This window comes from Phytohabitans houttuyneae, from assembly GCF_011764425.1.
Taxonomy (GTDB): Bacteria; Actinomycetota; Actinomycetes; order Mycobacteriales; family Micromonosporaceae; genus Phytohabitans; species Phytohabitans houttuyneae.
Genome location: NZ_BLPF01000001.1, coordinates 512183 through 568717 on the forward strand (window position 1 = coordinate 512183; position 56535 = coordinate 568717).

The following is a 56535-nucleotide window of genomic DNA, read 5'->3' on the forward strand; positions in this document are numbered from 1 at the left end:
GCCAGCCCCACCCCGCCGATGTGCAGCTCGCCGGCGACGCCGACCGGCGCGTCACAGCCGGAGCGGTCGAGGATGTGCAGCGTCTGGTTCGCCATCGGGCGGCCGTACGGAATGGACGTCCACTTCGGATCGACGTGGGCGATGTCGTACCAGACCGACCAGATGGAGCCTTCGGTGGCGCCGCCGAGGCTGACCACCCGTACGCCCGGCGCGAGCGCGCGCAGGCGGTCCGGCAGCGTCGGCGGGATCCAGTCGCCGGAGAGCATCACCAGCCGCAGCGAGCGCAGGTCGGCCCCGCTGTGCTCGGCCTGCTCGGTGAGGAGCTCGGCGAGCGCCGGCACCGAGTTCCAGACGGTGACGCGCTGCTCCTGGACGAGCCGGGCCCATGCCGCCGGGTCCTTGTCCTCCTCCGGCGCGGGCATGACGAGCGTGGCGCCGGCCGCGAGCCCGCCGTACACGTCCTGTACGGACAGGTCGAAGCTGAGCGCGGAGAGCGTGATGATCCGGTCGTCCGCCGACCAGCCGAGGTGCTGGTTGACGTCGCGGACGGTGTTGAGCGCGGCCCGGTGCTCGATCATCACGCCCTTCGGCGCTCCGGTGGAGCCCGACGTGAATATGACGTAGGCGAGGTCGTCCGGCTGGGCGGGGTCGGGGCGGCCGGCTCCCCCTCGCCGCGCGTGACGACGATCGTGGTGCGGCCCTCCACGGTGCGCCCGGGCTGGGTGAGCGCGACCCGGCAGCCGCCCAGGTCGAGCAGCTCACGACGGCGGGCCTCGGGCAGGTCGGCGTCGATCGGCAGGTACGCCGCGCCGGCCCGGCTGACGGCCAGCACCGCGACGACCTGCTCCCAGCCGCGCGCCATGACGACGCCGACGAGCTCGCCCCGCCGCACACCGGCCTCGGTGAGCCGGGCGGCGGTGTGCTCGGCGGCCGCGACGAGGTCCGCGTAGGTCAGCGCGCCGCCCGGGTGCCGCACGGCCACCCGGTCGGGGTCGGCCGCCGCGCGCGTCCACACCGGACGGTGCAGGCAACCGGGCGGGCCGAGGTCGGTGGCGGTGCTGTTCCACGCGTCGCGCGCCGCGCGCTCGGCCGGCGTGAGCAGCTCGTGCGCGGCGACCGGGGCGTGCGGGTCGGCGGTGACGGCGTCCAGCAGCGTGACCAGGTGACCGCCGAGCCGCTCGATCCGCACGGCGTCGAAGAGGCCGCGGTTGTATACGACCGAGCACAGTAGACCGTCGCCGGCCTCGCTGGCGTACAGCTCGAGCTCGAACCGCGTGCTCGGCAGATCGAAGTCGAACGGCGCGAACGCGGTGCTGCCGCGCCCGTAGTTCTGGAACGCGAACACCACCTGGAACAGCGGCGACCGGCGCACGTCGCGGTCCACGCGCAGCTCGCTGACCAGCCGCTCGAAGGGGACCTCCGCACGGTCGTACGCGTCCAGCGCGCTCCGCCGGGTGCGGTCGAGCAGCTCGGCGAAGCTCGGCCCGCCGGAGAGGTCGGCGCGCATCACGAGCGTGTTGACGAAGAGGCCGACGATCGGCTCCAGCTCGGGCAGGTGCCGGCCGGCGACCGGCGAGCCGACGGCGAAGTCGTCCTGCCCGCTGTACCGGCCCAGCACCGCCTGAAACCCCGCGAGCAGTGCCATGTAGAGGGTCGCGCCCCGCTCGCGGGCGAGCGCGGCCAGCCGGTCGCGCAGCGCCCCGCCGATGCGGAACGCGTGCGTCGCGCCCCCGTACGTGGGCGGGTCCGGCCTCGGCCGGTCGGTGGGCAGGTCCAGCGGCGGCAGGCCGGCGAGCCGTTCCCGCCAGTACGCCAGGTCGCCGCTGCCGGCGCGCTGCCGCTGCCAGGCCGCGTAGTCGGCGTAGCGCAGCGCGGGGGCCGCCGCCGGCCGGCCACCGGCGAGCAGCTCGGCCAGCTCGCTGAGCAGCAGGTCAGCGGACCAGCCGTCGGCGACGAGGTGGTGCACGGCGAGCACCAGCACGTGGTCGCCGCCGGACAGGTGGACGAGCATGGCCCGCAGCAGGGGTGCCCGGGTGAGGTCGAACGGCTGGGCGAGTGCCGCCGAGATCACCTCGCGTGCGCCCTCCTCGGTGGCCTCCACTTCGGACACCGGCACGCTCGCGTGCGCGACCAGCCGCAGCCGGGGCGTGCCGTCCGGCCCGGCGTGGAAGGTGGAGCGGAGCACCTCGTGCCGGGCGGCGAGGTGGTCCAGCGCCGCCCGCAGCGCGGCCGGGTCGAGCCCGCCGGGCACCCGGACGACGACCGGGATCGTGTACGCGGCCGTGCCGGGCACGAACTGCTCCATGAACCAGAGCCGCTCCTGCGCCCACGACAGCGGTGGCGGCTCCCCCGCAGGCAGGGGCGGGATCACCGGCGCCGCGGTGCCTCCCAGCCGCTGGGCCAGCAGGGCCTGCTTGGCCGCCGACAGGCGGGACCGCCGTTCGGCGTGCTCCTCTTCGCGCATGGTCTCGCGTTGCACCGTTCCCCCGTGGTGTCTGTGCGATCAGTCAGTGCGGCCGGTCACTCCAGGCGCAGGTCGGCGATCCGCTGGTGCGGGTCGCGGACGAGCTCGCCCAGCACGTGCCGGTATCCGGTGACCAGCCGGACCATCTCGTCGCGGTCGTAGATGAACGGGTTGTACCGGACGAACACCGCCCGGCGGTCGTCGCTGATCGTCAGGTTGGGCTCGCCCTTCTTGGCCCACAGCGCCGCCTTGTCGCCCACCGACTCGGGCAGTGCGCGCGGCCGGCCCGGCATGCGGGTCTCGGTGAACCCGGTGTCGTGGTCCGCCGGCCCGTCCGGCCGGCCCTGCGCGTTGCCGGGTGGCGCCGAGATGAACCAGGCGTGGTAGAGCGGCAAGTACGGCCACGGGCGCATCCGCTCGAAGTCGGGGTTTACCGCCGGCGCGATCTGCTTGAACGACGCGTTGTGGCGCAGCGCGCCGAAGACCGCGCCGCGCACCTCGCCGAGCGCCTCGCGCAGCGTGCGGTGCGGCGGGATGACCGTCGGCACGTACAGGTTGTGGGTGAACTGGCCGATCAGCTCGCGGCTGCCCGGCGACTCGCGGCCGAAGGTGGCGCTGCCGATGACGACGCGGTCCCAGCCGGTGAGCGCGCCGAGGAGCACGCGGTAGGCGCCGAGCAGCAGCACGAACGGCGTCATCCGCTCCTGCCGGGCCAGCGTGCCCAGCGCCCGGGCGAGCGCACCGGGAAGGGTGATGCCGAGGTTGGCCTCGGCCTGCACGTCGAGGCCGGGGGTCAGCGGCGCCATCGTGAACGGCGAGCGGTCCGGCAGCGGCGCGAGGTGGCGCCTCCAGTACCCGGTCCGGCGGGCCAGCTCCTCGTCGCTCCACTGTGGAGCGGCGAGCGCCTGCTCGTAGGTGACCTCCAGTGGGGCGAGGGGCGGCCCGGCGCCGAGGCGTGCCCGGTACGCCGCCATGAGGTCGCGCAGGAAGACACCCGTCGACCAGCCGTCCGCGATGACGTGGGTCATCGCCACCGCCACCAGGTGGCTGGTCTCCGATCGGCGCACCAGCGTGACCGTCCACAGCGGACCGTCGCGCAGGTCGAAGTCGCGGTGGCTCTCGTACGCCAGCAGACCGGCCAGGTGCGCGGCCCGCCGGGCGGGTGGGTGCGCGGAGAGGTCGACCACCCGCACCGACGGCTCCAGGTCGTCGGCCACGCGGGTCAGCGGGTCGGCCTCGATGGTGGCGAACACGGTGCGCAACGCCTCGTGCCGCCGCGCGACATCCGCCACGGCCTGCCGGAACGCGTCCGCGTCGACCGGCCCGGGCAGCTCCATCGTGTTGAACACGTTGCAGCCGATCCGGCCCGGGCTGTCGGGCGCGAAGCAGTACACGTACTCCCAGACGTTCTCCTGGCTGCGGAGCAGTGGAGTCCCCGTCAACGTCATGGCGTGAGACTCATCGATCTCCAGAGCAGTGTCAACAACCTTCCGGCTGATTTTCGATATCTCGACGCGGAGCGCTAGAGTCGTGGCCTCGGCAGTCGCCGCACGGGGTGGTGATCCGGCTTGTTTTCGCTGGGAAATGCGTGCCTGGTCGACGCGGCCAGTGATGAGAAAGTTTCCGGAAATCGGCTCGCCGTAGAGGTCGACGCGGTGGCCAGAGCGCTCGACGCCGCCCCACCGGGGGTCGTGATCTGCCCGGTCGTCAACGAGGTGGCCGCGATCGTGCGGTACCTCGGCGCCGCGCGCGCCGGCCGGCCGGTGCTCCTGTGCGGGCCGGACTCGGTGGCGGTGCCGGTGCGCGAGCTGGTCGGCACGTTCGCGCCGGCGGCGGTGCTGGGTGCCGGGGCGCGGCCGCCTGCGGGGTACGCGGCGGAGAGCGGCGCGTGGGTGCGCCGGACGCCTCCCGAGGTCCTCCCGCATCCGGACCTCGGCCTGCTGCTGGCCACGTCCGGCTCCACCGGTCGGCCACGCCTCGTGCGGATGTCCCGGGCGAGCGTGGCGGCGATCACCACCTCGATCCGCGGCGCGCTCGGCATCGACGGCGGCGGCGTGGCGGTGACGACCATGCCGCCCTACTACACGTTCGGGCTCAGCGTGCTGCACACCCACCTGCAGGCGGGCGGCACCGTGGTCGTCACCCGCCAGGGCGTCCTGCAGGCGGACTTCTGGCGGGCGGTCAACCGGCACGGCGTCACCTCGATCGCCGGAGTGCCGCACACGTACGAGCTGCTGCGCCGCCTGCCGTGGCACCCCGAGCGCAGCCCGACCGTCCGGTCGCTGACCGTCTCGGGCGGCCGGCTCCCCGACGACCTGGCCACCCGGCTGCACGAGCTCACGGCCGGCGGGCTGTACGTCATGTACGGGCAGACCGAGGCCGGCTCCCGGATCTGCGTGCTCCCGCCCGGACGGCTGCCGGAGAAGCTCGGCTCGGTGGGGCCGCCCATCCCGGGCGTGCGGCTCAGCGTCGAGGCGGGCGAGGTGGTCTGCCACTCACCCGGCGTGATGATGGGGTACGCGGAGACGGCCGCCGACCTCGCCCGCGGCGACGACCTCGGCGGCGTCCTGCACACCGGCGACAGCGGCCACCTCGACGCCGACGGCCACCTGTGGCTGCACGGGCGGTTGAGCCGGATCGGCAAGGCCTTCGGCGTGCGGGCCAACCTGGACGCCGTCGAGCACCTCGCGGCGCCGTTCGCCGTCGCCGCCGCCGTACCCGCCGGTGACCGCATCCGCGTCGTCTGCGAGACCGCCGACCGGGCGGTGCTTGCCCAGGTCGTGGCGGTGGTGACGGGCGCGCTGGGCCTGCACCGCCTCGGCGTGCGGGCGGAGGGCATCGACCGCCTTCCCCGCCGCCCCAACGGCAAGATCGACTATCACGCGCTGGACGGCTGAAACTCCGTTGCGGTGACCCCGGGCGGCGGCAAGACTGCCCGACTGTGAGCGAACATGTCGCGATTGTCACGGGCGCCAACCACGGGATCGGCGCGGCGACGGCCACCGCGCTGGCGGCCGCCGGCACCGCTGTGCTGTGCGCGTACTGGCGGGTCCGCGACGCCGAGGACCCCGGCGTCCCGCAGGCCTACCGCGACAACCGCCTGCGCGATGCCGACCACGTGGTCGCCGGCATCGAGGCCGCGGGCGGCCGTGCGATCGCCGTCGAGGCCGACCTCACCGACCCCGCGGCGCCGGCCCGCCTCTTCGACACGGCCGAGGAGCTGCTCGGCCCGGTCGACATCCTGATCAACAACGCCACCGGCTGGGTGCAGGACACGTTCACCCCGGCCGACACCGACGGCCACGGCCGCGCGATGCAGCCGGTGAGCCACGCGACGTGGTCGCAGCAGTTTGCGGTCGACGCCATGGCCCCGGCCCTGCTGATCGGCGAGCTGGCCCGCCGCCACGCCGCCCGTGGCGCCACCTGGGGCCGGATTATCGGCATGACCTCCGGCGGCGACCTCGGCTTCCCGACCGAGGTGTCGTACGGCGCGGCGAAGGCCGCACAGACCAACTACACGATGTCCGCCGCGTCCGAGCTCGCCGCGCTGGGCATCACCGCCAACGTGGTGCACCCCCCGGTGACCGACACCGGCTGGGTGACCGACTCGATCCGCGAGGCGGTGGCCAGCGCCGGCGGCCTCTACCACGTCGCCACCCCGGACGAGGTCGCCGCCGTTATCGCCTACCTTGTCTCGGACGCCGCCGGCCTCATCACGGGCAACGTCATCACCCTCCGCTGAGCGCCGGGCGTCAGTCGACGGTCGAGCAGACGACCGTGTTGACGGTGAAGCTGGCCGGGACGCCGCTCTGCGTGCCGCGCGCCGCGAAGCCGAAGCCGACCCGCTGGCCGGGCTCAAGGGTGGAGTTGTGCTCCTGGTCGCGGGCGCTGACGATGCCGCTCGGCGAGATCAGCACAGCGTTCCAGAACTCGGTGACCTCGACCCCGTCGTCCATCGGGAAGAGGAACGTCCAACCGGTGATGGTCACCGTGCCGGCGTTCTCCACGACGTTTTTCGTGGCCGGTGGCGCCGCGGCGGTGTCATGCTGCACTGATGGACAGCGAGGAGCGTGCGCGTGGCGGTCAGTGAGGCGGTGGAGGCGGCACCCACCCGGCGGTGGGGGCGGGTCCTCCGGTTCGGCGCGGTCCTGACCGCGATCCTGCTCCTGCTCTTCGGCGTCCCGTGGTGGACGCTCGTCGCGTCGGGCGCCGGCTGGCCGGGCGGGTTGACCGCCGCCGGCACGGCGCTGTTCGCGGTGGCGCTGCTCACGTTCCCGGCGCTGATGGTCCTCGGCCACGGCCCGCGCCGCATCGACGCGGCGGCTGTGGCGGGCGACACCATGCTCGGCGTGATCTGGGTGCTCTTCGTCTGGGCCATCGCCGGCAACCTGCTGCGCCTCGTGCTCGCCGCCGCGGGCGTCGCCGACCCCACCCGCTCGCGGGTGGTCGCCGCCGCGGTCCTGGCCGTCTCCGCCGTGCTGGTGGTCTGGGGCTGGGTCGAGGCGATGCGCGTGCCGAGGGTCAAGCGCGTCGACGTGGTCCTCCCCCGCCTCGGCGCCGGGCTCGACGGGCTGCGGGTCGTCCTGCTCACCGACACCCACTACGGCCCGCTGGACCGGGCACGCTGGTCGCGGCAGGTCACCGAGGTCGTCAACGGCCTGGACGCGGACATCGCCTGCCACACCGGCGACATCGCCGACGGCACGGTCGCCCAGCGCCGCGAGCAGGCCGCCCCGCTCGGCGACGTGCGCGCCAGGCTGGCCAGGGCCTACGTGACCGGCAACCACGAGTACTTCGGCGAGGCCGAGGGCTGGCTCGGCCACATGCGCGACCTGGGCTGGGAGGCGCTGCACAACCGCCACCTCGTGGTCGAGCGCGGCGGCGACCGCCTGGTCGTGGCCGGCGTCGACGACCGCACCGCCGCCGGCTCGGGCCTGCCCGGCCACCGCGCCGACCACGCGGCCGCGCTGGAGGGCGCCGACCCGGACCTGCCCGTGCTGCTGCTCGCCCACCAGCCGAAGCAGGTCAGCGCCGCGGTCACGCACGGCATCGACCTCCAGATCTCCGGACACACCCACGGCGGCCAGATCTGGCCCTTCCACTACCTGGTGCGCCTGGACCAACCCACGGTCAGCGGCCTGTCGCGGCACGGCGACCGCACCCAGCTCTACACCAGCAACGGCACCGGCTTCTGGGGCCCGCCGCTGCGCATCTTCGCCCGCAGCGAGATCACGCTGCTCACCCTCCGCGCCGCTTAGCCCTTTCACATCCGGGCTACCGCGATGTCCGCGGTTGGTCCGGACCGTTGCTCCCGCGGCCTCACCCTCCGCGCCTGGTCACGGTCGCCCCCGCCGCGGCAACGCGCCGCGGGCCACGTCGGCGCGTGTTCCGCGCCGACACCGGCGAGGTGGTGCGGACGCGGGTGGGCACCGGCCGCGGCAAGCAGTGCACGGTGCCGCGCGGGCCGCGGGGCCTCGACCAGCATGCGGTCCTGCCACAGGGCGTGCACGGTGGTGGCGTTGGTGCGGGCGGCGGGCGGTCGGCGCCACAACGCGCGGGGCGAGGGCGTTGGAGGGGATGTTGGTCTTCGAGCGGGGTGGCCGCTCGTGATCGTGGACATTGGCTGCCCTTGAGGGACTCAACAGCCCCTGGAGGGGCGGTAAGCGTCCACGATCTGTTCGACAAGGCCGTAGTCGACGCCGGTCAAGGGGTGGTGAGGCCGCGCGCGGTGGGTGAGGTTCGCGGGCCGGGGTGAGGGTGACCGGGGGCGGAGGGCGAGGCCGCGGGAGCGACGGTCCGGACCACGGCGGACGTCGCGGTAGCCCGATGCGTTCTTCGGTTTGTGCTCTTGGAGAGCGGCCGCACTTCGGACAGCGCGCTCGCCCGAAAAGGCGGTCGCCCCGCCCCGCTCGTGGCGGGACGGGGCGACCTACCCCAGAAGCCCTGTCTAGAGCTCGCGCACGCGCACGTTGCGGAACTCCATCAGGTCATTGGTGCCGTGGTTCTGCAGCCCGATGAAGCCGCTGACGAACTGGCGCAGGTCCGTCGACGGGTCGCCCGCGCGGGACGACTGCTTGCCGGGGGTGTTGTCGAACTCGTTGATCACCACGCCGTTGCGGATGATCGTGTAGTGCTGGCCCTCGACCTTGATCTCGTAGTCGTTCCACACGTTCTTGGCGGTGGCGCCGGACTGGGCGAGGGTGTTCGGGTCGAAGTTGTACACCGAACCGGTCTTCTGCGGTTCGCCGGTATCGCCGTCGTAGAGCTGGATCTCGTGTCCACAGTAGATCGCGACCCACGCCTGCGAAGTGGCCGCCGAGCCGATCGTGCCGCAGCTGCCCGGAGGCCGTTGCGCCAGTGGGGTGCGCGGGTCGGGGAAGCGGACGAGGACGCCGCTGTTGGCCCGCGTGCCCTCCGGTGACACGTCCCGGAACTGCAGCTTGATGGAGTAGTCGGCGAACTGCTGGTCGGCGTACCAGAGCATGCCCAGGCCGCCGATGGTGCGTATCGTGCCGTCCGGGCGTACCTGGAACGAGCCACCCGGTGCCTGGCGCCAGCCGGACAGCGAGTACGCCGTGCCGTCGAAGATGCTCTTGTAGCCGGGGACCGAGCCGATCGCGGACTGCGCGCCGGCCCGCCGGAGCACGCCCGCCTCGCGGTTGTCGATCACGTGCGCCGCGGTGAGCTCGGCGAGCACCTCGTCGAGGTGGTTGACGAACTCGTTGTGGTTCGGCCAGTTGGCCTCGTCGTCGATAAGGTCGTTGATCGTGCAGCCGCCGCCGGCGACCCGGTTGGCGACGCCCGTCTCGACCTCGAGGAGCTGGACGGTCGGTCGCGAGTCCGGTGCCACGCAGCCGGCGTTGACCGCGATCTTCGAGGAGACGGACTGGCCGTCGGCGTACGTGACCTTCAGGGTCGCCTCGAACGTGCCGTACCGCTTGTAGGTGTGGGTCGGGTGGGGCGCCGTCGACTTGGCGGTGCCGTCGCCGAAGTCCCACTCCCACGCCACGCCACCGGCCTTGGCGGCCGAGAACGAGACCGTCCGCGGCTGGGCCTGCGCGATGGAGCGGGCCGTCGCCAGGCTCGGGTGCGGGGTGGCCGGTCCGCCCGTGTACACGACGCGGCTCAGCTTCTGGCGAGCGTGCAGGCTGAAGAAGCCGTCCGCGTAGTCGAGCAGGTACAGCGCGCCGTCCGGGCCGAACTTCGCGTCCATCCAGGAGTCGAGCTGGTTGTCGCCGTTGCCCACCTGGATCATCGGCTTGAGGTCCTCGGCGAACGCGGGCGCGCCCGCCTGCGGCACCGTCTCCGGGTTGACCGTGATGGCGACGCGGTTCTGGCCGTTGGACTGGTCACCGATGAACCACTTGTTCTCCCAGTACTCCGGCCACGCCACGCCGCTGTTCGTGTTCACCTGCGAGCGGTGGTAGGTCGGGCCGTCCATGACCGCCTGGCCGCCGCCGGTCAGGTACGGCTGCGTGTAGGTGCTCTCGGACTGCACGTACGTCGGGATGCCGCTGCCGTCGCTGCGCTCCGGGAAGACCGGGCCACCGCCCTGCGGCGAGTACCAGATCATGTTGTCCCGGACCGGCGGAAGGTTGACGAGACCGGTGTTGCGCGGCGACTCGTTCTTCGGGTTGTCGCAGTCGTACCAGCCGGTCAGCACCGTCGCGTCGGTGTTGGACCGGTCGCGGTACGGCTGCCGGTTGCCCATGCAGTACGGCCAGCCGTGGTTGCCCGCGGACGTGATGATCGTCGCGGTCTCGTACTTCGCCGGGCCCAGCTCGGGGCTCGGCGCGCCCGCGTCCGGCCCGACCCACGCGGCGGTCAGCCAGTCGTTCTCGGCGTCCCAGGCGATCCGGGCGATGTTGCGCACGCCCATCACGTAGATCTCCGGCCGGGTCTTGCCGCCGCCCTCCTCGAGGCCGGTGAAGAGGTTGCCGTCGGGGATGGTGTACGTCCCGTCGGCCTCCGGGTGGATCCGGATGATCTTGCCGTTGAGGTCGTTCGTGTTGCCGGCCGTGCGGCGGGCGTCCTGGAAGGAGATGCCGGCGAACTCCTGGGTCCAGTTGTTGCCGGAGTAGCCGTCCGAGCCGCCCGAGGAGTTGCTGTCACCGCTGCCGATGTAGAGGTTGCCGGACTCGTCGAACGTCATGCCGCCGCCGGCGTGGCAGCAGCTGTGGATCTGCACGTCCCAGGAGAGCAGGTCCTTGCGGCTGCTCAGGTCGATCGTCGACGCGGCCGCGTTGTACGTGAACCGCGAGACCGTCCGCTTGCCGATCCGCTTCTCCCGGTCGATCGAGGCGTGCGGCATCCAGTACACGTACATCCAGCCGTTGTCCGCGAACGCCGGGTCGAGCGTGATGCCGAGCAGGCCCTCCTCGTTCTTGACCAGCTCGCTGCCGCTGCCCCGGTTGCCCATGACCTCGAGCGTGGTCAGCAGCTTGACCTGCTTGGTCTGCGGGTCCCACTGGTGGATGGTGCCGCAGCCCTTGCCGACGTTCGGGTTGCTCCAGTCGACGATCGGCCCGCTCGCGCAGGCGGCCTTGCCGACGTAGAAGACCCGGCCGTTGTTCGGTGCGATGGTCAGGCCGTGCGGCTCACCGATCTGGTCGAGCTGCCCGGTCTGGTTGGTGGTGGTCAGGCGCTCGCCGCGGTAGTTGGCCGCGATCGTCGCCTGGCAGTCGCCGCGCACGAGCCCGGCGGTCCACTGCAGCGCGCCGAGCAGGTGGCTCTGGAACCGCGTGTCCGAGGTGTAGCTCGCCTCGGTGCGCCCCATGCCGGTGTAGAAGGAGCGGCCGCCGTCGTAGTCACGGCACCACGAGATGGGGTGGAACGCGCCGTTGCGGCTCAGCCCCGGGTTGTACGTGTGCTCCTGCACCTGCGCGACGGTGTGTACGCGGCCGACCGGGCTGGGGTTCCAGTTGATCCACTGGTCGGAGCGCTTGGCCGTCAGCGGGAAGCCCTTGTTGGCCGGGTGCTGGCGGTCGGTGTAGCTGACCACCGCCTCCTGCACGGTCGCCTCCGGCGGCGGCCCCGCGTCCGGGCCGATCAGCCACAGCTCGGCGAGCTGGATGATCGGCTCGCCGCTGTTCGCGGTGATGTTCAGCCGGAAGTACTGGTACGCGGTGGTGTTGGTGAAGGTGAACTGCCGCGTCTCGAACCGGCCCGCGAACGTCTCCCCGGTGCGGGTGTCCAATGTGGTCCAGTTCTGCCCGTCGGTGGAGCCTTCGAGGGTCCAGTCGCGCGGGTCGCGCCCGGGGAAGTCGTTGGCGGACGTCAGGGCGTAGCGGGACACGACAACCGGCGCGCCGAGCTTGGCGATGACCCAGCCGGTGCGCGCGAACGTCAGCCACTTGGTGCCGGTCGAGCCGTCGATGAGCTGCGCCACGCCCTCGTTCGGCGTGTTCTGGGCGCTGGCCGTGGCCTCCACGATCTTCTCGGCGTTGGGCAGGCCCGCGGCCGGCCGGGTGCCGATCAGGCCGGTGAACCACTCCGAGCTCGGCTGCACGCGGGCCGCGTCGTGCACGCCCAGGAAGCCGCCGCCGCCCTTGATGTACGCCTGGAACGCCGCTTCCTGCTTGTCGTTGAGCGTGACACCGTTGGCGGACAGGAAGACCACGCTGCGGTACCGGGCGAGGTTCGTGGGGTTGAACACCGCCGGGTCCGAGGAGTCGTGCACGTAGAAGCCGTTGTCCCGGCCCAGCCTGCGGATCGTCGCGACGGCCCGGGTCACGGGGTCGTCCTGTTCCGCCACGGGACCGTGGAACACCAGTACGTTGACCGCGCTCCTGCCCCAGGTGGGGGCAGGTCGACCGGTGCGGGAGCGGCGGACGCGGGTACCGACAGCACGCCGAGCGCCAATGTGGCGACCGACGCGAGCGTCACCGCGCGCCTCCAGATGGGTCTCATCTCGTTTCCTCCGGGATCAACCGTGGTTTCCGTGGGCGGGCGCGTCCTGGCCGCCGCCTGCCGGGGCGGCCTGGACCGGGTTGGCCGGTGCGTGGCCGGCGTGCGCCGTCATCGCGCCGTTCTCGTCGAGCACGTGGAATGTCGTGGACATGCCGAGGTCGGAGTGGAACTGCATGTGGCAGTGGAGCATCCAGTGGCCGGGACCGACCGACTCGCCGGCGATCACCCGGGCGCCGAACGTGTCGCCGGGCCCGACCGTCTTGTTGTCGATGATCGGTATCGAGTTGGCGAGCGCGCCGGTGCCCTCGATCACGCCGGTGCGGGTGTCCGCCCAGGAGTGGCCGTGCACGTGGAAGGTGTGCATGTCGTCGCCGATGCCGATGACGAGGAACTCGACCTTCTCGCCGAGCTTCGCGACCACGCAGGTCGGGCCGGGCACCGGGTTCTGCTCGTCGCAGGTGTCGGCCTCGCTGCTGCGCCGCAGGTTGATGGTCTGCCGGTCACCGAAGGCGAGCACGTACGTGCGGTCCGGGCGGGGGTCGCCCTGCCGCCGCACGACGAGCCCGCCGAACAGGCCCGAGCGGATGCCCGGCGTACCGTGCGGCCCGCCGACCACGTGGTCGTGGTACCACCAGTAGCCGGCCGTGCCCTGCGCGCCGGTGTTCGTGTTGCGCGGCTGCGCGTACCAGATGTAGGTGCGCGACCCGCCCGGCGGCACGAACGAGTTGCTGTGCACGGTGCCGTCGGACATCTGGGTGTACTTGACCCCGTGCGTGTGCAGGGACACGCCGATCGGGTGGTTGGGGTCGAGGCGCAGCTGCTCCAGCGTGGCCTGCGGCACCTGGTTGTGCAGCGTGATCGCGAGGCACTGCCCTCGATCATCTCGATCAGCGGCCCCGGGTACGAGGCGGTCTGCGGCGTGAGCCCGTAGCCGAGCCGGATCTGGTTGGTCACCGGGTCCTTGGGCAGCTCGACCGCGTACAGGTCCATGCGGCGGTCGATGACGGAGCAGCCGCCGGGGCGCTCCCCGGCCGGGGCGACGGCCGCCGCGTTGACGGCCGTCACCCCCTTGTCAGCGGCGGCGGTCGTCGATCCGCCGACCCCGCGGTCGCCGGCGCTGGCCAGCCCACCCGCGACGGCGAGCGTCACGAGCAGCACCGCCAGGACCAGTCCCCTTCGTGTGTTCACGGTCCTGTCCAATCTCTGTAATGCCGGCCCGCGCTCGCGCGGGCGGTTCGAGCGCCTGGAAGCTCTCACGGTGTCAGCGGGGCGATCCGGATGTTCCGGAAGCTCACGATGTCGGTGGCACCGTGGTTCTGGAGTCCGATGTAGCCGGTCGGGTGCTCACGCCCGGCCCCGCCCGGGTCGTCCGCGCGGGGCGGGTCGAAGACCGCGGCGGGGTCGTTTACGTACTGGTTGATGAGCACGCCGTTGCGGAACAGCGAGTAGTGCTGGCCCACCACGCGGATCTCGTAGTCGTTCCAGGTGCCCTTCGGCGTCACGCCCGCGCCGGCGAGGTCGACCCGGTCGAAGCCGTACACCGAGCCGCTCTTGTACATGTCGCCGTCGGCCCGGTCGAAGATCTGCAGCTCGTGGCCGTACTTGATGGCGACCCACTCGGGGCGCGGCTCCTGCGGGTGCTGGTGCACCTGCGGGAAGCGGACGAACACGCCGCTGTTGACCCGCCCGTCACCCGGCGCGTCGTCCCGCCACTGGAGCTTGAGCGAGAAGTCGCCGTACTCGCGGACCGGGAACCACAGCATGCCGAGCCCGTCGACCGCCTGGCTGGTGATCGAGCCGTCGGCGTTGCGCCGGAAGCCGCCGGCGCCGACGTGCTCCCAGAGGTTGTACGAGGCCGGCGTGCGGTCCAGCAGCGGCAGGTACCCCTGCTTGTCGTCCGGCTTGCCGACGCCCGACTCGCGGGCGGTGCGGACCAGCGTGTTGCGCTGCTGGTTGGTGATCAGGCCACGGCGGTGCAGGTTGTCGCTGACCTCCTGCACGTGGGCGATGAAGTCGGCGGGCGTGGCCCACGGCTTCTCGTCCTCGATCAGGTTGTTGATCCAGCAGCCGCCGGAGACCGCGCGGTTGGGCACGCCGCTGTTCTTCGTGCCGATCCACACGGTCGACCGCGTGTCCGCCACCCGGCAGGTCATCGGCTGGGCGCCGCTCTCGACCACGTTGAACGCGGTCGAGCCGGTGGTGGAGACGTTGCCTGCCCGGTCGGTGGCCCGGTAGCTGATCGTGTGCTGCCCAGGGGTGTTCACCGTGACCGGTCCGGTGTAGACGATGTAGCCGTGGCCGTCGAGGGCGTACTCCACGCGGAGCAGCCCCGAGCCGCCGGTGTCGGCGCCGGTGAGCGTCACGGTGGCACTGCCCACATAGGACCAGCTGCCGTCGAGCTGGCCGGCGATGGTGGCGTTCACCGTCGGCGGTGTCGTGTCGCCCGGCGCCGCGACCACGGTGAACGAGGCCGACTGCGCGGTCGACGTGTTGCCGGCCTTGTCGGTCGCGCGGTAGCTGACCGTGTGCTGGCCGGGCTGGTTGACGGTCACCGGTGCCGTGTAGGCGGCGTACGGCTGGCCGTCGACCGAGTACTCGATCCGGTCGACGCCGGAGCCCGCGTCGGTGGCGGTGACCGTGACGGTGGCCGCTCCGACGTACGCGCCGTTGCCGTCCCGCTGCCCGGCGACCGTCGCGTTCACGGTCGGCGGGGTGGTGTCCTGCGGCGGTGCCACGACGGTGAACGACACCGACTGGGCCGCCGAGGTGTTGCCGGCCTCGTCGGTGGCCCGGTAGCTGACCGTGTGCTGTCCCGCGGTGTTGACGGTGACCGGCGCGGTGTACGCCGCGAAGGCCCCGCCGTCGAGCGAGTACTCCACACTGTCCACACCGGACTCGGTGTCGCTCGCGGTGAGCGTGACGGTGGCGGCGCCGACGTACGCGCCGCTGCCGTCCTGCTCGCCGGTGAGCGCGGCGGTCACGGTCGGCGGGGTGGTGTCCGGCTCCGTGTCGTCGACGACCGTGAGCGAGATGGTCTGCGGCGTCGAGGTGTTGCCGGCGTTGTCTGTCGCGCGGTACACGAGCGAGTGCTGGCCGGGCTGGTTGACCACGACCGGCGCGGTGTACGCGGTGTAGGGCTGGCCGTCGAGCGAGTACTCGATGGTGTCCACACCGGAGTCGGCGTCGGTGGCGGAGATCGTCACCGTCGCCTGGCCGATGTAGTTGCCCTCACCGTCCGGCTCGCCGGCGATCTGGGCGCTCGCGGTCGGCGGGGTGGTGTCCGGGTCCGGCTCGTCGACGACCGTGAACGCCACTGCCTGCGGCGTCGAGGTGTTGCCGGCGTTGTCGGTGGCTCGGTAGTTGACCGTGTGCTGCCCGGGCGCGGTGACGCTGAGCGGCGCGGTGTACGCGGCGTAGGCGGCGCCGTCCAATGAGTACTCCACCGTGTCCACGCCGGACTCGGTGTCGGTGGCCGAGATCGTCACCGTCGCCGTGCCCACGTACGCGCCGTTTTCGTCGCGGTCACCGGTCACGGCGGCCGTCACCGCCGGCGCGGTGGTGTCGGGGTCCTGCTCGTCGACGACCGTGAACGACACCGACTGCGGCGTCGAGGTGTTGCCGGCGACGTCGGTCGCGCGGTAGCTGACCGTGTGGTTGCCCGGCGCGTTGACGGTCACCGGGCCGGAGTACGTGCCGTAGGCGCCGCCGTCGAGCGCGTACTCCACCTTGTCCACACCGGACCCGGTGTCGGTGGCGTTGAGCGTGACCGTGGCGGCGCCGATGTAGTCGCCGTCGCCGTTCCGCTCGCCGGTCACCTGCGCGGTCACGCTCGGCGGCGTCGTGTCCTCGGGGCCGCCGGTCACCACGAGCAGGCCGACCATCGTGCCGTGCCCGGGGATGGCGCAGAAGTAGCGGTACGTGCCCGGGGTGAGCACGACGTCCACTGTGTGCCGGCCGCGGTTGGCGTCGAACGGGTCGGCGAGGATGTTGAGGTTGACGTCGCTGTTGTACGCCGGGTTGCCCGTCTCGAACGTGAGCGTGTGCTGCATGCCGGTGGTGTTACCGGTGGCCTGGCTGTTTTCGAAGACGATGGTGGTCGGTCCCGCGACGGCGGTCGTGGGGGCGGAGGCGTAGGCCTGGGTGCTGTCGCCTGCCGTCCAGGTGAGCGTCTGGGCCAGGAGCTGCTGCGGTGCCTCGGCGGCCCCGGCGTCGACCGGGCGCGCGCTGACCGGCGCCGCGGCGAGGACGGAGCTCACCAGCAGGACGGCGACCGCCGCGACCACGGTGAGCGGCCGGCTCGGCCCCCGAGGTGGTCTCTGGCGACCGCGCCGCACAGGGATGAGTGGCATGTCCGACACAACCTTTCGCGAGTCTTCTACCGGCGGACGCGCACGATCGACGGTTCGCGTTTCGCGGGCAGCGTCAGCCGGCCCACGGTGCCGAGCCAGGCGGTGTCGGCCGCCGGCCCGAGCGCGGGCAGGGGTGTCTTGGGTGGTGAGTGGAGCGTTGTCGGCGGATGAGCGGGAGTGCGGGCCCGACGGAAACGCGGAGCGGCGCGAAGCGCAGCGCAGCGTTTTCGTTGGGTGCAGTTGCGCGGCTACGGAGTCCGACCACAACGGCGAACGAGCGCCGAGCGGCGGAGCGTGGTTGGCAATGGAGCCAGCCCGGTGACCGCCGGAGAGCCGACGCCGGAAGCTGACGTGGTGCGGCCAGGGCGCGCGCCGACGCGCCTATCGACAGCAGGCTATGCCACCGTCAAGGAGGTGCCACTCCCCCGGCAAGGACACAACCCTCGGACGTCGAGGCCACCGCGCCGCCGGTCACCTCGATGAGACTAACGTTGTCAGACCCTAACGGACTTGCCATCGAGATGTCTACATCTTCCGTTAGGACTGAACGCACTTTTGTTTCTTACGGCGAAAGCCTTGGCCGGGCCTCCGCGGTTGATCAGGGACCTCGTGAGTGGACACGCCGCCGGACACGCCCACCAACTCCCTGATCAACCGCGAACGCGGACCGCGAACGCGGACCGCGACCAGGGGCCGCGACCCGGCGTGGTCAGAGGGGGAAGTCGGCTAGTTCCTCGGCGGCGGTCTCCAAAGCCGTGTCGACGCCGTGCTCGAGCATCATTACGTAGGCGGGGTCGCCGGCGGCGGCGATGCGGCGGATGCCCTGGGCGGAGTCGGTGACCCGCTGGCGGACGGTCTCGATGAACGGGCCGAGCGGGCCGGTCCACCCGTACGCGTCGAGCATCAGCCGCAGCCGGGTGGGGCGCTGCTCGAAGGCGGTGAAGCCCTCCTCGCCCACCACGCGGCGGGCGTGCAGCGGCACCCAGGCGAAGGCGGTGAACGCCAGGTCGTACGCCCTGGTCACCGGCGAGGCGAAGTCCCAGTCGAAGAAGCCGGCCAGCCGCCCGTCGTGCCAGGCCGCGTTGTACGGCGCCGCGTCGTTGTGCCCGACGATCAGGCCCGGCCGCCAGGTGCCGCCCTCGCGCCACACCGCGTCGGCGGGCGGGACGAAGCCGGCGACCGCGTCGTGGTACTCGCGCAGCCAGCCGGCCACCTCGCGGAGCGCGTGCTCCCCGTACACCCACGCGGGCCACGGCCGCGTGTCGCCGACCACCTCGCCGGGCAGGTACGAGAGCACCTCCCGGCCCTGCTCGTCGAAGCCGAGGGCGCGCGGCGCCCGGTCGAAGCCGACGGCCTCCAGGTGGTGCAGGAGGGCGTGCACGGCGGGGGTCCAGCGTCCGGGTGACCGGCGCACGGTGTCGCCGACTCGCACGGCGCCACCGGTGCTGCCACCCGGGAGCCGCTCCTCGACGCTCATCTCGCCAGGCCAATGTGGTTGAGGTAGAGCACGATCCGCAGCTCCCTGCCCATAGTCGCGCGGCCGGCCCGACTAGCTTCAGGTGCCCCGGCTCCCCACCGCCGGCGCTCGGTGCCTGCCACTCGGTCCGCACCACAGATACTGCCCGTCGCGCGCCTCCGCCGCGAGTCCGGTCAGCCATGCGTGGCCATGACGGGGCCGAACGGCTCAAGCGATCCTCAACCGATTCTCAAGGGGGTGCCCCGGCCTCCAGCGGCCCCCGCCGGAGAATCGGCCCACATGTCCACACCACGGGGGTACGGTCTTGACACGTCTCAATGCACGCTATGTTTCGTCCACAGTGGCCGGTGTGCTCCTTGCCCTGGTCACGGCCTGTTCCGGCGACCCCGAGCCGCCGGCCGAGCAGGCCCAGCCCAACCTGGCCGGTGCCAGCTGCACGGGTGAGGCGGCCGGCGGTACCAAGGTGGCGTTCATCGGGGGTGACGGCGCCCCGCTGGTCGGCATCGAGCTGGGCCAGGGCCGCACCGGCGTCGTCCTCGCCCACCAGAACACGTCCGACCTGTGCGAATGGCTGCCGTACGGCAAGCGGCTCGCCGGCAAGGGGTACCGGGTGCTCGCATTCGACTTCGCCGGCGAGGGCGGGTCCGGCGACCCGGAGAGCCCGCTGTCGCTGGACGGCGAGGTGGTGGCCGCCGTCGAGCACGTCCGCTCCCGGGGCGCCGTCGACGTGGTGCTCATGGGCGCGTCCAAGGGCGCCACGGCGATCCTCACCGCGGCCACCTCGATCAGCCCGCCGCCGAAGGCGCTCGTGTCGCTCTCGGCGCCCGGCCGCTTCGACGCGATGGACGCGCTGGCCGCCGCGCCCAAGCTCCAGTCGCCCGCACTCTACGTGGCCGGAAAGGCGGACAGCCAGTTCGCCACCAGCGCCCAGCAGCTCTACGACGCGACCCCGGCCACCTCCCGCACGATCCTCCTCGTCGACGAGGGCGCGCACGGCACCGCCCTCCTGAGCGACGCCAGCGGCGCCACGGTCACCGAGGCGATCGAGACCCTGCTGGCCAGGAGCGCGCCGCCGGCGGCCTGACCGCGCTCGCTCCGCCCGCGGAGGGTAACGGAAACGGCCGGGTCAGAGGGGCCTGAGGGCGCAGCGCGGGCGCTCCCGCGGCACCACGGCGGCGTCGACCTCGACGCCGCCGCCGACGAGCAGGAAGGCGACGAGGGCCAGCCGGCTCCCGTCCCCGAACCGTCCGATGTGGATGACGATGGCGTCCTCGGCGAAGCTGACCGAGATCGCCGCCTGGTCCACATCGGACGGGCCGGTGCCATTCGCACACCGCTTGCCCTCCGGTGCGAACGTCACGTGCGCCGCCACCCCCGCCTCGCTGAGCCGCCGCTCCAGGCCGGCGGCCTCGCGCAGGTCACGGATCCGTACCGTCGCCGAACCGTCCACGTGCGACTGCACGGTCCACGCGGACCAGCCCTCGCCCGAGGTCAGCAGTGGCAGCCCGATCAGCGCGGTGAGGACGAGAAGCACGGCCGTGGACCCGGCGATCCACGGACCCGGGCGCGGATCGCCGCGTGTACGCCCGAGCAGAGCACCATCCCCCGTTGCCATGCCCCGTCCCATCGTCGTCGTCGCGAGCTACGTACCAAAGACTCTTTGACCCCCGAGCCGTTGCACCTCTTGCACGAATCAGAAACCCCCGCCGGTGGCGCGCTACCGTGGACGCCATGATCAGGAGTGGCAGATGAGGATCGGCGAGCTGTCGCGTAAGACCGGGGTCAGCGTGCGTGCGCTGCGTCACTACGAGGCGGAAGGGCTGATCGGCGCGGCCCGCGGCGGCAACGGGTACCGCGACTTCGGCGACGGCGCGGTCGAGGCGGTGCGGCAGATCCGCGGGATGATCGAGAGCGGCCTGCCGATCCGGATCGTCCGCGAGATCCTCCCCTACCTCGACGGCCCGGCCGCGCTGATGCCCGACGTGCCGTGCGCGTACATGATCGGCGAGGTGGCGCGGCAGCGGGACGTGCTGGACCGGCGCATCCGGGCGCTCACCGGCAACCGCGACGCGCTCGACGCGTACCTGCGCGCGGCCCGCTCGGCGGCGGCTTGACCCTCACGCTTACGTCAGGGTTCTAGCGTCCCGGCATGAACCTCCCCACGACCATGCGGGCCCTGCTCCAGGCCAGCTGGGACGGCCCGGCGGACATGCGCCTCGAGACCGGTGTGCCCGTCCCCGAACCCGGCCCGGACGAAGTCCTGATCAAGGTGTGCGCGGCCGGCGTCAACTTCGCCGACGTCATGCGCGCGCACGGCACGTACGAGGGCGGGCCGCGGCCGCCGTACATCGCCGGCTTCGAGGCGGCCGGCGAGGTCGTCGCCGCGGGCGGGGCGGTGACCGGCCACCCGCCCGGCTCGCGGGTCGTCGGCACCGGGTACGGCGCGTTCGCCGAGTACATGGCGCTGCCCGCCGCCGGCCTCGCACCCGTGCCGCCCGGCTGGACCGGCGAGCAGGCGCTCGGCCTGGTCCTCAACTGGGCCACCGCCCTGGCCGCGCTGCGACCGCTCGGCCGTCTCGCCGCCGGCGAGACGGTGCTGGTGCAGGCGGCCGCGGGCGGCGTCGGCCAGGCCGCGGTACGGCTGGCCAGGCACTACGGTGCCACGGTGATCGGCACCGCGTCGGCCGCCAAGCATCCGGCGGTGCGGGCGCTCGGCGCCGACCACACACTCGACCACCGCACGGTGGACGTCGCCGCCGAGGTGCTCCGGCTGACCGGCGGCGCGGGCGCCGACCTGGTACTGGAGTCGGTCGGCGGTGCGGCGTTCCGGTCCAGCCTGGCGGCCGCGCGCCGGGTGACCGGCCGCGTCGTGGTGTACGGGGTGGCCGCCGGCGACGCCGCCGTCACCAACCGGGAGCTCAACTTCACCCACCCGATCCAGCTGGTCGGCCTGCACATCGGCGTCCTGGCCGCGCACGCGCCGGCGATGTTCACCGAGCTGATGGCGGAGCTGGCCACGCTGCGCGCCGCCGGCGTGCACACCCCCGGCCGCCCCGCCGTGTACCCCCTCGCCAGCGGTGGCGAGGCCCTCGCCGAGCTGGCCGCCGGCACCACCGTGGGGAAACTCGCCCTCCGGCCCTGAGGTTTTCCGCAGGAGACCGGGTGGCCGGCCGCATGGTTGGCGGGCCGGCGCGTCCATAGCGTCGAAGTCATGATCCTGGCGGCACGCACCGATGTCCTGGCCCAGTCCCAACCGCCCGAGGGTGGCCTCACCGGGCTGGTCACCGACCTCGTCGAGCGGCTCGGCGGCCCGGGCGCCGGCCTGGCCGTGGCGCTGGAAAACCTCTTCCCGCCGATACCGAGCGAGGTGATCCTGCCGCTGGCCGGGTTCACGGCGAGCCAGGGCGAGATGAGCCTCTTCGGCGCGATCGCGTGGACCACGCTGGGCTCGGTGGTCGGCGCGCTGGCCCTGTACTACATCGGGGTGGCGCTGGGCCGCGAGCGGATCCGGGCCATCGCGGCGAAGCTGCCGCTGGTCAAGGTCGCCGACGTCGACCGTACGGAGGCGTGGTTCGCGCGGCACGGCGGCAAGGCGGTGTTCTTCGGGCGGATGATCCCGATCTTCCGCAGCCTGATCTCGATACCCGCCGGCGTCGAGCGGATGCCGGTGGGGCGGTTCCTGCTCTACACCACGTCCGGCAGCCTGATCTGGAACACCACGTTCGTGATGGCCGGCTACCTGCTCGGCGAGAACTGGCACTCGGTCGAGGCGTACGCCGGCGTGTTCCAGAAGGTCGTGATCGTGGCGTGCGTCCTGGCCACCGGCTGGTTCGTGTTCACCCGGCTGGCCCGCCGGCGGCGCGCGAAGGGCGCCCCGCAGCGGGCGTCCGAAAGGCGCGGAACGCTGTACGGCACACCGCGGCGCACCCCCGGCGACGGCGCCTGACCCGCGGACCGTCAGAGCAGCAGGCCGCCGGTCGCGCGGATGTTCTGGCCGGTGACCCACCGCCCGTCGGGGCCGACGAGGAACGCGACCACCGCGGCGATGTCGTCCGGGGTGCCCAACCGGCCCAGCGCGGTCATCAGCGGTGCCTGCGCCGTCCCCGGAGCGGAAGCCCGCGTAGCCGAGCACGTACGGGCGGAGCCGCGGGTGCGCGCGCCCGCTGAACGTCTCGCACGGCAGCGGGTGCGGCCGCGCCGGCACCGAGTGCAGCTGAGGCACGGCCCCATCATGCCCCCGGAGCGTTAGTGTCGTCGGGTGCCCGATGCCGTCGTCGTTCCCGGCCGCATGTTCGGCCCCGCCGCTCCCCTGCTCATGTACGCCGGCGACGTGGCTGAGCGCCGCGGCGCCACCGTGCACCGGCACAGCTGGTCGCAGGAGTCGCCAAGCCCGTTCGACCCGCCGATCGAGCAGTGGGTGTGCGACCAGGTCACCCCGCTCCTCGACCGGCTGGGCGGCCGTCCCCTGCTGATCGCCAAGTCCCTCGGCACGAACGCCGCGGCCGTCGCCGCCGAGCGCTCGCTGCCCGCCGTGTGGCTGACCCCGGTGCTCACCATGCCGTGGGTGGCCGACGCGCTGGGCCGGGCGACCGCGCCGTTCCTGCTGGTGGGCGGCACGGCGGACGAGCTCTGGGACGGCGACCTGGCCCGCCGGCTCACGCCGCACGTGTTCGAGGTGCCGGACGCCGACCACGGCATGTACGTGCCCGGCCCGCTCACCGACTCCGTCGCGATCCTGGGCCGCGTCGTGGTCGCCGTCGAGGAGTTCCTCGCCGCGATCGGCTGGCCGGCACCAGCCTGAAAGGCCTCAGAGCTGGGGAAACTGGTGGGTAGGGCGCTCGTCGGACTCGAATATCTCCACCGCGTTGCCGACAAGCCGCGGGTCCGGCGCGCCGACCAGCTCGACGTCCTTGTTCTCGTACGGGAACAGGTTCAGCAGGTGCCGCATCGCGTTGACCCGGGCACGCTTCTTGTCGTTGCTCTTGATGACCGTCCACGGCGCGTCGGCGGTGTCCGTGTAGAAGAACATCGCCTCTTTCGCCTCGGTGTACTCGTCCCAGCGGTCCAGCGACGCCAGGTCGGTCGGTGAGAGCTTCCACCGGCGGACCGGGTCGACCTGCCGGATGACGAAGCGGGTCTGCTGCTCGCGCCGGGACACCGAAAACCAGAACTTGACCAGGTGGATGCCCGACCGCACCAGCATCTGCTCCAGCTCGGGCGCCTGGCGCATGAACTCCAGGTACTCGGTGCGCGTGCAGTACCCCATCACGCGCTCCACGCCGGCCCGGTTGTACCAGGAGCGGTCGAACAGCACGATCTCACCGGCGGCCGGCAGGTGTGCGACGTACCGCTGGAAGTACCACTGGGTGGCCTCCCGCTCGCTCGGCTTCTCCAGCGCCACCACGCGCGCGCCGCGGGGGTTGAGGTGCTCCATGATGCGCTTGATCGTGCCGCCCTTGCCGGCCGCGTCCCGCCCCTCGAAGAGCACGACGAGCCGCGCGCCGGTGGCTTTGACCCAGTTCTGGAGCTTGAGCAGCTCGATCTGGAGCAGCCGCTTCTCGCGGTCGTAGTCGGCGCGGCTCATCCGCTCCTCGTACGGGTAACCCTCCCGCCACGTGTCGACCGGCTCACCGTCGTGGTTGACAAGCGTGGGGTCGTCATCGTCGTCGTCGACCACCCGGTAGCTGCCGAAGCGCTCCAGCAACGACTCGTTCGTGTCGGACATGCGATCACGCTACGACCTGTACCGGCCCCGCGCAGAGGGTCGGCGAAGCATGTTCACCCGGCGGCCACCTGCCCTCGGCTGGTCTTGACCTTGCCCTTTGGGAAAGGCACAGGGTCGTTCGTGCCGGCCGCGGTGGCCGGTACGAGGAGGATGGCGACGTGGAGCTGCTCACGATCGGGGCGTTCGCCCGCGCGTCGGGGCTGACGGCGAAGGCACTGCGCCTGTACGACGACACGGGACTGCTGCGGCCGGCCGCGGTGGACCCCGAGTCGGGCTACCGGCTGTACGAGCCGGCGCAGCTCGACCGGGCCCGCCTGATCGCGCGCCTGCGCCGCATCGGGATGCCGCTGGCCGAGATCAGGGACGTGTCGCGCCTTGCGCCCGCCGAGGCGGCGGCGGCGATCGGCGTGTACTGGCGCCGCGTCACCGCCGACACCGCCGCGCGCGGGCGCCTGGCCAGCCTCCTCGTCGACGACCTCTCCGGAAGGGGCTCGACCATGTCCGACCTGACCATCCGCCACGCCGTACGCTGCGAGGCAGGCGCCGCGCGGGACACAAACGAGGACGCGGCCTACGCCGGCGACCGCCTCCTCGCCGTCGCCGACGGCATGCGCGGGCCGGGCGGGGCGGCGGCCAGCACCGCGGCCATCGACGCGCTCCGCCCGCTCGAACTCGCCGACGCGCCCGCCGCCGACCTGCTCACGATGCTGGCGGAGGCGGCGGGCGAGGCGGACAGCGCGGTACGTGGCGGCGCCACCGCCGACCACCAGCCGGTGACCACGCTGACCGCCATCCTGCGCGCCGGCTCGCGGCTCGCGCTGGTGCACATCGGCGACACGCGGGCGTACCTGCTGCGCGACGGCGAGCTGACCCAGCTGACCCAGGACCACACGTACGTGCAGTCGCTGGTCGACCGGGGCACGCTCGACCGCGCCGAGGCCGCCACACACCCGCAGCGGGCGCTGCTGGCCCGCGCACTCGGCGCCGGCGACCACGTCGAGGCCGACCTGGCGCTGCGCACCGCCCTGGCCGGCGACCGCTACCTGCTCTGCTCCGACGGCATCTCCGCGTACGTCGACCGCGCGGCCATCGAGGCCACGCTCGCCGAGCCGGACGCCGACCCGGAGCGCGCGGCCGGGAGGCTTGTCGAGCTGGCGTACGCGGCCGGCGCCCCCGACAACATCGCCTGTGTCGTGGCCGACCTGGTCTCGTAACGCCGCGGCGGCATGCCGCATGGCCACTAGGGTGAGAGTCATGCGGGTGGTGATCGCCGGAGGGCATGGAAAGATCGCGTTGCGGCTGGCGGCGCTGCTGGCGGCGCGGGGCGACGAGGTGGCCGGGCTGATCCGCAACCCGGACCACGCCGGCGACGTCCGCGCCGCCGGCGCCGCCCCTGTGCTGCGCGACCTGGAGGCGGCCACACCCGAGCAGGTGGCGGCCGATCTGGCCGGGGCCGGCGCGGTGGTCTTCGCGGCCGGCGCGGGTCCCGGCAGCGGCGCCGCGCGTAAGGACACCGTCGACCGGGCGGCCGCGGCCCTGCTGGCCGACGCGGCGCAGCTGGCCGGCGTGCGGCGGTACCTGCTGATCTCCTCGACCGGGGTGGACCGCACGCCTCCCGCCGGCACCGACGAGGTCTTCGCGGCCTACCTGCGGGCGAAGGCCGCGGCCGAGGACGACCTGCGCGCCCGCGACCTGGAGTGGACCGTGCTGCGGCCGGGCCGGCTGACCGACGACCCGGGCACCGGCCGGGTGCGGCTGGCGCCGAAGGTCACGCGCGGTGCGGTCACCCGCGACGACGTGGCCGCGGTGCTTGTCGCGCTGCTGGACACGCCGGCCACCGCCGGAAGCACGCTGGAGCTCGTCGGCGGCGACACTCCCGTCGCCGAGGCGGTCGCCGCATCCCTGCGAGACTGACCGACCCGCCACCGTCCATGGTGGACGGCCGGCGGGCGCCGGGCCGCCGGTGGGTCCGCGGGCACGGCTCGCGGTGGTACGCTCCGTCCACGTTTCACTCGACAGGCGGTCCGACATGACGACACGAGTGATAAACCGTGAGCGGTTGGCCTGGGACGCGGCCCGCGTCGTGGTGCGGGTCCTCGGCTCCGACCAGGTGGGCCGGTGGCTGCACGAGCAGATGGCCGCCCGACTGGGCCCCGAGCCGGCGGCGGCGCTGGTCGACTCGAGGCTGCGCATGTGGGCGAGCACCCGCCTCGACGCACCCCAGGTGGAAGCCGGCATCTGGCGCGCCAAGGTGGCCGAGCTGCTGGCGGCCGACCCGTCGCTGGCCGCGCCGCTGCAGGAGCTGATGGCCGAGGCCACCGAGCGCCTGGCGTATGCCACCGACGTCCGCGTCCACGGCGAGGTCCCGCAGCCCCCGCCCGGCCCCCGCGTCATCGACCTGGATCAGCACCGGCGCTAGTCGTCGCCGGCCCGCGGCTTGTGGCGTACGGTCGGCGGGTGACAGACGGGAAACTGCTGCTGGTCGCCATCGTCGAGATGGCGGAGGGCCACGCTGAGGCCGGCCAGCGCTACGAGGACGAGGTGCTGGCCCTCCTGCCCCGCCACGGCGGCACGCTGGACAGGCGCATGCGCGCCACCGACGCACCGACCGAGGTGCACGTGATCCGCTTCGCCTCGCGCGCCGGCCTCGAGTCGTTCATGGTCGACCCCGACCGCCTCGCTCTCCGCGACAAGCTCGGCGACGCCGCCCCCACCACCCGCGTCATCGAAGTCCGCGACGTCTAGGCTCCGTTTTCGCGGACGGGGCTCAGCCACCCGCGGGCGCGGACGAGGCGCGGACGACGAGGCGGCAGGGCACGGTGTGGGCGCCGGGTTGGGTGGTGCCCTGTTGGATGGCTTGGAGCAGCAGCTCGGCGGCGGTGCGGCCGACCTGCTGGAGGTTGAGGTCGACGCTGGTGAGGGCGGGCCGGCAGCCTTCGGCGGTGGGTAGCCAGTTGTCGACGCCGACCAGGGCGATGTCGTCGGGCACGCGCCGGCCGTTGTCGCGGAGGCCGTCGGCGACGCCGCGGGCGACGGCGTCGCTGCCGCGGTCGTCGACCGCCTCACCGTCACGCCGTCCGACCGCTGGCTGGGCGCGACACCCTACGAGGCGGAGGCGGCCCAGCGCGGCACCGCGGCGAGCGCGACCCGGACCCTCGCCAGTGGACAGTCGGCCGTGACGGCGTCGGCGGCGCGCCCGGCAACGCCAACACGCTCACGTTCACGGTGGCCGCGCCGAGCGCCGGCACGTACGCGATGCGCGTCCGCTACGCCAACCCCGAGCAGTCCGCGGCCACCCACTACAACCCGGACCCGCTCGCCCGGCACGCGGACATCTCCGTCAACGGCGCGGCCGCGCAGCGGGTGCTCTTCCCGCACACGTTCCACGACAACAACTTCTGGGAGCTCACCGTGCCGGTGCGGCTCGCCAAGGGCGCCAACACCGTGCGCTTCTCCGCCGCCGAGCTGCCCAACTTCGACGGCGTGACGTACGCGTCGGAGACGTTCCCGGGCATCCTGCTGCGCTCCCAGTACGCCCCGTGATCGACAAAATCACGGTCGCTCCGTTCAGCGCGACAGTCCCCCGACCGCGCTGAGCCCGCCGCCCGGCGCGGCATCTCCCCCGCCGCGCCGGGCCCGTCCCGAGGAGGCACCCCCCGTGCGAACGCCCCGCGCATCCGCGGCGGCGCTGGCCGTGGCCGTCACCGCCACCGCCACCTGCGTCGCCCTCACGTCGGCGCCGGCGGCCAAAGTGGACACCCAGGTGAACGACCGGATCGCCGCGACGAGCGTCAGCAACATCACCGGCTGGGAGCTGTGGAACGAGCCCGACTACACGTGGAACACCCCGCCGCCGGTGACTTCAACGCCGGCTGGGTCCGCACGTTCCAGAGGGTCCGCGCGCGGGACACGCTCACGCCGATCGTCGGTCCGAGCACGGCCACGTACAACGAGTCGTGGATGCGCTCGTTCCTCACCCACGCGCGGAACACCAACACGCTGCCGGACATCATCTGCTGGCACGGCGAACGTTAGCGTCAACCTGCGCGCCGGGTACAACGTGATCCGCCTCGCGAAGGGTTCGCCCTTCTTCGGCGGCGGCACCGGCTACGCCGGGCTGGACTACATCGAGCTGACCTGACGGTCGGCACGCGCGGTGTGGCCGCCATCCGGGCGGTGGCGGCCACATCGTCAGGCGGCCGGCTGGCCACCCTGGACGTACTGCAGGCCGACCATGAACTCCAGCGCGGTGGCCGCGTCCCAGGTCTTCTGCCCCACGACGCCGTCCACCTCGAGGCGCGCCCAGGACTGGAAGGCCCGCACGGACGCGACCGTGTTGGGGCCGAACGTGCCGTCGACACCCTTCGGCGTCGTCTCCCACAAGCCGACCGCACCGTTGGTGAGGACCTGTTGCAGGCTCTTCACCGCCGGCCCGGTCGCGCCTTCGGACAGCACGGGCATGGGGTTGCCGTTGGGCAGCGCCTGCCAGGTGGCCGCGTCGACGACGCCGGTGACCGGCAGCCCCACCTGCTTCTGAAACTCTTTTGTCGCGGTCTCGGTCAGCGAGCCGAAGCTGCCGTCGACGACGAGTGTGGTGTTGGGTGTGCGCCGCAGCGCGCGCTGTGCCTGGCGGACGGCGTTGCCGCTGTCGCCCTTCTTGACGGTCGGCTGTCCCGGGTTGGACATGGCACGCTCCCTCTCAGTCGCTCGGCACGACGATGCGCTCGGTCTTGGTCTCGCCGACCACCTCGACGCCGTCGGTGCCGGTGATGCCGGCGAGGTCGAGCTCCACAGTGAACGGCACGCTGCTGATCGGCTGCGTGGGCCGCGGTCCGCCGCCGTCGCCGGTCGCGCCCACAACCTGGATCCCCCGGTACCCCGGGCGGCTCACGTACGTCAGCGGCACCAGCGAGACCTCCATGGGGATGGTCGTGATGCCGCTGACCACAAGGCGCGGCCGCGGTGGATGGATCATCGGTGTGATCACGTCGGCCCGCTCGAAGTCGATGAGGCGCTCGATGCGCGCGGTCGGATCATCAGAGTCCATGCGACCCACTCCCAGGCACGATCATCAATAAATGGCAATCTATGCCAGGGTACGGGCTGGGTCGTCCCGCGGGCACCCCTGCTCTGCGCGGAAACCTAGGCCAGGCGCACGAGCGGCAGCGGGTCGGCCTGCCCGTCCCACGTGCCGGTGAGTGCGGCCCCCGCCGCACCATCCGCGCCGGGCAGGCGCCGCACCACGGCCAGCTCCACCGCGTCCGTGACGATCAGCGTGGGGTCGCCGTCGACCACCCGCCGCACCGCCCCGGCGGCCGGCCCGTCGCCCGCGCCGGTGCCCGCCACGCGCATGGAGGGCTCGCGGCGCTGCAGCTCTCCGTCCACGTCGAGAAACTCCTCCGCCTGCGCCACCCGCCCGGACACCGCCTCGGCGAGCGCGGTGACGTAGACCGGGTCGCCACATGCGTCGTACACCCAGCGGCGGCCGAGCACCGAGTGCTCCGTGGTGCCGAGGAGGAAGTCGTCGCCATCGGCCAGCGGTGCGTCGCGGTAGGTCAGGGGCACCTGGTACACCGGGCCGTCACCGGCCCGGACCAGCAGCGTCTCCACGCCCACCGCGCCGGCCGGGTCGTCGAAGCGAAACGCCGCCACCCGCTCGACCTCGCCGGGCGGCTGCCCGTACCACGAGCGCGTGGGCAGCCACGCGGCCAGGAGCTCGAGCTTGGTGGGTCGCAGGGTCGCGCGGTGCAGCAGGGCCATGTGCCGACCATATCGGCGTGATCCCGGTGGATGCCCGCGGGGCGTACCGTCGGAGGGTATGGCCGACGCAGCAGAGGTCTACCGGGCCCGCCCGAGCGGCGCGGAGATCGCCGAGGTGCTCTCCCAGCGCGCCGTCGCCACGGTGGGCACGCTCAACCCCGACGGCACGATCCACCTGGCGTACGTCATCTTTCTCCACCACGACGACCGCCTGTACTTCGAGACGTCGTCGCTGACCCGCAAGGCCCGCAACGCCGACCGGACCGGCCAGGCCACGGTTTTGGTCCAGGGCCGCGCGTCGACCGGCCGCAGCCTGATGGTCTCACTGGAGGGCACCGCGCGCCTCGTGCGCGGTCCGGAGGCGCACGACATCAACCACCGGCTGCGCGCGAAGTACATCCGCGCCGAGGCACTGCCCGACGTCGACCGCGCCTGGGGCCGCCTCGACGACGTCGCGGTCGAGCTCACCCCGCGGCGCCAGCGCTCGTGGTCCGGCGCCGTGCTGCACGCGGAGACCCAACGAGAGCTGGCTATGCCGTACGGCGGCATCTGGCTACCGGACGACTGACCTCCTCGCCCTACGGCACCGGGGTCAGCAGGAGCACCTCCCGGGTGGTGGTGGCGTCGCGGGTGACGAGGCGGTACGTGCCGGTGCCGGTGACCTCGACACGCCACTCCGCGCGACCGCCGAAGCGGTGGCCGGTGCGGGAGTCGACGATCCGGTAGAAGCCGTCGCCGGCGTGTACGAAGCGCCAGCTGCGGCCGAACCGTTCCGTGTTGCTGGGGTCGGTGATGAGCACGTCGCCGACCGGCTGGAGGCGGAACTGCTGGCACGCGTCGCCCCGCCAGGTGAACGTCTGCACGGCCGCGCCGCAGGCGTCGAGCACACGGCCGGCGATCTTGTTTTCCAGGCGGGACCAGCCGGCGTCGGTGGGTAGCGCGCGGAACTTCTGGCAGTCGTTGTCGAGCCAACCCCACTGGGCTACCCGCGCGCCGTCGGCGTTGACGCAGGCGGCCACCTCGGCGACCTTGTTGCTGTGGCGGTTGAGGACGCTCGACCAGCCGGCGCCGCGGTACTCCAGGCGCCACTGCTGGCACTCGTCGCCCTTGGCCGGCGCGGCCAGCCGGATGTCGGCACCCTCGTACCCGCAGGTCGGGTTGGACAGCACGCCGCCGGTGGCCCGGTCGACGAGCCGCACGTACGCGGGGCCGCGCCCGAAGCCGCGGTTGCCGCTGCGCGGGTCGCCCAGGCGCGGCCACCCGTCCTCCCAGCTGATCGGCCGCACCGAGCCCTTGGGCAGTGCCGCGTCGGCGGCGTCGTAGTAGTGGTGCACGTAGAGCGATGTCCCGTACACGTCGCCGCCGCCGGTGCCCTGGAAGCCGTTGTACCCGCGCAGCAGCACCGTCCCGCCGCCCCGCAGCAGCGGCACGCCGTCGCGGTCGAGGTACGGCCCGTGGATGCTCGTGGCCCGGCCGACGACGACCTGGTAGTCCGCGTTGACGCCGCGGCAGCAGAAGTCGAAGCTGGCGAAGAGGTACCAGTACCGTCCCTTGCGGACGATCGACGGCCCCTCGACCGCCGCGCCGCCGCGCGAGGCGAGCGGGTAGAGCGTCGTGTCCACTGTCGAGAGCATGCCCGTGGCGCGGTCGAGGCGGCGCATCTTGACGCCGTCCCAGAAGGAGCCGAAGGACATCCAGGGCACGCCGCGCTCGTCGAAGGCCACGTCGGCGTCGATGGCGTTGAAGTTGTCGGTGCCGCCGGAGCGCAGCACCATGCCCCGGTCGACCCACTCGTAGTCCGGGCTGTCCGGGTCCAGCGTGGCATTGGTCGCCAGGCCGATGACGGAGTTGTTGGTGCCGAAGGAGGAGGCGGCGTAGTAGAGGTGGTACTCGCCGTCGAAGTAGTTGAGGTCCGGTGCCCAGAAGTCGCCGGGCGTGATGCCCAGCTCGTCCACCACCCACTGCGGCGGCGTGGCGAACACGGTGCCGAGAAACTCCCAGTGCACAAGGTCCTTGGACCGGCGGATCGGCAGGTACGTGCGGGTGCCGATGTCGCCGGTGATGATCTCGTAGTAATAGCGCCCCTGCTTGAGCAGCGTGGGGTCGTGCGCGATCGGGTCGGGTGAGGCCGGCGCGGCCGAGGCGGGCGCGGGGAGAAGCACCACCGCCAGCGCGAGCAGGGCGGCCAGCGCGCGCCTCATCGGGGCACCGCCAGCCGGATCGCGCTCCACGAGACCGGCGGCAGCACGACCCGCAGCGTGCCGCCGTCGAGCGACACCAGCGGGGTGGGGTGCGGCACGACCCGGTCGGGATCGTCCTGGGTGTTGGTGGCGCGGATGTCGTCGTCGGCGAGCGTCCACGCCTCGGCGACGGCCAGGTCACCGGCGAAGAGGTGCAGGTCCACGGTCAGCTCCACGGGGTCGCTCTGGTCACGGTTGACGGCGAAGACGACCAGGTCGCCACTCTCGGCGTCGTGCGTGGCGACGGCGTCCACGAGGGACACCTCGCCGTGGCGCGCGGTCGCGTACGTGGGCGCGGCGAGCCGGGTGTGCAGCACGCTCCCCCGGGCCAGCGCGGCCGTCTTCGCAAACGGGTGGAAGATGGTCTGCCGCCACGCCGGCCCTCCGGGCTCGGTGCGGATCGGCGCGATGACGTTGACGAGCTGGGCCTGGCACGCGGCGGTGACCCTGTCGCTGTGCCGCAGCAGCGAGATCAGCAGGTTTCCGACCACCACCGCGTCGGCCACGTTGTACTCGTCCTCGATGACCCGCGGCGCGACCGCCCACTCGTTGGCCGGCTCCTCGGCCTGGAAGCGGGACAGGTACCAGACGTTCCACTCGTCGAAGGAAATGTTGATCTTCTTTTTGCTGCGCAGCCGGGCGCCCACGCTGTCCGCGGTGGCGACGATGCTGTCCACGAAGTGGTCCATGTCGACCGCGCTGGCCAGGAACGAGCCCAGGTCGCCGCCGTGCTCCTCGTAGTACGCGTGGCAGGAGACGTAGTCGACCACGTCGTAGGCGTGCTCCAGCACCGTCGCCTCCCACGTGCCGAACGTGGGCATCGACGAGCTGGAGCTGCCGCAGGCGACCAGCTCCAGGCCGGGCTCGGCCGAGCGGAGCGCGCGGGCGGTCGAGGCGGCGAGCAGGCCGTACTCCTGCGGCGTCTTGTGCCCGGTCTGCCACGGCCCGTCGAGCTCGTTGCCGAGGCACCAGAGCGTGATGCCGTACGGCTTGGCCGCGCCGTTGGCCCGCCGCAGCTCGGACAGCGTCGTGCCCTCCGGGTGGTTGGCGTACTCGTGCACGTCCAGCGCCTCCTGGACGCCGCGGGTGCCGAGGTTCACCGCGTACATGATCTCGACGTCGGCCTTGCCCGCCCACCGCGCGAACTCGTCGATGCCCACCTCGTTGGTCTCGATGGAGTGCCAGGCGAGGTCGCGCCGGCGAGGTCGCCGCTCGCGGGGGCCGATGCCGTCCTCCCACCGGTACCCGGACACGAAGTTGCCGCCCGGGTAGCGCACCATCGTGACGCCCATCTCGCGGGTCAGGGCGAGCACGTCGGTGCGGAACCCGTCCTCGTCGGCCAGCGGGTGGCCGGGCTCGTACAGTCCGGTGTAGACACACCGCCCGAGGTGCTCCACGAAGGAGCCGAACGTGCGGCGGTTGACCGGAGCCACGACCGCGGCCGGGTCGAGGACGCAAGATGCTACGCGCATGTCATCCCTTCGAGGGGTCACTTGAGGGCGCCGATGGTGAGGCCACCGCGCCAGTACCGCTGGAGCAGCAGGAACGCGACGATGAGCGGAACGATCGCGACAAGCGCGCCCACGACGATCACGTTGAAGAGCGCCGGTCCGGCGTTGCCGAGCGTCGCGGACATGTACCAGGTACGCAGCCCCACGGTGAGCGGGAAGAGGTCGTTGTCGCTGAGCATCACCAGGGGCAGGAAGAAGTTGTTCCAGGTGGCCACCATCGTGAAGAGCAGCACGGTGACCAGCGCCGGCCGCATCGCCGGGAGCGCCACGCTGCGGAAGACGCGCAGCTCTCCCGCACCGTCGATCCGGGCCGCCTCCAGCATCTCGTCGGGCACCGAGTCGTGCGCGTAGACCCGCAGCAGGTACACGCCGAACGGGTTGAGCAGCGACGGCAGGATCACCGCCCACACGGTGTCGGTGAGGCCCGCCTCGCTCATCAACAGGTACGTGGGGAGCACCAGCGCGGTCGCCGGCACCATGATGAGCCCGAGCAGCGTGGCGAAGAGCAGGTTGCGACCGGGAAAGCGGAGCTTGGCGAACGCGTACCCGGCGAGGGCCGCGATCGCGGTGGCGCCGACGCCGCTGACCACCGAGTACAGGGCCGAGTTGCGCAGCCACTTGACGTAGACGCCGCCGTCGTGGCTGAAGACGAGCGACAGGTTGTCGAAGAGCTTGAAGTCGCCGCTGAACCAGAGCGGCGCGGTGCTGAAGAGCCCGTCGTTGTCCTTTGTGGAGGCGACGAGCAGCCACCAGAACGGCAGCAGGAAGTACACGGCCATGAGCGCCATGACGGCGTGCGAGGCGATGCGACCACCGGTGGTCCGCGCGGGCCGGCTCACCGCAACCCGCTCCTTCTGCGGGTGGCGAAGAGGAAGATGTACGACCCGACGAACACCACGGCGCCGAGCAGGAACGAGATGGCGGCCGAGTAGTTGTACTGCTGGTACGAGAACGCCTGGTGGTACGCGTACACGTTGGGCGTGTAGCTGTTGGTTATCGCCCCGGGGTTGAGCGGCTGCAGGATCAGCGGCTCGGTGAAGAACTGGAGCGTCCCGATGATCGTGAAGATCGTGACGAGCACGATCGCCGCCGAGATCATCGGGGTCTTGATGCGCAGCGCGGTCTGCACGGCGCCGGCGCCGTCGATCCGGGCCGACTCGTAGACCTCGCGGGGCACGCCCTGCAGCGCGGCGTACAGCACGATCATGTTGTAACCGGCCCACTGCCAGGTGACGATGTTGCCCAGCGAGTAGAGCACCGTGCCTGACGAGAGAAAGTCCAGGCTCGTCACCGCGCTGAGCGGGCCGGTGTTGGGGCTGTAGAGGAAGCCCCACATGAGCGTGCCGATGACCACCGGCACCGCGTACGGCACGAACGCGGCCAGCCGGAACACCCGCGAGAACCGCGACGTCGCCTCGTCGATGAGCAGCGCCGCGACAAGCGCGATCCCGATCATCACCGGCGTCTGCACCGCGCCGAAGACCAGCACCCGCACCACGCCGCGGCGAAACTCGGGGTCGCCGAGCGCCTGCCGGTAGTTGTCCAGCCAGGCGAAGACCTCGCCCTCGACAAGGGTCGAGCGGTAGAGGCTCAGCTTGGCCGCGTACAGCATGGGCAGCAGCAGGAAGAACACGAGCAGGACCGTGAACGGGGTGACGAACAGCCACCCCGCCACGGCCTGCCGACCGACCCTGGGCCGGCGGGCGACGCTTGTCATGAGGCGACCTTGAAGCCCTGCTGTGAGGCGTACGTCGTGATGTTCTGCTGTGCGGTGTCGAGCGCCGCCGACCACGGTGTCTTCTTCTCGATGGCCTGGTTGAGCCCGGTGGTCAGCTGGTTGAAGTAGTAGCTGTTGAACGGGCTCCACTGGAACTCGCCGATCCCGTTGTACGCCGGCACGAACACCTCGTTGACCTTCTGGCCGCCGAAGAACTCGTACTCCTTGGTGAGGAAGTAGTCCCACTCGAGGATCGGCGTGGCGGTCGGGAAGAGGAACGCCTCGTCGATGCCGATCTTCCAGGCGTCCTTGTTGGCGCCGAAGATCTCCATCGCCACCTTCGTGGCCTGCTCGGGGTACTTGGTCTGGTCGGTCACCGCGAACGACGAGCCACCCCAGTCACCCTGCGCGCTCTCCCCGGCGCTCCACTGTGGAAGCGGCGCGGCCCGCCACTTGCCCGCCGTCGTCTTGGCCACGCTCGCGAGGTAGCCCGGGCCCCAGCCGGCGGCGATGTACGTGGCGTACTTGCCGCTGCCGAGTCCACTGTAGAAGTCTGTGGTGCCGTAGGCGACGGTGTCGGCGAGTCCGGTGTCGACGAGGTCATCCCAGTACGCCATCACCTTCTTGGCCGGGTCGTTGTTGAGCCGCACGCCGACGTTCGGCGACTGGGCGGCCGTGTACTCGAACGGCCGCGCGCCGGCCTGCCACAGCAGCCCGGTCAGGAAGCCGCCGTCGTTGGCGCCGAAGTCGGTGATGAAGCTGCCCGCCGAGGCGGCCTTGAGCTTCTGCGCGACCGCTTTGTACTCCGCCCACGTCGCGGGCACGGTGAGGTTGTGCTGCTTGAAGATGTCGTCGCGGTAGAGCAGTGCCATCGGGCCGGCGTCGACCGGGATCGCGTACACCGAGTCGCCGTTGGTGACCTGCTTCCAGGCCCAGTCGACGTAGTTGCCCTTGATGTCGTTCGCGCCGTACTTGCCCATGTCGACCAGGTGTTTGGTCAGCTGGAACGTGGGCAGCTCCTGGAACTCCAGCATCGCGACGTCGGGTGCGCCCTTGCCGGCCTTGAGCGCGGTCTGCAGCTTGGTGTACTGGTCCTGCCCGGCGCCCGCGTTCTCCCACTCGATCTGTATGTCGGTGTGTGTGCGGTTGAAGTGGTCGACCACGCCTTGGAAAGCCGGGTACCACGCCCAGACCTTGATCTTGACGGGACCGCTCGGCTCCTCGCTCTCGTCGCCGCCGCAGCCGGCGGCGACCAGCGTCAACGCGGCCAGCGCGGCCGCGATCACGGTCCGGACCGGTCGGCGCCGTCTCCGTTCTACACTGAGGTGCCTGACACTCATCGGTTCCCTCCGCGGGGATTCGAAACGTTTCATACGCGTGTTCAGGTAGGCCGGCCCGCGGTGCTGGCACACCAAGGGCCGGCCGTCGAGTCTGGTCAAACCCACACCCGCGGCACGCGTCGCGCGAGCGCGCGTGAGGGCTCGCCGTGGAGGTGGGTGGGCCACGGCCGCTGTGCTGCGGGAATGGGCTTTCACCCACCCCGTCCTGGTACGATTTTGCAGCGCTGCAAACAGCATGCACTCATCGACGATGGTGGGCAAGGGGTAACGTGCCGGAAACTTCTGGTCGAGGCGCTGCGGCGGACGGAGGGCGTATGCGACGAGGACGGGAGGTAACCCTCCGCGACGTGGCCGAGCTGGCCGGCGTCTCCAGCCGGACGGTCTCCAATGTGGTCAACGGGTACGCGAACGTCACCGAACGCACCCGGCTGCGCGTGCAGCAGGCGGTCGACCAGCTCGGCTACCGCCCCAACGTGCTGGCCCGCAACCTGGCCCGCGGCCGCTCCGGGCAGATCGCGGTGGTCGTGCCGTACCTGGACACGCCGTACTTCTCCGAGCTGCTGCAGGGCATCATCCGCGCCGCCCGGGTCGAGGGCTACAACGTGCTGATCGACCAGACCGACGGCGACCGCGAGCACGAGCACATGCTCATCAACCACGGCTCCAGCCGCCTGCTCTTCGACGGCGTCATATTCAGCCCGCTCGGCCTGTCGCAGGAGGCGCTCGCCGACCGCGACCCCGGCCTGCCGCTTGTCATCCTCGGCGAGCGGGTCAGCGACGGCACGTTCGACCACGTGGGCATCGACGACGTGGCGGCGTCCCGCCAGGCCACCGACCACCTGCTCGACCTCGGCCGCACCCGGCTCGCCGCGATAGGCGACCAGCCGTACGAGACGGGCGAGGCGGCCCAGCTGCGCACCCGCGGGTTCCGCGAGGCGCACGAGCGGCGCGGCCTCCGCGTGCGCGAGGACCTCATCATCGGTACCCCGAGGTTCAACCGTGTCGACGGCGCCACCGCGATGGCCCACCTCCTGGACCGCGACGACCCGCCGGACGCGGTGTTCTGCTACAGCGACCTCGTCGCGCTCGGCGCCATCCACACGCTGGTCGGGCGCGGCCTGCGGGTGCCGGAGGACGTGGCGGTGATCGGGTACGACGACATCGAGGACGGCCGCTACTCCAACCCGCCCGTCACCACGATCTCCCCCGACAAGGAGATGATCGCCACGACCGCGGTCGAGCGCCTCCTGCTCCGGATCGGCAGCCCCACTCCCCCGCCCGGCCTGGAGCTACGCGCCCCCCACCGCCTGATCGTCCGCGAGAGCACCACCGGCCGACCCCTACCATGATCGGATGAGGTCAGTACTCGTCACCGGCGGCTCCCGGGGCATCGGCGCCGCGATCGTGCGCGCGTTCGCCGCCGACGGAGACCGCGTCGCGATCCACCACCGGGCCTCGGCCGACCTGGCCGAGACGCTCCGGGCCGAGCTGCCCGGTGAGGGACACGTCGTCGTCGACGGCGACGTCTCCGACCCGGACGCGGTCAGCCGCTTCGTCGAGCAGGCGGCCAAGGCGCTCGGCGGGCTGGACGTCGTGGTCAACAACGCCGCGGTGTTTCCGCCGCACCCGATCGTCGCCACCTCGTACGAGGAGTGGCAGCAGGCGTGGCGGCACACCCTCGCCGTCAACCTCGTCGGGCCGGCCAACGTGTGCTGGTGCGCGCTGCGCCACATGCGGCCCGGCGGACGGATCGTCAACGTCACGTCCCGCGGCGCCTTCCGCGGCGAGCCGGACCAGCCCGCCTACGGCGCGAGCAAGGCCGGCCTCAACGCCCTGACCCAGTCCCTCGCGCTGGCGCTCGGTCCGCAGGGGATCGCGGTGACCGCGGTGGCGCCGGGGTTCGTCGAGACCGACATGACCAACGAGCACCTCAAGGCACCGCGCGGCGACGCGATCCGGGCGCAGAGCCCGTTCAACCGGGTCGCCCTCCCCTCGGAGATCGCTGCCGCCGTGCGCTACCTGGCCTCCCCCGAGGCCGAGTGGGCCAGCGGCGCCGTCCTGGACCTCAACGGCGCCTCCTACCTGCGCTGACCGCACGCTCAGCGAGGCGGAGGGCGGCCCGGGAGTGCCATCGCTCCCGGGCCGCCCAGTCCGTGGCTCAGCTGCCGTACACCTCGAAGGTGAACAGCGAGTAGCCCCACGCCGTGGCTCGGGTCGTGCCGTTGATCCGCACGTACCGGCCCGACGCACCAAGCGCGGTGTTGTCGTCCTCACCGCCATTGCCACCGGTCACCGACCGGACGGTCGTCCACGTCGTACCGTTCGCCGACGTCTGGATCTGATACGCCGATCCGTACGCCGCCTCCCACACCAACCGCACCCGGTCGATGTTGTACGTCTGCCCCAGATCCACCTGAATCCACTGTGGATCCGAGAACGCACTCGCCCACCGCGTCGTCGCCGACGCGTCCACCGCGGCCGACGCCGGGTAGGCCGCCGCCTCGACGCTGGACGCCGTGGCCGGCTTGTTCAGCGCGACGTTCGTGGGCTGCTGGGGTGGGGTGCCGCCGCCGAAGACCTCGAAGGTGAACAGCGAGTAGCCCCACGCCGTGCCGCGCGCCGTGCCATTGATGCGCACGTACCGGCCCGACGCACCCAACGCGGTGTTGTCGTCCTCACCGCCATTGCCACCGGTCACCGACCGGACGGTCGTCCACGTCGTACCGTTCGCCGACGTCTGGATCTGATACGCCGATCCGTACGCCGCCTCCCACACCAACCGCACCCGGTCGATGTTGTACGTCTGCCCCAGATCCACCTGAATCCACTGTGGATCCGAGAACGCACTCGCCCACCGCGTCGTCGCCGACGCGTCCACCGCCGCCGAGGCGGGGTAGGCGTCGGACTCCACGCTGGAGGCCGTCGCCGGCTTGTTCAGCGCGAGGTTTCCGTTCTGCGGCGGCGTGCCCGCACCGAAGGTGAACGCGTCGAGGTCGAACAGCGACCCGGCGCCACCGGTGAACACGAGGAACAGGTTCTGCGCGCCGGCCGGCGCGGTGACCGTGCCGGTGACGTCGGCCCAGGTCTCCCATCCTCCGGTCGGCGCGACCGTGGCCGTGCCGATGACCGGGCCGGTGGCCGAGCCGGTGCGCAGGGAGATGGTGCCGCCGACGCCGGCCGACGCGACCCGCGCGGTGAACGACGTGGTCCCGCTCAGGTTGTACGGGTTGAACGAGATCCAGTCGCCGTTTTCGATGTACCCGATCGCGCTGCCGCCATTGGCGGACGGCTTCGCCACGACCGTGGTGCCCGACTGGCCGCTGTAGTGCTCGGCCTGGCGGGTACGGGGCTGCATGACCGCCTGCGGCGAGGTCACCGGCGTGGTCGAGCCGACCGGCGTGTACTCGGCGACCATGACACCAAAGATGTTCGCGTTGGCGTCGTGCTCACCGTCCACAGTGGTCTGTATCGTGCCCGAGCAGCCGGTCGCACTGGTCATCGGGTGGCCGTGGCTGTCGTGCCCGAGGATGTAGTTGACCCGCACCCGCGAGCAGTCGATCGTCGGCGCGTTCGGGTCGGTGACGGTCACCTGGAAGGGGATCGCGTCGCCGAAGTTGAACAGCCGGCCGTTCAGCGGCTGGTTCAGCGCCACCGTCGGTCGCCCGACCCCGATCACCACGCTCGCCGTCGACGTGCGGCCCGTGCTGTCCCGCACCGTCAACGTCGCCGTGAACTCACCGTTTGTCGTGTAGGTGAAGGACGGGTTCGCCGCCGTCGAGTCGGTACTGCCATTGGTGGTGAAGTCCCACGCGTACGTGATGGCGTCACCGTCGGGGTCGCTGGAGCCGGCCGAGCTGAACTGCACGGTCAGCGGCGCGTTGCCACTCGTCGGGTTCGCCGAGGCGGACGCGACCGGCGATCTGCCGCCACCGGAGTTGTACTCGATGCGGTACAAGGCGGAGTTCGCGTCGCCGCCGAACCAGCCGGTGCCGTAGTCGAGCACGTAGAGCGCGCCGTCCGGTCCGAACTCAAGGTCCATGACCTGGGTGCCGGTGTACGCGGGAACGCCTCGATCGTGCCCACCCCGCCGGACGCCGTCACGGTGGCCGACTTGATCCAGCGCCGGCCGAACTCGCCCAGGAACACCCGGCCGTTCATCGCCGCCGGGAACTTCACGTCCGAAGCGAGCGTGGAGCTGTAGTTGTAGACGACGCCACCCATCGGCGACAGGCTGCCGCAGCACAGGGCGGGCGGGTCCTGGCCGCCGCCGTACGGCAGCCACGCGGCCTGCGACGGCGGCAGCTGGGTGAGTCCGGTGTTGTTGCGCGAGTTGTTCACCGGACCGCCGGTGCAGTTGAACGCCGCGCCGGAGGGACCCGACGGGAACGTGAAGTCGATGTACGGGGCGTTGTAGTTGGAGCAGTACGGCCAGCCGTAGAAGCCCGGCTGGGTGATCCGCTCGAACGACACGGTGCCGGCCGGCCCGCGGGTGGGGCTGCTGGTGCCGGCGTCCGGCCCGTAGTCACCGAGGTACACCGCGCCGGTCGCCTTGTCGACGCTCATCCGGAACGGGTTGCGGAAGCCCATCGCGTAGATCTCGGGGCGGGTGTTGGCGGTGCCGGCCGCAAACATGTTGCCGGCCGGGATGCTGTACCCGCCGCCGGTGTTCGGCCGGATCCGCAGCACCTTGCCGCGCAGGTCGTTGGTGCTGCCCGAGCTCCGCTGGGCGTCGAAGGCGGGGTTGCGGTCCGCGCGCTCGTCGATCGGGGTGTACCCGCTGGAGTCGAACGGGTTCGTGTCGTCCCCTGTGGACAGGTAGAGGTTGCCGGCCGCGTCGAAGTCGATGTCGCCACCGACGTGGCAGCACATGCCCCGGCTGGTCGGCACGTCGAGGATCGTGACGGCCGAGTTGGGGTCGAGCGTGAAGTCGGCGTTGACGGTGAACCGGGAGAGCCGGTTGACGCCGTTGAACGGTGCGAACTGGGCCGCGGTGCCGGTGGCGGGCGCGTCGCCGGGCGGGGTCGACAGCGGCGGCGCGTAGTACACGTAGACCCACCGGTTGGTGGCGAAGCTGGGGTCGGCCTTGATGCTCTGCAGCCCCTCCTCGTCGTGCGTGTACACCGGGAGGGTCAGCGCCACCTTGGTGTTGCCGGCCGCGTCGGTGTACCGGATGGTGCCGTCGCGGGAGGTGTGCAGCACGCCGCGGTTGGGCAGCACGGTGAGGCCCATCGGCTCGCCGACCTCGCCGACGCCCTTGGCCAGGTTCACCTGGTTGTAGCCGGCCTGCGGCGGCTGGCCGGTCGAGCAGTTGCCGGTGCCCTGCGCCGCGTACCGGATGCCACCGAGCAGGTGGGTGCGGAAGTTGGCCTCGCTGTAGCTCTCGATGGTGTGGCCCATACCGGTGTACCAGGAACGGCCGCCGTCGAAGCCGCGGCACCACGCGATCGGGTGGTCACCGCCCATCGACCCGCCGGTGTAGGTGCTCTCGTCCAGATTGGCCAGCACGTGCACCTGGGAGCGCGGGTTGGTGCGGTAGTTGTACCACTCGTCGTGCCGGTTCCAGGTGACCGGGATGCCGGCGGTCGACGGGTGCGTGGTGTCCTCGATCCGCACCGTGGCGTTCTGGTTCGCCGGGTGGCTGGCGAAGTACGCGCCGACGAGGTTGCCGTACCACGGCCAGTCGTACTCCGTGTCGGACGCCGCGTGGACGCCGGCGTAGCCGCCACCGGCCCTGATGTAGTTTTCGAAGGCGGTCTGCTGTGTGGCGTTGAGGACGTCCGCCGTCGTGGAGAGCCAGATGACCGCCTGGAAGCGTGCGAGGTTGGTGGCGTTGAACTGTGCCGCGTCCTCGGTGGCCTCGACGGTGAAGTTGTTGGCGGCACCGAGCTGCTGGATCGCGGCGATGCCCGCCGGGATCGAGTCGTGCCGGAAGCCGGCGGTCTTGCTGAAGATCAAGACGTTGAAGTCCGCTGCGGCCTGTGCCGGGACCGCCGTGAAGCCGACGGCAGCCAAGATCATGGCTACGCAGAGGGCCAATCTTCGGAACATGATCGGGGGTCTCGCTTCCTGTCGTACGACTTGCAGACAGGCGTGCGCCGATCACGCCACGACACCGACCGGCCCTCCCTACCGCCGTGCGGCAGTGCCCAGAGAGCGCTTTCGCGACATCGTGTCGAAATATTGCACCGATATCGATGTACCAGTCAATAGTCAGGGTGGCTGGTAGGCATAGTTTTGTCAGTGCGGACAAAAGTGTAAGCCGCGCCTACAGTGGACGCGGCCGCTGCCACCGATCGGAGTGAACATGATCCAGGACCACGAAGACCACCTGCGCCGCGCGATCGCGCTCGCCAGCGAGGCGCGGGCAAGCGGAAACCCGCCTTTCGGGTCGCTGCTCGTGGGTCCGGACGGCGAGGTGCTCGTCGAGGAGCGCAACACCTCCGTCACCGGCGACGACATCACCGCGCACCCCGAGCTGAAGGTGGCCCGGTGGGCGGCGCGCGAGCTCGATCCGGCGACGGCGGCGGGCACCACGATGTACACGAGCTGCCAGCCGTGCAACATGTGTACCGGTGCGATCGAGCGTGCCGGACTCGGCCGCGTCGTGTACGCGCTCTCCGGCGAGCAGCTCATGACCCTCAAGCCGGGCGGCGGCTTCCCGCCGGTGCCGCAGGAGGGTCCGGCCCTGTTCGAGGAGGCCCGCGCGGCGGTCGACGGCTACTACACCTGACCCGCTCCCGGCTTCCTGCAACAGTTGGCCCGCCCAGCCGCGTCCCCGGTCCGAGGAGGTGGTCATGGACGGCGACGATGCCGCCTTCGAGGAGTTTGTCCAGTCGCGCTCCGCGGCGCTCATGCGCTTTGGCTCGGTCCGGCCTGGTCGCGGGTGCTGCGCAAGGACGACCCCGAGGGCTACGTCCGTACCACCACGGTCCGGCTGCACATCAGCCGGTGGCGGCGGCCGCGCCGGGAGCGCCTGGTCGGTGAGGCGCCCGACCGCGGCCGGCCTGAACGAACCGGCGCCACCGCCGAACGGACCGTCGTCACCTGGCCGGACCCGCGTGGCGGCTCGTACCTGCTGGACCTGAAGGCCATCCGGTATGGCCGCAGAGAGGGCGGCGGCGGGATGCACACCGCGCCGCCGCAAGCTATCCCGCGGATGGCGGATCCGGTGGGACGACCGACGCCGGTTGGGTCGGCGGCGCCGCGGTCTGGAAGACCGCGGCGCCGCAGGACCTGAGCGGCGGGTTAGTTGTTGTAGAACATCGTCGGGAACCAGCCGTAGCCGAAGATGGCCGGTACGCGGATGTCCCAGTAGACGACGGTGAATACGCCGAGCGCGACCAGCAGCGCGCCGGACACGACCGCCGCGCGGCGGGAGGTCGCCGACAGCCAGGTCAGGAAGCGGCCGCGGGTGACCGCCACGAGCAGGGCGAAGATGGCCGTGACGATCACGACGTTGCCCAGTGACTGCAGGACGAACGCGCCCGCGCCGTACCACGGGTTTCCGTTGTCGGCGGCCCAGTGGAACAGCTTGTTGAACAACGGGTACGGCCGTCCGATGAGGAAGCCGCCGATGAGCGCGCCCAGCGTGACCACGCGCGCGGTGGGGCGGCCGGCGAAGATGTCCGGCAGCGTGCCGAGGGCGGCGAGGCCGAGGTACGTCAGCGCGAGGCCGATGATGCCGAACACCACCGAGGACTGGATGATGCGGACCGGCATCTCCCCCACGGTGTCGGTGGAAAGCTGGGGCAGGCGGTCGCCGATGAGAACGCCGACGAAGCCGTACAAGGCGGAGACGGCGACCATGCCGGCGGTGAGGTAGCCGACGGGGCGCAGGATCGTGCGTACGCCGCCGGCCGTCCGCGCGCGGCTCGCCTGGCTCATCGGCCCGATGGACGCGGCCATCGCGATATTGCACGCGGTGAACGTGCCGGCGAGCCCGGACACGAATGCGAACAGCAAGCCGGCGGCGGTGCCGGCGATCGCGGTCTCCTTCGCGTCGTGGCCGAGCAGGGTGTTGGCGACGTTGTCCCCGATCGTCGAGTCGACGAACTCGTACGACCACAGCACCGCGAGCGCGATGCCGGCCAGGACGCTGAAGACGATGATGCGGCCGGAGCTCGCGCTCTCGGTCCGCGGGACGGGGTGCGGACAGCTGGCGTCGCGGTCATTGGCACCTACCTGGAAATTGGTCCGCCGGCGAAGTCGCCTCGAATGCCGGAAAACATAACGACATTCCGCGGCGCATCTCATCTTCCAGCTTGCGAAAGCATTCCGGGTTCATAAACATCGCCGCTTCGGCCCCGACAAACAGGAGAACGGATATTCTCCTGAAAAGTGGACTATTCGCCCTGAGGTAGGTGTCCGATGACGGGGATGGATCATCCGCCTTCCGGTACCGGGCCGGCGACGGAGCCAGGGCGCTCGGCAGGGCTCGGAGTGCTGCTCGCGGCGTGCGTCTCGGCGCTGGTCGTCAACGCCAACACGTCCGCGGTCACGATCCTGCTGCCCGCCATCAGCGACGACGTCGGCACGCCTGTCGAGCAGCTGCAGTGGGCCGTCACCGGGTACATGCTCGTCGGCGCCGCCGTGATCGTCACGTCGGGCGCGCTCGGCGACGTGCTGGGGCGGCGGCGGGTGTTCGTGGCCGGGCTCGCGCTCTTCGTCGCCTCCTGCGTGCTGATCGCCTTGTCGCGGCAGGGCGCGGGCGTGATTGCCGGGCGGATGATCCAGGGCGCGGCCGGCTCGACGATCCTCGCCTGCGGCATGAGCCTGCTGTCGGTCGCCTCCTCCGGCGCGGCGCAGATGCGCGCGATCACGTTGTGGGGCGCCGCCTCGGCGGCCGGCGCCGCGGCCGGCCCGCTCGTCGGCGGCGTGCTCGTCGACGCCACGGGGTGGCAGGGGCTGTTCTGGATCGACGCGGCCATCGCCGCCGCGTGCGTCCCGTTGACACTGTCCACAGTGAAGGAGTCGCGCGATCCGCACCGGCCACGGTCGATCGACCTCGCCGGCACGGCGCTGATCGCGGTCGTGCTCGTACCGCTCGTGCTGGCGCTGAGCGAGGGCAGCGACTGGGGCTGGCTCTCGGCGGCCACGCTGGTCTGCCTCGCCGTCTCGGTCGCGGGCGCGTTCGCCTTCGTGGCCGTGGAGCGCAGGGTCAAGGCACCGATCGTCGACCTGCGCCTGCTGCGCAACATCGTGCTGGTCGGCGCGACGCTGGCGATCCTGCTCGTCGCGGGCGCCATCAACGCCCTCATGTACCTGCTCAGCCTGTACTTCCAGAACCCCTCGGCGTTCGGGATGAGCGCGCTGGAGGCCGGCCTCGCCACGCTGCCGGCCGCGGCCGCGATGATCGCCATCACCCCGGTGATCACGCCACTCGCGGTGCGGATCGGGCCCGGCCGGGCGGTGGCGCTGGGGTTCGCCCTCGCCGCCGCGGGCTTCGCGGTGCTGGTGTTCGTCACCGAGTCGTGGACCTACCTGGGATTCGTCGCTCCCCTTGTCGCCATCGCGGTGGGCCTGGGCCTGGCGAACGGCCCCGCGTCGTCCGCGTCGACGGCGGCGGTCTCGGCGGACGAGGTCGGGCAGGCCTCCGGCATCTCGAACATGGCCCGGTACATCGGCGGCTCGCTCGCCGTCGCGGCCGCCGCGACGGTCTCCACCGCCGTCACCGATACGCGCCGGGCCGAGGGCGACCCGGCGGACGTGGCGCTCGCCGCCGGCCTGTCCCGCGCGTCGCTGCTGCTGGCGATCGTGTCGGTCGGCGGAGTCGTGCTCGCGGTGCTGCTGCGGCGCCACCGCGCGCGGAGCCTCGACCGGGCCGCGGCCGCCGCGGGGGCGGTCCACACGATCCCGAGCCGCTGACGCCGCCGACCCCCGCGGGGTGATTCACCCACCCGCACGGGTGACGCCGGCCGGCGCAGGGCAGCCGCGGCGGACCACGCCTTCGGATACTGTCGCGGTGAGCCGCAGCCGTCGCCGATCCGCGGGCGAGAGACAGCCACTGCAGCGGTGGACCCACGTCGCCACCGTCCTGTCCGCGATCACCGCGATCGTCGCGGTTGTCTACACCGGACTGTCCTTCCACTCGACCCAGGCGCAGACGCGCATGGACATCAACGGCGGCATCTCGGACCGCCTGGAGGCGGCCGCGCGCAACCTCAGCGCCGAGGGCCCGTCCGCGCGGGAGGCCGCGATCCGCGAGTTCGGCAGGATCGCGCGCCAGTGGCCGGACGACCAGCCCGACGCGATGCGGCTGCTGGCCTCGTTCGTGCGGCGCCACACGCGGCCCACCGTCTCGCCGCCGGGCAGGCCCACCTGCCCGGACCGCGCCGTGCCCGTGGACGTGGCCACGGCGCTGGAGGTCATCGGCTCCCGCGACCCGGCGCACGACGGCGACGGACCGATCAACCTCTCCGGCGCCTGCCTCAACCACGCCGACCTCGCCGGCGCGGACTTCACCTGCGTCAACCTGGACGCGACCCACCTGGAGGACGCCATGCTCGAGTCGGCGACGCTCGTGGGCGCCTGGCTCACCGGCGCCCGCCTCGCCGGCGCGAGCCTGTACGAGGCACGGCTCGGCCACGCGCGGATGGACCGCGCGCTGCTGCACGCGCCCGGCGAGGAGGGCACGCTGGTGGAGCGGGCGGACCTCTCCGACGCGGTGCTCACCGGCGCGGACCTGCGGGGCGCCTACCTCGCCGGTGCCAACCTCGACCGGGCGCGGATCGCCGGCGCCGACTTCCGCGGCGCCGACCTGACCGGTGCGCGGCTCGGCACCCATCTCGGCGGGGCCGACTTCACCGGTGCGAAGGGCGTCGACAAGGGTGCCGCGCTTCGCGAGCCGGGCCCGCCGCGCCCCTCGCCCTGCGGTTGAGGCGCCGCGGTATCACACGGGAGAGAAGGCGTTCGGCGCTTCGGCGAACCCGGGACCGGCCGCCCGCACCGTGCCAACATCCTTTACGGGCAACGCTTTTGAGGCTCGGAAGGAGAAAAGACAATGACACAGACCAACGAGTCCTTCATTCCCGCCGGCGACGAGCCGGACCTCCCACTCGTACGGCGGCGTACCGGCGAGAAATGCCCGGAGAGCGGCAAGTGGCAGCCGGTGGGCTTGGGCGGTCGGGGACGCCAGTACTTCGAGAAGGGCGAGACCTTCCCGCGGTTCGAGGGCGCGTCCGTGGAGTGGATCGGTCCGATCCAGGAGTCCGCCGCACCCTGATCCGATCAGGGGCCGGTACCTTCCAGGTCGGCCGGGCTAGCCTGTGCCCTGATCTCCGACAGGAAGGTACGTGATGCTCGACGACATGCCCACGCTGCGCGGTGCGGTGGCCACGTACCGCGCAGCGGCCACGGCAGCCGGCGTCCCCTGGCCCGACGGCGACGAGCGCGCCGGCTGGCTGTCACCGGAGGCGCTGCGCCGGACCTTCGACGTCGACCGCATCCCGGAGCAGGCGATCTGGCTCAACTCCGAGGCCCTGCCGTACGAGCGGATCCTGCCGTGCGGCGCGCACCCGCTGCCCTGGACCGACCCGGCCGAGCTGCTGGACTACCTGTCCTTCGCGGTGGCGACCCCGTTTGCCTGGCGGCACCAGCTGCCGATGTTCTTCATCGACCACGTCGTCTTCACGTTCGTGCTGGCCGGCGAGCACCAGGGCGAGGTCTGGCGCTACCAGATCGACCCCGACGACTGGAACCCGCTGCGCGCCGCACCGAGCCTGGCCGCCATGTTCACCGAGTGGACGAAGGGCTTCGCGGTGGACGTGTACCAGCGGTCGCCGTACGACACCTGGCTCCACATCGGCGCCGACGGCCGCGAACCGGTGGCCGCGCTGCGGGAGCGGGGCCTGGACCCCTTCGCCTTCCCGGTGCACATCTCGGTGTACGACAACGGCGACCTGATCCGCGCCCGGCAGCGCGAGTGCGGCGTCGACATCGACCGGGCCGACAGCCCGGAGCACCAGGAGGAGCTGCAGGACGCGATCAGCGCCGCCCGGTCCTCCCTCCACTCCTGAGCCACACGCCGCGGCGAGCTGTACGACGTCGTCGTACAGCTCGCCGGTGGGGCGGGGGGTCAGATCACGTCAAAGACGACGACCATGCCTTGGGCGGCGTACCGGACGCCCGCGTCGTCGAGCAGGAACGACAGCAGCGCGTACCGGCCGGGGGCGAGGTTCGGCTGGATGATCGTCGCGAGCGAGGGGTGGATGACCGGCATGCCCTGCGGCAGCAGGCCGATGAAGGGGTTGCTCGGCGGCGCCTGGCCGCTGTCCACCGCCTGGAAGAACTGCTGGATCTCCCCGGGCGTCGCGGTCGCCGTGACCGGCCTGATCACGGCCTCCTGGATGCGGTCCGAGAGGTTGGCCACCAGCGTCGACGTGCCCTGGCGGACCGTGGCGGGCGCCCGGAAGCGCATGCCGTCGGCGGTGTTGACGATCTCGATGGTCGCCCGCGGCTGCGCCGGCAGGCAGGACTGCCACTGGTTGGTGGCGGTCAGCGGCCGTACGCCGACCGACCCGGTGGGGTTGGACAGGATGTCCCGGTAGTTGATCAGGTAGTAGGTGCCGGGCACCAGGGTCTGCGTGAAGGTGGCCGGCCGGCCGACGATCGTCGCGACGCCACCGAGCAGCGTCGACTGCTCCTTGACCGCCTCGCCGGCCTCGATCCGTTCCTGCCCCTGGCCGGCGAAGGCGACCCGCAGCAGGCCGACGAAGTTGTCGAGGTTGACGCCGGGGTCGAGCCGGAAGAGCCCGAGCACCACGCCGCTCGGGTTGGTGGTCGTCACCTGGAACGTGCGTATCCCTGACGGGACAGAGTCCGGCGACGTGAAGCCTGTGGTGCTGCCGCTCACCGCGACCGGCTGGCACTGCGTGCCGCCGCTGGCCTCGGCCGCGGCCTGCGCCGGTGGCGCGACGAGCGCTCCCGCGACGATCGCCGCCAGGAGCGCGGCGCTGGCTCGGACTGCCGTCCGCATGTCTACCTCCGTGAATGTGTCGGCAATAATCAGATTGTGGTTATGGCCGTCCTCGAATTTCCTGCGCGAACGTCGCAGCCGAATGGCTCACCTATCATTGCGAGACGATCTAGGCACGGGCAACACCGCGAGGGCCCGGGCGTGGGTAGTGTGGACTACCCGATCAAGTAGTGGACCAGGGTCAATATGGCCCGATAGTCTCGCTATAATCCGCCGTTCTCGTTTCAAAATCTGTTGGTCTCGTGTCGATGTAGTGCGGCCACTTGCGGCGGGCCGATCGAAAGGAGAATTTCCGATGACGATTCTGAGGCGGCTGGGCAGACGGCGCCTGGGAGGTGCCGTGGCCTTCGCCGCAACGGCGGCCCTGGTGGGATCGCTGGCTGGCGCCGTGTCGGCGGCACCGCAGGCGGCGACGTTCGACCTCGACAACGGGAACGCCCTGATCGGAGTCATCTATCCGAAGTTCGACACCGTGGCGCGGGACGAGCACTTCGGCCGTCCGATGCTGTTCGGCGGGGACAGTGCCCTGCTGATCGAAATGCCATTGTTTGACGCGCTGTCCCCATATCACCCGACAGCCGTTGGCATTTTCTCGAACCTCGGCCGCCGCCCCGCGGCGGAGCACACGACGCGCAACAAGAACATTGCCGTCATCTACTCCGCTTTCACGTCGCTCAACGTTGTGTTTCCGCAGTACAAGACGCGATGGCTGGAGATGATGGAGACGGCGGGGCTCGATCCCGCCAACACGGCCGAGGACCCGACCACGCCGAGCGGCATCGGCATTCTCGCCGCGAAGAACGCCATCGCGTCGCGCAAGCACGACGGCACCAACCGGGCCGGTGACGAGGGCGGCCAGAAGTACAACCGGCAGCCGTACGCCGACTACACCGGCTACAAGCCCGTCAACAGCGCGTACGAGCTGCGCGACCCGTCCCGCTGGCAGCCGAACACCGTGCTGAAGAGAGACGTCTACACGGTCCAGGAGTTTGCGACGCCGCAGTTCGCCCTCTTGAAGCCGTTCACGTACGACAGCCCGAAGCAAATGCCGGTGTCCCGGCCGGCGAACAACTACTACCTCAACCGCAAGGGCTACCGGGCCCAGGCCGACGAGGTGCTGAAGGCGTCGGCGGCACTGGACGACCGCCAGAAGATGAGCGCCGAGCTCTTCAACGACCTTGTCCGGCCGTACGGCGCGGTCGCCGGCCGGATCGTCATCGGGGGCCAGCTCAGCACCGAGGCCGCGGTCCACTATGTCGTCACCGGTGCCATCACCGGCCTCGATGTCACGACCACGTCCTGGTTCTACAAGCGCAAGTTCGACTCGGTGCGGCCGTTCAGTGCGATCCACCACCTGTACGGCGAGAAGAAGGTGACGGCGTGGGGCGGCCCCGGCAAGGGCACCGTCAACGACATCCCCGGCGAGGAATGGCAGGGCTACCTGAGCACGCTGGCGATCGGCTCCCCCGAGTATCCGTCCGCGATCGCGGCGCTCTGCTTCGCCTACGCGCAGCAGGCACGCCGGTTCATCGGCACCGACTCGCTGCAGATCTTCGTGCCCCTCACCAAGGGCTCCTCGCTGGTCGAACCGGGGATCACCCCGGCCAACGACATGACGTTGCAGTGGGGCAACCTGACCGACTGGGCCAACGACTGCGGCAAGAGCCGGGTCTGGGGCGGCGAGAACTTCCCGGGCTCCGTCGAGGCGTCGAGGCAGTACGCGACGAAGATCGGCGACCTGGCGTACGAGTTCGTGCAGCGCAAGGTGAACGGCGGCTGAGTTTCAGCCACTCCGACAGCGAGCTGCCGGCGGTCTTTCGAGACCGCCGGCAGCTTTCGTTTTCGAAGAGGTTCGCTAGGCGAGGGGTACCACCATCGCGGCGGGCCAAAGGGCGCAGATGCCGACCACGGCGATCTTTCCGGTCTCGCCGCCGTCCGAGCCGGGCCCGTCCAGCACGAGCATGTTCCAGGCGAGGGCCGGCTTGACGGGTGTCTCGACCGGGGGCGCCGGCGGCGCCGCCTCGCCGTACTGCCAGTCCAGCGCGTCGTGCCGGCTCCGCGTCACCGTGGGGTTCGCGCAGCGCCGGCCGGCCCGGAGCATCGGTTTGTCGGTCATGCCCGCTCCTCGAGTTCCTGTGCGAATGCCAGCCAGGCGCCGGCGCACGACCGGGCCAGCTCGGCGACGGACTTGCGCCAGTGCGGCGGTACCGCGTCGATGAGGTCGCCCCACTCGGTCGGTTCGATGACGTGGCCGTCGACCCACCGGACGAAGGCACGGCCGTTCTCCGCGTACTTCACCGCGGGGTCCCGGATGAGGTTGCCCCGCACCGAGGGCCAGTGGGTGCTCTGCCGGGCGGTGCCCGTCCTGCGGCGCAGCACTGTCACGGAGGCATCGGCGGACGGCGGCCGTTCCTCGTCGGCGGGGCGCCGCTGCTGCGGGACGGGGTCGCGGCCGGCGCGCAGGCGCTCGCGGACGTCGCGCGCGGTGCCGACGGAGACGCCGGCCTCCTGGGCGATCGCGCGCAGCGGCGCGTCGGGCTTCATGGCGATGACCTCGCTCGCCCGCCGGCGGCCGGCCGAGCCGTCGACCGGGCGGACCCGGCCGTCCCGTCCCACGCGGATGTCCGCCCGCTCCGCGGGGAGAAACAAACGGCGCCGGATGGTGCTCACCGTGGTCGGCGACAGTCCGGTCGCGGCCGCGACGGCCCGATCCGACCATTGTGGGTACAGGCCGAGAATGCGACTCGCCGCGGCTTCCCTGTCCGCGGGCGAAAGCGGCAGTCCATGTTTGATATTTGCGTCGACGGAAAGCAGAAACGCCTCGCCGTCATCGCCTTCGAAAAACTGGACGGCAATTTTCTCCTCGCCGCGGAGTTTTGCGGCCCGCAGCCGGTGCATTCCGTCGATGACCCGCATTGTGCTGCGGTGCACGAGAATCGGAGGAAGGTCCTGCGCGGCCGCCAGCAGCTGCACGTGCTCTGGACTCTCACCGGCCAGGCGGGGTGAATCGCCAGGTAAGAGCGAGGATATCGGCACCAGGACCGGCGGCGCTCCCTCCCGGACGACCGGACGCTCCGCGCGCACCTCACCACGCGCCGGGAATACCTTGCTGGATGAGTTGCTCTCTACGGCCAGGGGCTCTAGATTGCTCCACATTCGACACTCGCCTATCAGCAGGTAGTATCCAGTGCACCTTCCCTCACCTATCATGCGAGTGACTCTGGGCGCGGGCAACACTACTGGGCGTCCAGCGTGAGTAGTATCGACTACTCGATCAAGTAGTGACGAGGACGAATCCGGCTCGGAAATACAGCGGGAATTGGCACCATTGTACGGTCAGGCGTGTCCACTTGTGGTCCCACGGGCCCATGCTTCGATGAGCTCGGCGGCCTGGTGGCGGTTGAGCCGCGGATCGCACAGCGAGGTGTAGTGGCGCTGCAGCTCCTCCTCGTCCACCACGGGGCCACCGATGCACTCCGTCACCTCGTCGTCCGCGGCGACCTCGATGTGCAGCCCGGCGGCTTCCTGCCCGGCGGCGTCGAGGATGTCGCGGAACCGCACGGCCTCGGTGATCACGTCGGCCAGGTAGCGGGTCTTGAGCCCGGTCGGCAGCTTGACCGTGTTGCCGTGCATGGGGTCGCTGAGCCAGACCGCCTGGTGTCCCGCCGCGGCCACGCGCGAGACGATCGGCGGCAGGGCTTCCAGGATCCGGTCGCGGCCCATCCGCGCGATGAGCACGAGGCGGCCGGGCTCGCGCCGCGGGTCGAGCACCTCGCACACCCGCAGGATGTCGTCGGGCTTGGCCTTCGGGCCGACCTTGCAGCCGACCGGGTTGACGACCGACGAGAGCATCGCGATGTGCGCCTCGTCCGGCTGGCGGGTCCGCTCCCCCACCCACGGCAGGTGGGTCGAGCCCAGGTACAGCTCGTCGGTGTCCGGGTCGCGGCGGATCAGCCGCGACTCGTAGTCGATGACCAGTGCCTCGTGGCTCGACCACGGACCTTCCGGCATGGCGGTCGGGCGGTCGCCCTGGCGGTACGTGCGCATGACCCGCTGCACCTGGTCGCTGGCCTCGTAGGCCCACACCATGCGCCGCGGGTTCGCCTTGCGCGTCTCCGACGTGGCGATGTCGGAGTTGATCATGTGACCGCGGAAGGACGGGATCCGGACCGCGTCGTACCACTCGGTCGCCGCCGACCGGGGCTTCGCGAACTGACCGGCCATGCGGCCCACCCGGACCACGCTCCGGCCGGTGAGCTCGCTGAACCTGTCGCCCAGCCAGTCGATCGTCTTCAGCTTTTCCGAGGTGTGCCGGGGCGTGCACTCGTAGAAGCTCTCGGCGCAGTCGCCGAGCTGCAGTACGAGCGCCCCCGGCAGCGCCTCGCGCAGCCGCCGGACCTCGGCGGCTGTCACCAGTGGCGGTGCCTCCGCCAGCGCGCGGCAGGCTTCGTCGTACGCGGGGTGGTCTCGCCAGTCCGGTTGCTGTACCGCCGGCACGCGCTCCCACGGCCCGAGTTGGATGAGGTCCGCGATGGAGCCGGTTTGCTGCATCTTTCCTCCAGTCGACAGGTGGGCGAGCCGGCCCGGGTGTCAGGCCTGGACGCCCTTCGCTTCGAGCATCGCGACCGTCCCGGCGATGTTGCCGGCCTCGTGCATGTCCTCCTCGGTGACGTCGACGCCGTACCGGCCGGTGAGCGCGACGGCCACCTCGACAAGCACGAGCGAGTCGAGGTCGAGCAGGTCGAAGGAGGTGTCCGCGGTGGTGCCCTCCGGGGCGCCGTACTCGCAGGTCATGAGCTTCAGAAGCTGGTCGGTCAGGGTCTGCGTCCGGGTGGTCATCAGGTGGTTCGCCTCGCTCTCTGTGTGTGTGGGTGCCGAAGAATCGGCGGTGACGTATTGGTCAGGCCGCGTTGAGGTCGGGCCAGGTCAGCGCCGCCGCGCCCCAGGTCAGCCCGCCTCCGAAGGCGGTGAGCAGGACCCGGGACCCGGTGGCGAGGGTGCCGGCGGCCGCCGCGTCGGAGAGCGCGAGCGGCACCGACGCCGCCGAGGTGTTTCCGACGCGGTCGACGTTGACGACGGCTCGTTCCTCGGGAAGGCCGAGCCGCTGTGCCAGCGCCTTCAGGATGCGGATGTTGGCCTGGTGCCCCACCAGGTGATCGACGGAGCTGGTCGGCCAGCCGATCCGTTCCAGCAGCGCGGAGGACGAGTCGCCCATCCGGGAGACCGCTTCGGCGAACACCTTCTTGCCCTGCATGGTGAAGTAGCGGTCCTGCGCGTCGGGTTCGCCCGGTGTGGCCCGCTCCCGCGAGCCGCCGCCGGGGATCATGATGAGGTCCTGCCGCGAGCCGTCGGAGCCGAGGTCGACGCCGAGGAGCACGCCGGGCCGGTCGGCGTCGGGCACCGCGGCGAGCACCACCGCGCCGGCGCCGTCGCCGAAGATGACGGACGTCGTGCGGTCGGCCGGGTTGAGGATCGTCGAGTAGGTCTCGGCGCCGATGACCAGGACCCGCCGGGCCTGGCCCGCGATGATCTGTGCCGACGCGGTGGCCAGGGCGTAGATGAACCCGGAGCAGACCGCGGCCACGTCGTAGGCGGCGGCGGTGCCCAGTCCCAGCCGGGCCGCCACCTGCGGCGCGGTGGCCGGGCAGGGGTGGTCGGGCGTGGTGGTGGCGACGACAACGGCGTCCACGGCGCCCGGCTCCAGCGGCAGGTTCGCGGACTTCAGCGCGCGGTGGCCCGCCTCGACGGCCAGGTCGCTGGTGGCGACGCCCGGCGGGGCCCAGTAGCGGCTGCGGATCCCGGTCCGGGTCGTGATCCACTCCTCGGATGTGTCCAAAGTGGTGGATAGTTCCTCGTTGGTGACGCGGCGGGGCGGCAGGTAGCTGCCCAGGCCGACCAGTGCGGCGAAGTGCGCCATGAGCAATGCCCCTCGTACGGTGGGTGTCGGGTCCGGGTCAACCGGCGGTTCGGCCGCGGACGCGGCGGACAACGGCCGCCGGGTCGCCGTGTGCGGTGTTTCCACGCCAGGCCACGTGGTGGTCGGGGCGCAGGAGCACGAGGTCGCGTTCCCACACCTGCCGGGCGGCGCTGTCGGTCACCACCGTGTGGTTTATCGGCAGGCCCTGCGCGGCCGCCGCCTCAAGGAGCGGGGTCGCGCTGCCGTCGCCGGCGAAGTCGACGAGCGTGAACCCCGGGGCGAAGCGGTCGTAGATCGGCTTGCCGTCGCCGAGCACCAGGCTGGGCGGGCGGCTGCCCGGCCAGGTCGTCGGCGTGTACTCCGCGGGGCTCCACGGCGGCGCCGGCGAGTCTTCGTGGCAGATCACGGGCGAGCCGTCGTAGCGGTAGCCCAGCTCGATCCCCCGGTACTCGTTCTCGCCGCGCTCGGCGTTGATGAAGGCGGCGACGGCCTCGGGTGCGGCGCCCTCGCGCAGGCGGCGCCCCGCTTCGAGGTGCACGCCGAGGTGCCGGTGCGAGGTGTGCATGTTGCGCAGGCCGACCGGGCGGCGTTCGACCTCGTAGCTGTCGAGCAGGTCGGGGCCGCCGAAGCCCTTGAGGATGGCGGCGATCTTCCAGGCGGCGTCGACCGCGTCACCGATCCCGGTGTTCATCCCGTAGGCGCCGGTCGGGAACATACGGTGGGCGGAGTCGCCGGCCAGCAGCACCCGCCCGGCACGGTAGCGGTCGGCGAGCATGAAGGCCGGGCGCCAGCGGGACGTCAGCAGCACCTTGTCGATCTTCACCTCGACGCCCAGCGTGCCCAGCAGGTACGCCGCCGGGTCGGCCGGTGGGGTGTCGAACTCGGCCGCGTCCATGCCGTTGACGTGCGCGGTCCAGGTGTCCACCTCGTCCTGCGCGATGATCGTGTACCGGAACGCGAAGTAGTGCCAGAACCGCCCGTGCCGGTGCAGGCTCTCCAGGTCGCGGCTCTTGAAGTGCACCATGAAGGCGCCCGGCAGGCCGGGCACGTCGAAGCCTTCCTCGCCGATGCCGACGGCCGTCCGCACCTGGCTCGAGGCGCCGTCGCAGCCGAGCACGTAGCGGGATCGCAGCGGGACCCGCTCGTCGGTCAT

53 protein-coding genes and 1 pseudogene (2 of these 54 only partly in view) are annotated in these 56535 nt (G+C 71.6%); 24 read left to right on the forward strand and 30 right to left on the reverse strand.

Translation table 11 applies throughout. From position 1 onward, the window contains the following. The 3 genes in view from Phou_RS56000 to Phou_RS02350 are tightly spaced (at most 41 nt apart) and all read right to left on the reverse strand, a layout consistent with a single transcriptional unit that may run on beyond the window. Nucleotides 1-617, reverse strand: the beginning of a protein-coding gene (locus Phou_RS56000) for a non-ribosomal peptide synthetase (protein WP_281365054.1). 6100 nt of this gene lie to the left of the window's left edge; 617 of the gene's 6717 nt are visible here — the first part of the coding sequence; the start codon lies at nt 615-617; its stop codon lies off the left edge, out of view. Next, complete coding sequence (locus Phou_RS54255; RefSeq protein WP_218578660.1) at nt 578-2479, reverse strand: condensation domain-containing protein; 1902 nt, start codon at nt 2477-2479, stop codon at nt 578-580. The genes Phou_RS56000 and Phou_RS54255 overlap by 40 nt, the downstream gene beginning before the upstream one ends. A gap of 41 nt (nt 2480-2520) precedes the next feature. Beyond that, entirely contained in the window at nt 2521-3912 is a 1392-nt protein-coding gene (locus tag Phou_RS02350) for a condensation domain-containing protein (RefSeq protein ID WP_173053143.1), read from the reverse strand. A 120-nt stretch (nt 3913-4032) separates the two neighbouring features. Between Phou_RS02350 and Phou_RS02355 the strand changes: the two genes are divergently transcribed. Continuing rightward, nucleotides 4033-5361, forward strand: a complete 1329-nt coding sequence (locus tag Phou_RS02355; protein ID WP_371872065.1) for an AMP-binding protein — start codon at nt 4033-4035, stop codon at nt 5359-5361. 44 nt (nt 5362-5405) lie between these two features. After that, a complete protein-coding gene (locus Phou_RS02360) occupies nt 5406-6206 on the forward strand; it encodes an SDR family NAD(P)-dependent oxidoreductase (RefSeq protein ID WP_173053144.1) in 801 nt (266 codons plus the stop codon). Nucleotides 6207-6216: 10 nt separating this feature from the next. Here Phou_RS02360 and Phou_RS02365 read toward each other — a convergent pair whose 3' ends face one another. Next, nucleotides 6217-6516 (reverse strand): cellulose binding domain-containing protein, encoded by a 300-nt coding sequence (locus tag Phou_RS02365; RefSeq protein ID WP_173053145.1) that lies wholly within the window; start codon nt 6514-6516, stop codon nt 6217-6219. 24 nt (nt 6517-6540) lie between these two features. On the opposite strand from Phou_RS02365, the gene Phou_RS02370 reads away from it, so the two are divergent. Continuing rightward, complete coding sequence (locus Phou_RS02370) at nt 6541-7722, forward strand: metallophosphoesterase (protein ID WP_173053146.1); 1182 nt, start codon at nt 6541-6543, stop codon at nt 7720-7722. Between the two features lie 689 nt (nt 7723-8411). On the opposite strand, the gene Phou_RS02375 is transcribed toward Phou_RS02370, so the two are convergent. The 4 genes from Phou_RS02375 to Phou_RS02390 form a co-directional block, all read right to left on the reverse strand. Beyond that, the gene (locus Phou_RS02375; protein WP_246273140.1) at nt 8412-12197 is read right to left on the reverse strand and encodes a ThuA domain-containing protein; all 3786 of its coding nucleotides are present in this window, start codon (nt 12195-12197) and stop codon (nt 8412-8414) included. Nucleotides 12198-12389: 192 nt separating this feature from the next. Further along, the gene (locus Phou_RS02380) at nt 12390-13214 is read right to left on the reverse strand and encodes a multicopper oxidase domain-containing protein (RefSeq protein WP_173053147.1); all 825 of its coding nucleotides are present in this window, start codon (nt 13212-13214) and stop codon (nt 12390-12392) included. A gap of 412 nt (nt 13215-13626) precedes the next feature. Continuing rightward, entirely contained in the window at nt 13627-16722 is a 3096-nt protein-coding gene (locus Phou_RS02385; RefSeq protein WP_173053148.1) for an OmpL47-type beta-barrel domain-containing protein, read from the reverse strand. 709 nt (nt 16723-17431) lie between these two features. Next, a complete protein-coding gene (locus Phou_RS02390) occupies nt 17432-18199 on the reverse strand; it encodes a phosphotransferase (protein WP_173053150.1) in 768 nt (255 codons plus the stop codon). Between the two features lie 349 nt (nt 18200-18548). Here Phou_RS02390 and Phou_RS02395 point away from each other — a divergent pair, with 349 nt between their 5' ends. Further along, on the forward strand, nt 18549-19283 hold the full coding sequence (locus Phou_RS02395) for an alpha/beta hydrolase (protein WP_173053152.1): 735 nt from the start codon (nt 18549-18551) through the stop codon (nt 19281-19283). A gap of 42 nt (nt 19284-19325) precedes the next feature. Here the strand turns inward: Phou_RS02395 and Phou_RS02400 are convergent, their stop codons facing one another. Next, a complete protein-coding gene (locus tag Phou_RS02400; RefSeq protein ID WP_173053154.1) occupies nt 19326-19733 on the reverse strand; it encodes a hypothetical protein in 408 nt (135 codons plus the stop codon). 214 nt (nt 19734-19947) lie between these two features. On the opposite strand from Phou_RS02400, the gene Phou_RS02405 reads away from it, so the two are divergent. The 3 genes from Phou_RS02405 (at nt 19948) to Phou_RS02415 (ending at nt 22145) form a co-directional block, all read left to right on the forward strand. Further along, nucleotides 19948-20313 (forward strand): MerR family transcriptional regulator, encoded by a 366-nt coding sequence (locus tag Phou_RS02405; protein WP_173053156.1) that lies wholly within the window; start codon nt 19948-19950, stop codon nt 20311-20313. Between the two features lie 35 nt (nt 20314-20348). Further along, entirely contained in the window at nt 20349-21341 is a 993-nt protein-coding gene (locus Phou_RS02410) for a zinc-binding dehydrogenase (RefSeq protein WP_173053158.1), read from the forward strand. A 69-nt stretch (nt 21342-21410) separates the two neighbouring features. After that, a complete protein-coding gene (locus tag Phou_RS02415) occupies nt 21411-22145 on the forward strand; it encodes a DedA family protein (protein WP_173053159.1) in 735 nt (244 codons plus the stop codon). A gap of 11 nt (nt 22146-22156) precedes the next feature. Here Phou_RS02415 and Phou_RS55280 read toward each other — a convergent pair whose 3' ends face one another. Next, nucleotides 22157-22432, reverse strand: a complete 276-nt coding sequence (locus Phou_RS55280) for an SDR family oxidoreductase (RefSeq protein ID WP_218578662.1) — start codon at nt 22430-22432, stop codon at nt 22157-22159. A gap of 25 nt (nt 22433-22457) precedes the next feature. On the opposite strand from Phou_RS55280, the gene Phou_RS02425 reads away from it, so the two are divergent. Further along, the gene (locus Phou_RS02425; protein WP_246273142.1) at nt 22458-23000 is read left to right on the forward strand and encodes an alpha/beta hydrolase; all 543 of its coding nucleotides are present in this window, start codon (nt 22458-22460) and stop codon (nt 22998-23000) included. A gap of 6 nt (nt 23001-23006) precedes the next feature. Here Phou_RS02425 and ppk2 read toward each other — a convergent pair whose 3' ends face one another. Continuing rightward, nucleotides 23007-23924: a polyphosphate kinase 2 gene (gene ppk2, locus Phou_RS02430; protein WP_173053160.1), complete on the reverse strand. Its 918-nt coding sequence runs from the start codon at nt 23922-23924 to the stop codon at nt 23007-23009. A 158-nt stretch (nt 23925-24082) separates the two neighbouring features. On the opposite strand from ppk2, the gene Phou_RS02435 reads away from it, so the two are divergent. The 4 genes from Phou_RS02435 (at nt 24083) to Phou_RS02450 (ending at nt 26669) form a co-directional block, all read left to right on the forward strand. Beyond that, nucleotides 24083-25138, forward strand: a complete 1056-nt coding sequence (locus Phou_RS02435) for a MerR family transcriptional regulator (RefSeq protein ID WP_173053161.1) — start codon at nt 24083-24085, stop codon at nt 25136-25138. Between the two features lie 40 nt (nt 25139-25178). Then, nucleotides 25179-25838: an NAD(P)H-binding protein gene (locus Phou_RS02440; protein WP_173053162.1), complete on the forward strand. Its 660-nt coding sequence runs from the start codon at nt 25179-25181 to the stop codon at nt 25836-25838. A 115-nt stretch (nt 25839-25953) separates the two neighbouring features. Beyond that, nucleotides 25954-26343: a hypothetical protein gene (locus Phou_RS02445; protein WP_173053163.1), complete on the forward strand. Its 390-nt coding sequence runs from the start codon at nt 25954-25956 to the stop codon at nt 26341-26343. 38 nt (nt 26344-26381) lie between these two features. Then, nucleotides 26382-26669 (forward strand): hypothetical protein, encoded by a 288-nt coding sequence (locus Phou_RS02450; RefSeq protein ID WP_246273144.1) that lies wholly within the window; start codon nt 26382-26384, stop codon nt 26667-26669. A 22-nt stretch (nt 26670-26691) separates the two neighbouring features. On the opposite strand, the gene Phou_RS54260 is transcribed toward Phou_RS02450, so the two are convergent. Next, nucleotides 26692-27093, reverse strand: a complete 402-nt coding sequence (locus Phou_RS54260) for a substrate-binding domain-containing protein (RefSeq protein WP_173058062.1) — start codon at nt 27091-27093, stop codon at nt 26692-26694. 56 nt (nt 27094-27149) lie between these two features. Between Phou_RS54260 and Phou_RS50570 the strand changes: the two genes are divergently transcribed. Continuing rightward, the gene (locus Phou_RS50570; RefSeq protein WP_178134951.1) at nt 27150-27467 is read left to right on the forward strand and encodes a carbohydrate-binding protein; all 318 of its coding nucleotides are present in this window, start codon (nt 27150-27152) and stop codon (nt 27465-27467) included. 24 nt (nt 27468-27491) lie between these two features. On the opposite strand, the gene Phou_RS02465 is transcribed toward Phou_RS50570, so the two are convergent. Further along, a complete protein-coding gene (locus Phou_RS02465) occupies nt 27492-27728 on the reverse strand; it encodes a hypothetical protein (protein WP_173052321.1) in 237 nt (78 codons plus the stop codon). A gap of 33 nt (nt 27729-27761) precedes the next feature. Here Phou_RS02465 and Phou_RS02470 point away from each other — a divergent pair, with 33 nt between their 5' ends. Further along, the gene (locus tag Phou_RS02470; protein ID WP_178134952.1) at nt 27762-27959 is read left to right on the forward strand and encodes a hypothetical protein; all 198 of its coding nucleotides are present in this window, start codon (nt 27762-27764) and stop codon (nt 27957-27959) included. A 156-nt stretch (nt 27960-28115) separates the two neighbouring features. On the opposite strand, the gene Phou_RS02475 is transcribed toward Phou_RS02470, so the two are convergent. From Phou_RS02475 to Phou_RS02485, 3 genes are all read right to left on the reverse strand, one after another. Further along, nucleotides 28116-28610, reverse strand: a complete 495-nt coding sequence (locus Phou_RS02475; protein WP_173053164.1) for a peptidoglycan-binding domain-containing protein — start codon at nt 28608-28610, stop codon at nt 28116-28118. Nucleotides 28611-28623: 13 nt separating this feature from the next. Further along, the gene (locus Phou_RS02480; protein WP_173053166.1) at nt 28624-28971 is read right to left on the reverse strand and encodes a hypothetical protein; all 348 of its coding nucleotides are present in this window, start codon (nt 28969-28971) and stop codon (nt 28624-28626) included. 95 nt (nt 28972-29066) lie between these two features. Further along, nucleotides 29067-29684: a CG0192-related protein gene (locus tag Phou_RS02485; RefSeq protein WP_173053168.1), complete on the reverse strand. Its 618-nt coding sequence runs from the start codon at nt 29682-29684 to the stop codon at nt 29067-29069. A gap of 58 nt (nt 29685-29742) precedes the next feature. Between Phou_RS02485 and Phou_RS02490 the strand changes: the two genes are divergently transcribed. Next, nucleotides 29743-30252: a pyridoxamine 5'-phosphate oxidase family protein gene (locus Phou_RS02490; RefSeq protein WP_173053170.1), complete on the forward strand. Its 510-nt coding sequence runs from the start codon at nt 29743-29745 to the stop codon at nt 30250-30252. Between the two features lie 10 nt (nt 30253-30262). Here the strand turns inward: Phou_RS02490 and Phou_RS02495 are convergent, their stop codons facing one another. From Phou_RS02495 to Phou_RS02515, 5 genes are read right to left on the reverse strand one after another with little or no spacing between them, the layout of a single operon-like run. Then, nucleotides 30263-31885, reverse strand: coding sequence for a family 43 glycosylhydrolase (locus Phou_RS02495; protein ID WP_173053172.1), 1623 nt, complete (start codon nt 31883-31885; stop codon nt 30263-30265). After that, entirely contained in the window at nt 31882-33396 is a 1515-nt protein-coding gene (gene arfA, locus Phou_RS02500; protein ID WP_173053175.1) for an arabinosylfuranosidase ArfA, read from the reverse strand. The genes Phou_RS02495 and arfA overlap by 4 nt, the downstream gene beginning before the upstream one ends. 17 nt (nt 33397-33413) lie before the next feature. After that, the gene (locus Phou_RS02505) at nt 33414-34274 is read right to left on the reverse strand and encodes a carbohydrate ABC transporter permease (protein ID WP_246273146.1); all 861 of its coding nucleotides are present in this window, start codon (nt 34272-34274) and stop codon (nt 33414-33416) included. Then, entirely contained in the window at nt 34271-35152 is an 882-nt protein-coding gene (locus Phou_RS02510) for a carbohydrate ABC transporter permease (protein ID WP_173053177.1), read from the reverse strand. The genes Phou_RS02505 and Phou_RS02510 overlap by 4 nt, the downstream gene beginning before the upstream one ends. Beyond that, a complete protein-coding gene (locus Phou_RS02515) occupies nt 35149-36438 on the reverse strand; it encodes an ABC transporter substrate-binding protein (RefSeq protein WP_173053179.1) in 1290 nt (429 codons plus the stop codon). The genes Phou_RS02510 and Phou_RS02515 overlap by 4 nt, the downstream gene beginning before the upstream one ends. A 368-nt stretch (nt 36439-36806) precedes the next feature. Here Phou_RS02515 and Phou_RS02520 point away from each other — a divergent pair, with 368 nt between their 5' ends. Both Phou_RS02520 and Phou_RS02525 read left to right on the forward strand, forming a co-directional pair. Further along, nucleotides 36807-37841 carry a LacI family DNA-binding transcriptional regulator gene (locus Phou_RS02520; protein WP_173053181.1) on the forward strand — a complete coding sequence of 345 codons (1035 nt, stop codon included), beginning with the start codon at nt 36807-36809 and terminating at the stop codon, nt 37839-37841. Nucleotides 37842-37845: 4 nt separating this feature from the next. After that, the gene (locus Phou_RS02525) at nt 37846-38583 is read left to right on the forward strand and encodes an SDR family NAD(P)-dependent oxidoreductase (RefSeq protein ID WP_173053183.1); all 738 of its coding nucleotides are present in this window, start codon (nt 37846-37848) and stop codon (nt 38581-38583) included. A 67-nt stretch (nt 38584-38650) separates the two neighbouring features. Here Phou_RS02525 and Phou_RS56005 read toward each other — a convergent pair. Further along, nucleotides 38651-42540, reverse strand: a pseudogene (locus Phou_RS56005) (ThuA domain-containing protein). A gap of 256 nt (nt 42541-42796) precedes the next feature. On the opposite strand from Phou_RS56005, the gene Phou_RS02535 reads away from it, so the two are divergent. Then, nucleotides 42797-43222: a nucleoside deaminase gene (locus tag Phou_RS02535; protein WP_173053185.1), complete on the forward strand. Its 426-nt coding sequence runs from the start codon at nt 42797-42799 to the stop codon at nt 43220-43222. Nucleotides 43223-43737: 515 nt separating this feature from the next. Here Phou_RS02535 and Phou_RS02540 read toward each other — a convergent pair. Further along, the gene (locus Phou_RS02540; protein WP_246273147.1) at nt 43738-44562 is read right to left on the reverse strand and encodes a hypothetical protein; all 825 of its coding nucleotides are present in this window, start codon (nt 44560-44562) and stop codon (nt 43738-43740) included. Nucleotides 44563-44868: 306 nt separating this feature from the next. Between Phou_RS02540 and Phou_RS02545 the strand changes: the two genes are divergently transcribed. From Phou_RS02545 to Phou_RS02560, 4 genes are all read left to right on the forward strand, one after another. Beyond that, the gene (locus tag Phou_RS02545; RefSeq protein WP_173053187.1) at nt 44869-46356 is read left to right on the forward strand and encodes an MFS transporter; all 1488 of its coding nucleotides are present in this window, start codon (nt 44869-44871) and stop codon (nt 46354-46356) included. A gap of 97 nt (nt 46357-46453) precedes the next feature. Continuing rightward, nucleotides 46454-47368, forward strand: coding sequence for a pentapeptide repeat-containing protein (locus Phou_RS02550; RefSeq protein ID WP_173053189.1), 915 nt, complete (start codon nt 46454-46456; stop codon nt 47366-47368). 123 nt (nt 47369-47491) lie between these two features. Continuing rightward, nucleotides 47492-47713 carry a hypothetical protein gene (locus tag Phou_RS02555; protein ID WP_173053191.1) on the forward strand — a complete coding sequence of 74 codons (222 nt, stop codon included), beginning with the start codon at nt 47492-47494 and terminating at the stop codon, nt 47711-47713. Between the two features lie 73 nt (nt 47714-47786). Continuing rightward, entirely contained in the window at nt 47787-48506 is a 720-nt protein-coding gene (locus Phou_RS02560; RefSeq protein ID WP_173053193.1) for a hypothetical protein, read from the forward strand. Between the two features lie 59 nt (nt 48507-48565). Here the strand turns inward: Phou_RS02560 and Phou_RS02565 are convergent, their stop codons facing one another. Then, nucleotides 48566-49465: a hypothetical protein gene (locus tag Phou_RS02565; RefSeq protein WP_173053196.1), complete on the reverse strand. Its 900-nt coding sequence runs from the start codon at nt 49463-49465 to the stop codon at nt 48566-48568. 295 nt (nt 49466-49760) lie between these two features. Between Phou_RS02565 and Phou_RS02570 the strand changes: the two genes are divergently transcribed. Next, nucleotides 49761-51245: a DUF6851 domain-containing protein gene (locus Phou_RS02570; protein ID WP_218578664.1), complete on the forward strand. Its 1485-nt coding sequence runs from the start codon at nt 49761-49763 to the stop codon at nt 51243-51245. Between the two features lie 75 nt (nt 51246-51320). On the opposite strand, the gene Phou_RS02575 is transcribed toward Phou_RS02570, so the two are convergent. Both Phou_RS02575 and Phou_RS52085 read right to left on the reverse strand, forming a co-directional pair. Continuing rightward, the gene (locus tag Phou_RS02575) at nt 51321-51581 is read right to left on the reverse strand and encodes a hypothetical protein (protein WP_173053198.1); all 261 of its coding nucleotides are present in this window, start codon (nt 51579-51581) and stop codon (nt 51321-51323) included. After that, entirely contained in the window at nt 51578-52135 is a 558-nt protein-coding gene (locus Phou_RS52085) for a hypothetical protein (RefSeq protein WP_246273148.1), read from the reverse strand. Before Phou_RS52085 ends, Phou_RS02575 begins: the two co-directional genes overlap by 4 nt. A gap of 114 nt (nt 52136-52249) precedes the next feature. Here Phou_RS52085 and Phou_RS52090 point away from each other — a divergent pair, with 114 nt between their 5' ends. Further along, nucleotides 52250-52471, forward strand: coding sequence for a hypothetical protein (locus Phou_RS52090; protein ID WP_246273149.1), 222 nt, complete (start codon nt 52250-52252; stop codon nt 52469-52471). 330 nt (nt 52472-52801) lie between these two features. On the opposite strand, the gene Phou_RS02585 is transcribed toward Phou_RS52090, so the two are convergent. The 4 genes from Phou_RS02585 to Phou_RS02600 all read right to left on the reverse strand — a co-directional run. Next, on the reverse strand, nt 52802-54016 hold the full coding sequence (locus Phou_RS02585; RefSeq protein WP_173053200.1) for a 3-deoxy-7-phosphoheptulonate synthase: 1215 nt from the start codon (nt 54014-54016) through the stop codon (nt 52802-52804). Nucleotides 54017-54055: 39 nt separating this feature from the next. After that, nucleotides 54056-54304 carry a phosphopantetheine-binding protein gene (locus Phou_RS02590; protein ID WP_173053202.1) on the reverse strand — a complete coding sequence of 83 codons (249 nt, stop codon included), beginning with the start codon at nt 54302-54304 and terminating at the stop codon, nt 54056-54058. 61 nt (nt 54305-54365) lie between these two features. Then, nucleotides 54366-55382: a beta-ketoacyl-ACP synthase III gene (locus Phou_RS02595; RefSeq protein WP_173053204.1), complete on the reverse strand. Its 1017-nt coding sequence runs from the start codon at nt 55380-55382 to the stop codon at nt 54366-54368. 37 nt (nt 55383-55419) lie between these two features. Further along, nucleotides 55420-56535 carry the 3' portion of an FAD-dependent monooxygenase gene (locus Phou_RS02600; protein ID WP_218578668.1) on the reverse strand. 489 nt of this gene lie beyond the right edge of the window, so the window shows 1116 of its 1605 coding nt (coding positions 490-1605); the start codon falls outside the window, past its right edge — the gene reads right to left on this strand; the stop codon is at nt 55420-55422.

Excerpts from the sequence above, each read along its gene's own strand:
- Phou_RS02350 (WP_173053143.1), bottom strand. The coding sequence starts at position 3,912 with ATGACGTTGACGGGGACTCCACTGCTCCGCAGCCAGGAGAACGTCTGG.
- Phou_RS02385 (WP_173053148.1), bottom strand. The coding sequence starts at position 16,722 with ATGCCACTCATCCCTGTGCGGCGCGGTCGCCAGAGACCACCTCGGGGG.
- Phou_RS02390 (WP_173053150.1), bottom strand. The coding sequence starts at position 18,199 with ATGAGCGTCGAGGAGCGGCTCCCGGGTGGCAGCACCGGTGGCGCCGTG.
- Phou_RS02405 (WP_173053156.1), top strand. The coding sequence starts at position 19,948 with ATGAGGATCGGCGAGCTGTCGCGTAAGACCGGGGTCAGCGTGCGTGCG.
- Phou_RS02410 (WP_173053158.1), top strand. The coding sequence starts at position 20,349 with ATGAACCTCCCCACGACCATGCGGGCCCTGCTCCAGGCCAGCTGGGAC.
- Phou_RS02415 (WP_173053159.1), top strand. The coding sequence starts at position 21,411 with ATGATCCTGGCGGCACGCACCGATGTCCTGGCCCAGTCCCAACCGCCC.
- Phou_RS55280 (WP_218578662.1), bottom strand. The coding sequence starts at position 22,432 with ATGATGGGGCCGTGCCTCAGCTGCACTCGGTGCCGGCGCGGCCGCACC.
- ppk2 (WP_173053160.1), bottom strand. The coding sequence starts at position 23,924 with ATGTCCGACACGAACGAGTCGTTGCTGGAGCGCTTCGGCAGCTACCGG.
- Phou_RS02440 (WP_173053162.1), top strand. The coding sequence starts at position 25,179 with ATGCGGGTGGTGATCGCCGGAGGGCATGGAAAGATCGCGTTGCGGCTG.
- Phou_RS02445 (WP_173053163.1), top strand. The coding sequence starts at position 25,954 with ATGACGACACGAGTGATAAACCGTGAGCGGTTGGCCTGGGACGCGGCC.
- Phou_RS02475 (WP_173053164.1), bottom strand. The coding sequence starts at position 28,610 with ATGTCCAACCCGGGACAGCCGACCGTCAAGAAGGGCGACAGCGGCAAC.
- Phou_RS02480 (WP_173053166.1), bottom strand. The coding sequence starts at position 28,971 with ATGGACTCTGATGATCCGACCGCGCGCATCGAGCGCCTCATCGACTTC.
- Phou_RS02485 (WP_173053168.1), bottom strand. The coding sequence starts at position 29,684 with ATGGCCCTGCTGCACCGCGCGACCCTGCGACCCACCAAGCTCGAGCTC.
- Phou_RS02490 (WP_173053170.1), top strand. The coding sequence starts at position 29,743 with ATGGCCGACGCAGCAGAGGTCTACCGGGCCCGCCCGAGCGGCGCGGAG.
- Phou_RS02495 (WP_173053172.1), bottom strand. The coding sequence starts at position 31,885 with ATGAGGCGCGCGCTGGCCGCCCTGCTCGCGCTGGCGGTGGTGCTTCTC.
- arfA (WP_173053175.1), bottom strand. The coding sequence starts at position 33,396 with ATGCGCGTAGCATCTTGCGTCCTCGACCCGGCCGCGGTCGTGGCTCCG.
- Phou_RS02510 (WP_173053177.1), bottom strand. The coding sequence starts at position 35,152 with ATGACAAGCGTCGCCCGCCGGCCCAGGGTCGGTCGGCAGGCCGTGGCG.
- Phou_RS02520 (WP_173053181.1), top strand. The coding sequence starts at position 36,807 with ATGCGACGAGGACGGGAGGTAACCCTCCGCGACGTGGCCGAGCTGGCC.
- Phou_RS02525 (WP_173053183.1), top strand. The coding sequence starts at position 37,846 with ATGAGGTCAGTACTCGTCACCGGCGGCTCCCGGGGCATCGGCGCCGCG.
- Phou_RS02535 (WP_173053185.1), top strand. The coding sequence starts at position 42,797 with ATGATCCAGGACCACGAAGACCACCTGCGCCGCGCGATCGCGCTCGCC.
- Phou_RS02545 (WP_173053187.1), top strand. The coding sequence starts at position 44,869 with ATGGATCATCCGCCTTCCGGTACCGGGCCGGCGACGGAGCCAGGGCGC.
- Phou_RS02555 (WP_173053191.1), top strand. The coding sequence starts at position 47,492 with ATGACACAGACCAACGAGTCCTTCATTCCCGCCGGCGACGAGCCGGAC.
- Phou_RS02560 (WP_173053193.1), top strand. The coding sequence starts at position 47,787 with ATGCTCGACGACATGCCCACGCTGCGCGGTGCGGTGGCCACGTACCGC.
- Phou_RS02565 (WP_173053196.1), bottom strand. The coding sequence starts at position 49,465 with ATGCGGACGGCAGTCCGAGCCAGCGCCGCGCTCCTGGCGGCGATCGTC.
- Phou_RS02570 (WP_218578664.1), top strand. The coding sequence starts at position 49,761 with ATGACGATTCTGAGGCGGCTGGGCAGACGGCGCCTGGGAGGTGCCGTG.
- Phou_RS02575 (WP_173053198.1), bottom strand. The coding sequence starts at position 51,581 with ATGACCGACAAACCGATGCTCCGGGCCGGCCGGCGCTGCGCGAACCCC.
- Phou_RS52090 (WP_246273149.1), top strand. The coding sequence starts at position 52,250 with ATGTTTGATATTTGCGTCGACGGAAAGCAGAAACGCCTCGCCGTCATC.
- Phou_RS02585 (WP_173053200.1), bottom strand. The coding sequence starts at position 54,016 with ATGCAGCAAACCGGCTCCATCGCGGACCTCATCCAACTCGGGCCGTGG.
- Phou_RS02590 (WP_173053202.1), bottom strand. The coding sequence starts at position 54,304 with ATGACCACCCGGACGCAGACCCTGACCGACCAGCTTCTGAAGCTCATG.
- Phou_RS02595 (WP_173053204.1), bottom strand. The coding sequence starts at position 55,382 with ATGGCGCACTTCGCCGCACTGGTCGGCCTGGGCAGCTACCTGCCGCCC.